Source organism: Hungatella hominis (assembly GCF_014288005.1).
Taxonomy (GTDB): domain Bacteria; phylum Bacillota; class Clostridia; order Lachnospirales; family Lachnospiraceae; genus Hungatella; species Hungatella effluvii.
Window position 1 is genome coordinate 57,672 of sequence record NZ_JACOPB010000012.1, and the last position, 57,671, is coordinate 115,342.

At 50.5% G+C, this 57,671-nt stretch carries 48 protein-coding genes and 1 pseudogene (2 of these 49 cut by a window edge); 37 read left to right on the forward strand and 12 right to left on the reverse strand.

The window, feature by feature from the left end; all coding sequences use genetic code 11:
• From murC to brnQ, 5 genes are all read left to right on the forward strand, one after another.
• Positions 1-485, forward strand: the 3' end of a protein-coding gene (gene murC, locus H8S75_RS21800; protein ID WP_187023357.1) for a UDP-N-acetylmuramate--L-alanine ligase. The gene continues 895 nt to the left of window position 1, outside the view; 485 of the gene's 1,380 nt are visible here — the last part of the coding sequence; the start codon falls outside the window, past its left edge; its stop codon occupies positions 483-485.
• A gap of 384 nt (positions 486-869) precedes the next feature.
• Positions 870-2,093, forward strand: a complete 1,224-nt coding sequence (locus H8S75_RS21805; protein ID WP_187023358.1) for a DnaD domain protein — start codon at positions 870-872, stop codon at positions 2,091-2,093.
• A gap of 10 nt (positions 2,094-2,103) precedes the next feature.
• Positions 2,104-3,099: an ATP-binding protein gene (locus H8S75_RS21810; protein ID WP_110323663.1), complete on the forward strand. Its 996-nt coding sequence runs from the start codon at positions 2,104-2,106 to the stop codon at positions 3,097-3,099.
• Between the two features lie 71 nt (positions 3,100-3,170).
• Positions 3,171-4,349, forward strand: a complete 1,179-nt coding sequence (locus tag H8S75_RS21815; protein ID WP_187023359.1) for a ribose-phosphate pyrophosphokinase — start codon at positions 3,171-3,173, stop codon at positions 4,347-4,349.
• Positions 4,350-4,356: 7 nt separating this feature from the next.
• The gene (gene brnQ / locus H8S75_RS21820) at positions 4,357-5,670 is read left to right on the forward strand and encodes a branched-chain amino acid transport system II carrier protein (RefSeq protein ID WP_187023360.1); all 1,314 of its coding nucleotides are present in this window, start codon (positions 4,357-4,359) and stop codon (positions 5,668-5,670) included.
• Between the two features lie 300 nt (positions 5,671-5,970).
• Here brnQ and H8S75_RS21825 read toward each other — a convergent pair whose 3' ends face one another.
• The 3 genes from H8S75_RS21825 to H8S75_RS21835 form a co-directional block, all read right to left on the reverse strand.
• Positions 5,971-6,717: a GntR family transcriptional regulator gene (locus H8S75_RS21825; protein ID WP_187023361.1), complete on the reverse strand. Its 747-nt coding sequence runs from the start codon at positions 6,715-6,717 to the stop codon at positions 5,971-5,973.
• 66 nt (positions 6,718-6,783) lie between these two features.
• Complete coding sequence (locus tag H8S75_RS21830) at positions 6,784-7,647, reverse strand: PfkB family carbohydrate kinase (protein ID WP_187023362.1); 864 nt, start codon at positions 7,645-7,647, stop codon at positions 6,784-6,786.
• Entirely contained in the window at positions 7,644-8,645 is a 1,002-nt protein-coding gene (locus tag H8S75_RS21835) for an SIS domain-containing protein (protein ID WP_187023363.1), read from the reverse strand. Before H8S75_RS21835 ends, H8S75_RS21830 begins: the two co-directional genes overlap by 4 nt.
• Positions 8,646-8,975: 330 nt before the next feature.
• On the opposite strand from H8S75_RS21835, the gene H8S75_RS21840 reads away from it, so the two are divergent.
• The 5 genes from H8S75_RS21840 (at position 8,976) to H8S75_RS21860 (ending at position 15,151) form a co-directional block, all read left to right on the forward strand.
• Positions 8,976-10,142 carry an MFS transporter gene (locus H8S75_RS21840; protein WP_187023364.1) on the forward strand — a complete coding sequence of 389 codons (1,167 nt, stop codon included), beginning with the start codon at positions 8,976-8,978 and terminating at the stop codon, positions 10,140-10,142.
• 51 nt (positions 10,143-10,193) lie between these two features.
• On the forward strand, positions 10,194-11,540 hold the full coding sequence (locus H8S75_RS21845; protein ID WP_187023365.1) for an ABC transporter substrate-binding protein: 1,347 nt from the start codon (positions 10,194-10,196) through the stop codon (positions 11,538-11,540).
• Positions 11,541-11,613: 73 nt separating this feature from the next.
• The gene (locus tag H8S75_RS21850; protein ID WP_187023366.1) at positions 11,614-12,483 is read left to right on the forward strand and encodes a carbohydrate ABC transporter permease; all 870 of its coding nucleotides are present in this window, start codon (positions 11,614-11,616) and stop codon (positions 12,481-12,483) included.
• Positions 12,476-13,330: a carbohydrate ABC transporter permease gene (locus tag H8S75_RS21855; RefSeq protein WP_187023367.1), complete on the forward strand. Its 855-nt coding sequence runs from the start codon at positions 12,476-12,478 to the stop codon at positions 13,328-13,330. Before H8S75_RS21850 ends, H8S75_RS21855 begins: the two co-directional genes overlap by 8 nt.
• Before the next feature lie 63 nt (positions 13,331-13,393).
• Positions 13,394-15,151 (forward strand): glycoside hydrolase family 9 protein, encoded by a 1,758-nt coding sequence (locus H8S75_RS21860; RefSeq protein ID WP_187023368.1) that lies wholly within the window; start codon positions 13,394-13,396, stop codon positions 15,149-15,151.
• A gap of 12 nt (positions 15,152-15,163) precedes the next feature.
• Here H8S75_RS21860 and H8S75_RS21865 read toward each other — a convergent pair whose 3' ends face one another.
• Positions 15,164-16,315: an ROK family protein gene (locus H8S75_RS21865; RefSeq protein WP_187023369.1), complete on the reverse strand. Its 1,152-nt coding sequence runs from the start codon at positions 16,313-16,315 to the stop codon at positions 15,164-15,166.
• 125 nt (positions 16,316-16,440) lie between these two features.
• Here H8S75_RS21865 and H8S75_RS21870 point away from each other — a divergent pair, with 125 nt between their 5' ends.
• Both H8S75_RS21870 and H8S75_RS21875 read left to right on the forward strand, forming a co-directional pair.
• Positions 16,441-17,511, forward strand: coding sequence for an SIS domain-containing protein (locus H8S75_RS21870; protein WP_187023370.1), 1,071 nt, complete (start codon positions 16,441-16,443; stop codon positions 17,509-17,511).
• Positions 17,512-17,525: 14 nt separating this feature from the next.
• Complete coding sequence (locus H8S75_RS21875) at positions 17,526-18,443, forward strand: BadF/BadG/BcrA/BcrD ATPase family protein (protein ID WP_187023371.1); 918 nt, start codon at positions 17,526-17,528, stop codon at positions 18,441-18,443.
• 59 nt (positions 18,444-18,502) lie between these two features.
• On the opposite strand, the gene H8S75_RS21880 is transcribed toward H8S75_RS21875, so the two are convergent.
• The 3 genes from H8S75_RS21880 to asnS all read right to left on the reverse strand — a co-directional run bounded on the left by H8S75_RS21880 (position 18,503) and on the right by asnS (position 22,946).
• A complete protein-coding gene (locus H8S75_RS21880) occupies positions 18,503-20,365 on the reverse strand; it encodes an ATP-binding protein (protein WP_187023372.1) in 1,863 nt (620 codons plus the stop codon).
• A gap of 4 nt (positions 20,366-20,369) precedes the next feature.
• A complete protein-coding gene (locus H8S75_RS21885; protein WP_002605621.1) occupies positions 20,370-21,440 on the reverse strand; it encodes a metallophosphoesterase family protein in 1,071 nt (356 codons plus the stop codon).
• Positions 21,441-21,554: 114 nt separating this feature from the next.
• Entirely contained in the window at positions 21,555-22,946 is a 1,392-nt protein-coding gene (asnS, locus tag H8S75_RS21890) for an asparagine--tRNA ligase (RefSeq protein WP_187023373.1), read from the reverse strand.
• A 247-nt stretch (positions 22,947-23,193) separates the two neighbouring features.
• Here asnS and H8S75_RS21895 point away from each other — a divergent pair, with 247 nt between their 5' ends.
• From H8S75_RS21895 to H8S75_RS21975, 17 genes are all read left to right on the forward strand, one after another.
• Positions 23,194-24,468 carry a glucose-1-phosphate adenylyltransferase gene (locus tag H8S75_RS21895; RefSeq protein WP_055660828.1) on the forward strand — a complete coding sequence of 425 codons (1,275 nt, stop codon included), beginning with the start codon at positions 23,194-23,196 and terminating at the stop codon, positions 24,466-24,468.
• Complete coding sequence (glgD, locus tag H8S75_RS21900; RefSeq protein WP_187023374.1) at positions 24,465-25,586, forward strand: glucose-1-phosphate adenylyltransferase subunit GlgD; 1,122 nt, start codon at positions 24,465-24,467, stop codon at positions 25,584-25,586. The genes H8S75_RS21895 and glgD overlap by 4 nt, the downstream gene beginning before the upstream one ends.
• A 26-nt stretch (positions 25,587-25,612) precedes the next feature.
• Entirely contained in the window at positions 25,613-25,900 is a 288-nt protein-coding gene (gene spoVG, locus H8S75_RS21905; RefSeq protein ID WP_187023375.1) for a septation regulator SpoVG, read from the forward strand.
• Positions 25,901-26,117: 217 nt separating this feature from the next.
• Entirely contained in the window at positions 26,118-27,104 is a 987-nt protein-coding gene (locus tag H8S75_RS21910) for a diaminopimelate dehydrogenase (protein WP_187023376.1), read from the forward strand.
• A 17-nt stretch (positions 27,105-27,121) separates the two neighbouring features.
• Complete coding sequence (locus H8S75_RS21915) at positions 27,122-27,541, forward strand: DUF3783 domain-containing protein (protein WP_349768967.1); 420 nt, start codon at positions 27,122-27,124, stop codon at positions 27,539-27,541.
• A gap of 56 nt (positions 27,542-27,597) precedes the next feature.
• Positions 27,598-28,377: an SseB family protein gene (locus tag H8S75_RS21920; protein ID WP_187023377.1), complete on the forward strand. Its 780-nt coding sequence runs from the start codon at positions 27,598-27,600 to the stop codon at positions 28,375-28,377.
• 266 nt (positions 28,378-28,643) lie between these two features.
• Positions 28,644-30,407, forward strand: coding sequence for an ABC transporter ATP-binding protein (locus H8S75_RS21925; protein WP_187023378.1), 1,764 nt, complete (start codon positions 28,644-28,646; stop codon positions 30,405-30,407).
• Between the two features lie 12 nt (positions 30,408-30,419).
• Positions 30,420-32,237, forward strand: a complete 1,818-nt coding sequence (locus tag H8S75_RS21930; protein WP_187023379.1) for an ABC transporter ATP-binding protein — start codon at positions 30,420-30,422, stop codon at positions 32,235-32,237.
• Between the two features lie 680 nt (positions 32,238-32,917).
• Positions 32,918-34,246, forward strand: a complete 1,329-nt coding sequence (locus H8S75_RS21935; RefSeq protein WP_187023380.1) for a Gfo/Idh/MocA family protein — start codon at positions 32,918-32,920, stop codon at positions 34,244-34,246.
• Positions 34,247-34,319: 73 nt separating this feature from the next.
• Positions 34,320-36,041, forward strand: a complete 1,722-nt coding sequence (locus H8S75_RS21940; RefSeq protein ID WP_187023381.1) for a peptide ABC transporter substrate-binding protein — start codon at positions 34,320-34,322, stop codon at positions 36,039-36,041.
• Positions 36,042-36,162: 121 nt separating this feature from the next.
• Entirely contained in the window at positions 36,163-37,179 is a 1,017-nt protein-coding gene (locus tag H8S75_RS21945; protein ID WP_432764199.1) for an ABC transporter permease, read from the forward strand.
• 11 nt (positions 37,180-37,190) lie between these two features.
• Positions 37,191-38,123 (forward strand): ABC transporter permease, encoded by a 933-nt coding sequence (locus tag H8S75_RS21950; RefSeq protein WP_187023382.1) that lies wholly within the window; start codon positions 37,191-37,193, stop codon positions 38,121-38,123.
• A gap of 39 nt (positions 38,124-38,162) precedes the next feature.
• Positions 38,163-39,230: an ABC transporter ATP-binding protein gene (locus tag H8S75_RS21955; RefSeq protein WP_243270390.1), complete on the forward strand. Its 1,068-nt coding sequence runs from the start codon at positions 38,163-38,165 to the stop codon at positions 39,228-39,230.
• Positions 39,227-40,207 (forward strand): ABC transporter ATP-binding protein, encoded by a 981-nt coding sequence (locus tag H8S75_RS21960; protein WP_279288701.1) that lies wholly within the window; start codon positions 39,227-39,229, stop codon positions 40,205-40,207. The genes H8S75_RS21955 and H8S75_RS21960 overlap by 4 nt, the downstream gene beginning before the upstream one ends.
• Before the next feature lie 110 nt (positions 40,208-40,317).
• On the forward strand, positions 40,318-41,001 hold the full coding sequence (locus H8S75_RS21965; protein WP_187023383.1) for a FadR/GntR family transcriptional regulator: 684 nt from the start codon (positions 40,318-40,320) through the stop codon (positions 40,999-41,001).
• 101 nt (positions 41,002-41,102) lie between these two features.
• Entirely contained in the window at positions 41,103-42,287 is a 1,185-nt protein-coding gene (locus H8S75_RS21970) for a trans-sulfuration enzyme family protein (RefSeq protein ID WP_002605699.1), read from the forward strand.
• 30 nt (positions 42,288-42,317) lie between these two features.
• A complete protein-coding gene (locus tag H8S75_RS21975) occupies positions 42,318-44,606 on the forward strand; it encodes an alpha-galactosidase (RefSeq protein ID WP_187023384.1) in 2,289 nt (762 codons plus the stop codon).
• A 77-nt stretch (positions 44,607-44,683) separates the two neighbouring features.
• Here H8S75_RS21975 and H8S75_RS21980 read toward each other — a convergent pair whose 3' ends face one another.
• The 5 genes from H8S75_RS21980 to H8S75_RS22000 all read right to left on the reverse strand — a co-directional run bounded on the left by H8S75_RS21980 (position 44,684) and on the right by H8S75_RS22000 (position 49,566).
• Complete coding sequence (locus H8S75_RS21980; RefSeq protein ID WP_187023385.1) at positions 44,684-45,433, reverse strand: phosphotransferase family protein; 750 nt, start codon at positions 45,431-45,433, stop codon at positions 44,684-44,686.
• Positions 45,434-45,579: 146 nt separating this feature from the next.
• Positions 45,580-47,490, reverse strand: a complete 1,911-nt coding sequence (gene glgB, locus H8S75_RS21985; protein WP_187023386.1) for a 1,4-alpha-glucan branching protein GlgB — start codon at positions 47,488-47,490, stop codon at positions 45,580-45,582.
• Positions 47,491-47,494: 4 nt separating this feature from the next.
• Positions 47,495-48,829, reverse strand: coding sequence for an alpha-amylase family glycosyl hydrolase (locus H8S75_RS21990; RefSeq protein ID WP_187023387.1), 1,335 nt, complete (start codon positions 48,827-48,829; stop codon positions 47,495-47,497).
• A gap of 25 nt (positions 48,830-48,854) precedes the next feature.
• Positions 48,855-49,073 carry a YaaL family protein gene (locus H8S75_RS21995; RefSeq protein ID WP_002605693.1) on the reverse strand — a complete coding sequence of 73 codons (219 nt, stop codon included), beginning with the start codon at positions 49,071-49,073 and terminating at the stop codon, positions 48,855-48,857.
• 76 nt (positions 49,074-49,149) lie between these two features.
• Positions 49,150-49,566: an ArsR/SmtB family transcription factor gene (locus H8S75_RS22000; protein ID WP_117632659.1), complete on the reverse strand. Its 417-nt coding sequence runs from the start codon at positions 49,564-49,566 to the stop codon at positions 49,150-49,152.
• A 357-nt stretch (positions 49,567-49,923) separates the two neighbouring features.
• On the opposite strand from H8S75_RS22000, the gene H8S75_RS22005 reads away from it, so the two are divergent.
• The 8 genes and pseudogenes from H8S75_RS22005 to H8S75_RS22040 all read left to right on the forward strand — a co-directional run.
• Positions 49,924-50,448 carry an A24 family peptidase gene (locus tag H8S75_RS22005; protein ID WP_187023388.1) on the forward strand — a complete coding sequence of 175 codons (525 nt, stop codon included), beginning with the start codon at positions 49,924-49,926 and terminating at the stop codon, positions 50,446-50,448.
• Positions 50,449-50,473: 25 nt separating this feature from the next.
• A pseudogene (locus H8S75_RS22010) lies at positions 50,474-51,456 on the forward strand (P-loop NTPase family protein).
• Between the two features lie 106 nt (positions 51,457-51,562).
• Positions 51,563-52,747: a TadA family conjugal transfer-associated ATPase gene (locus tag H8S75_RS22015; RefSeq protein WP_187023389.1), complete on the forward strand. Its 1,185-nt coding sequence runs from the start codon at positions 51,563-51,565 to the stop codon at positions 52,745-52,747.
• Positions 52,737-53,474 carry a type II secretion system F family protein gene (locus H8S75_RS22020; RefSeq protein ID WP_187023442.1) on the forward strand — a complete coding sequence of 246 codons (738 nt, stop codon included), beginning with the start codon at positions 52,737-52,739 and terminating at the stop codon, positions 53,472-53,474. Before H8S75_RS22015 ends, H8S75_RS22020 begins: the two co-directional genes overlap by 11 nt.
• Before the next feature lie 2 nt (positions 53,475-53,476).
• The gene (locus H8S75_RS22025; RefSeq protein WP_187023390.1) at positions 53,477-54,712 is read left to right on the forward strand and encodes an immunoglobulin-like domain-containing protein; all 1,236 of its coding nucleotides are present in this window, start codon (positions 53,477-53,479) and stop codon (positions 54,710-54,712) included.
• A 17-nt stretch (positions 54,713-54,729) separates the two neighbouring features.
• On the forward strand, positions 54,730-54,912 hold the full coding sequence (locus tag H8S75_RS22030; protein WP_002605686.1) for a Flp1 family type IVb pilin: 183 nt from the start codon (positions 54,730-54,732) through the stop codon (positions 54,910-54,912).
• Between the two features lies 1 nt (position 54,913).
• Positions 54,914-56,794, forward strand: coding sequence for a DUF5702 domain-containing protein (locus H8S75_RS22035; RefSeq protein WP_187023391.1), 1,881 nt, complete (start codon positions 54,914-54,916; stop codon positions 56,792-56,794).
• Between the two features lie 18 nt (positions 56,795-56,812).
• Positions 56,813-57,671: the 5' portion of a TadE family protein gene (locus H8S75_RS22040; RefSeq protein WP_187023392.1), read on the forward strand. 107 nt of this gene lie beyond the right edge of the window; 859 of the gene's 966 nt are visible here — the first part of the coding sequence; the start codon lies at positions 56,813-56,815; its stop codon lies off the right edge, out of view.

The window sequence follows — 57,671 nt, forward strand, 5'->3', positions numbered from 1 at the left end:
TGGGGATATCTCTGGAGATGATCAGGAAGGGACTATGGAATTTCACAGGAACAAACCGCCGTTTTGAGAAGAAGGGAGAGCTGGGAGGCGTCACTATTATCGATGATTACGCCCATCATCCGCAGGAAATCAGCGCATCCCTGGCGACTGCGCTTAATTATCCGCACCAGAAGCTGTGGGTCGTATTCCAGCCCCACACCTACACGCGTACCAGGGCGTTTCTTGACGAATTTGCAGAGGCCCTGTCCATGGCTGACGAAGTAATCCTCGCAGACATCTACGCGGCCCGCGAAACCGACAATTTAGGCATCAGTTCCAAAGATATTGTCGACAGAATCGAGGCAAAAGGGGTAAAAGCCCATTATATTCCGTCCTTTGACGAAATAGAAACATTTATTTTGGAAAACTGTATACACGGTGATTTGTTGATAACTATGGGGGCCGGAGACATTGTAAAAGTGGGAGAAAAGCTGTTAGGGAAGTAGTTATCCACATTATCCACATAGTTTTCAACATTTTATGTAAAGAAGCTATGTGGATTTTTTAATTAACATAAATTATTGACTCACAATTTTAGAAAGAACGAATTTATCAGGGATTCGACATAATTCTCCATAATTTTTAAGATTATGTATACTTGCTTTCCACATTATCCACATTATCCACAATTACTTTGGTGGATAACTCCCCCTATTTCTTTTTAAACTGACTTATGGTATACTATGAGCACTTAGTGAGGTAGTCCACGAACTTAGTGCGAGTCATACCTGACCACTTAGTGAGGTATCCCACGAGCTTAGTGGGAATGGTATACTATGAGCACTTGGTGAGACAGTTCAAAAGCGCAGTGCAGGACGAAAAGTGAGGTTATGGCGGTGGATTTTAAAAGCAGTTTTAGAGTGAATGCGACGTTGGTTCCCAACGAGTTTATTGATACATATATGGCTTCGGCCAATGGAGAGTATATCAAGGAGTATCTTTTCCTGCTCCGCCATGAGGGCGAAGCGGTGACGGTCTCTATGATTGCGGATGCGGTCAACCACACGGAATCGGATGTGGCACGTGCGCTTGCTTACTGGAAAAAGGCAGGGGTCCTGGAGGAATCTGTGGATAAAGTTTCTGCCGATGGCCTGTCTGTGGATAAGTGTCCGGCTGCTGGCGAGATGGCCTGTGCCGGGGGCGTGATTGCGGAAAATGGGGCGTCTGCCTTAAACGGAGTGTTTACGGAGGCGTATGCAGGCGTGAATTCTTCTTACGGGTATGTGGACGGCCCGGTAAAAGGGAATGCAGCCGGCACCGTTACGTGTGTGGAAGCGGATACGCCGGAGAAGGGACCGATGGCTCCGAAAGCACCGGAACCGGCTCAGGTCAAAAAGGCGGAGCCGCGGCCTGTCTATTCTCCGGAACAGATCAGCGGCCTGGCGGGAGATGAGGATTTTTCCCAGCTTCTCTATATCGCCCAGAAATATATGAATAAAGTCTTTACCCAGCGGGAGTGTGAGGTGTTTGCCTATCTCTATGACGGTCTGCACATGACTGCCGAGCTCCTGGAATACGTGGTGGAGTACTGTGTACAGGGCGGGCACACCAGTATCCGCTATATCGAGACGGTGGCGATCAACTGGCACGAGTCCGGGCTTAAGACCGTGGAGGACGCCAAGGCGTACGCGTCGTCATTTACCAGGGACTCCTTCGCGGTGATGAAGGCGTTCGGTTTGAACGACAGAAAGCCGGGCGATTCAGAGCGTGAGATGATTGACCGCTGGTTCAAGACCTACGGATTTACCAGGGAACTCGTTCTGGAGGCCTGTAACCGCACTCTGGCGGCCACACACTCGCCCAGCTTCAAATATGCGGACAAGATCCTTTCGGGCTGGAAAAAGGCCGGTGTGCGCTCTCTGGAGGATATCCGGCGGCTGGATGAACAACATGCGGAGCGCGCGAAGGGAAAGGGAAGCAGTAACGGAAGCGGCTCCCAGGATTACAGGGGAGGCGGCAATGGCCGCGGAAGAAGCACCAACCAGTTTCAGAACTTTCCCCAGAGAGAGATCGACTACGATGCACTGGTGCTGCAGCAGTTAACAGAAAAGTAAGGAGGGAGCCATGTCGCTCAGCAATTCTCAGTTTGATGCCATCATGCGTACCTATCAGCAGCAGCAGCTGCTAAACCGCCATGAACAGGAATCCAGAATAGCAGAAGTATATAATAAGATACCAGCCATAAAAGAACTGGACGACTCCATAAGCTCCTGCGCGGTAAAGAGCGCCAGGAGGCTGCTGGACGGCGACCAGGGGGCATTAAAGGAACTGAGGGCGGAAATAGCGGATTTGAGGGAGCAGAAGGGTGTCCTGCTTCGTGCCTACGGATTTCCGCCTGACTATATGGAGATGCATTATAAGTGCACGGACTGCATGGATACAGGCTACTCGGAGGGCAGGAAATGCCACTGCTTCCGGCAGGCCGAGATGAAATACTTATACGCCCAGTCCAACATTGAAGAGATTGTAACGCTTGAGAATTTTTCTACCTTTTCTTTTGAATATTTTGATGATTCGTCGGTGCTTCCCGTCCTGGGAAGAACGGTGAGACAGTATATGAAGCAGGTGGTCGATACATGCCACCGGTTTGTGGACAGTTTTACGACAGAGCATGGGAATATGTTATTTACTGGTCCTACGGGGGTTGGAAAGACATTTTTGACCAACTGTATCGCCAGAGAGCTGATCGACCGGTACTACTCGGTCATCTACTTGTCGGCCAATGATCTGTTCGAGGTATTTTCGAAGAACCGCTTTGAGTATCAGGCGGAGGAAGAGATGAAGGGCATGTACCAGTACATTCTGGACTGCGATCTGCTCATCATCGATGACCTGGGGACGGAGCTGAACAACAGCTTCACCTCGTCGCAGCTGTTTTACTGCATCAATGAGCGGCTGAATTCATCGAAGTCTACGATTATTTCCACGAATCATCCGCTGAATGAGCTGAGGGACCGCTACACGGAGCGTGTGACCTCCCGCCTGATCAGCAAATATACCATTATTCCGCTCTACGGCGACGATATTCGCCTGCGAAAGAAAGCAAAACGCGCTGATTAACTTGACTATTTCGGCGCATAATGATATAAAAGAACCGTTGTAAGACAAATGGATACGTTGGAGGAGAAGAAATGTTATACGAAGAGAAGACGATTGAGACGATTCCGGTGGGCCCGCTGGGATTAATTCCGCTTAAGAGCTGTACGGAGCTGGGAGCCAAAGTGAACGATTATCTGGTGGACTGGAGACGGGAGCGGGAGAGCGAGCACAAGTCTACGATTGCATTTTCCGGATATCAGAGAGAGTCCTATATCATTGGGGCCAGCACACCGCGTTTCGGTACAGGAGAGGCGAAGGGAACGCTTTCTGAGTCAGTTCGTGGAGACGATTTATACATCATGGTGGATGTATGCAATTACAGCCTGACCTATTCCCTTTGCGGGATGACGAACCACATGTCCCCTGATGACCATTTCCAGGATTTAAAGCGAATTATCGCGGCTGCGGCCGGTAAAGCCCGCCGTATTAATGTGATCATGCCGTTTTTATATGAGAGCAGACAGCACAAGAGATCCAGCAGAGAGTCCCTCGACTGCGCGCTGGCACTTCAGGAACTGACCAACATGGGTGTTGAGAATATCATCACCTTTGACGCTCACGATCCGAGAGTGCAGAACGCGATTCCGTTAAAGGGATTTGAGACGGTTCAGCCGATCTACCAGTTTATCAAGTATCTTCTGAGAGAAGAGAAGGAACTGCAGATCGACAGTGACCATATGATGGTGATCAGCCCGGATGAGGGCGGCATGGGCCGCGCTGTATACTTTGCCAACGTGCTGGGACTTGATATGGGGATGTTCTATAAGCGCCGTGACTATACACAGATTGTGGGTGGCCGCAATCCGATCGTGGCTCACGAGTTCCTGGGAAGCAGCGTGGAAGGAAAAGATGTGATTATCGTGGACGATATGATATCTTCCGGCGAGAGCATGCAGGATGTGGCGAAGGAGCTGAAACGCCGTAAGGCGAGAAAGGTCTTCATCTGCTCGACCTTCGGTTTATTCACCAATGGCCTTGCTAAGTTTGATGAATACTACGAGAATGGAACTATCGACAGAATCCTGACGACGAACCTGGTATATCAGACACCGGATCTGCTGTCCAGACCGTATTATATCAATGTAGATATGAGCAAATATATTGCGCTGATTATCGATAATCTGAATCACGACGCTTCTTTAAGCGAGCTTCTGAATCCGACGTCGAGAATCAACCGTCTCCTTGACCGTTACCGCGCGGGTGACAGGTAGGAGATCGATGGATAGACTGTCAAAACGTAACTTATGTCTGGTAGGACTGACATTATTCTCCATGTTTTTTGGGGCGGGAAATCTTATTTTTCCGCCCTTTTTGGGTGCTATGGCAGGGACGAATACCTGGACTGCCATGGTTGGCTTTGCCGTGACCGCCATTGGCTTTCCGATTCTCGGCGTGATTGCGGTGGCGAAGGCCGGCGGCCTTACCAGCCTGGCGGGGCGGGTCCATCCTGCATTTGCAGCTGTCTTTACGCTCCTGATCTATTTATCGATCGGTCCGTGCCTGGCGATCCCGCGAACGGCCAGTACGTCGTTTGAGATGGCCGTAATACCATTCCTGGACGGACGTATCCCTGCGGGGACGGCCCAGCTGCTGTATTCGTGCCTGTTCTTTACCATCGCGTTCCTGGTGGCCTTAAAGCCCGATAAACTGACGGACAGGCTGGGAAAAGTGCTGACCCCGTGTCTGCTGACTCTGATTGCGATTCTGTTCATTGGCTGCATCTTAAAGCCGGCGTCCGGTTACGGCGGAACGTCTGAGGCTTATCAGAATCATCCGTTTGTAAAGGGATTTCTGGAAGGGTATCTGACGATGGATACGATCGCGGCACTGAATTTTGGAATTATTATCTCCCTCAATATCCGCGCTCTGGGGATGAAGTCGGAGAGCGCCATCATAAAAGAAACGATCAGGGCCGGAGTGATTGCCGGAGGCATCCTGCTTTTGGTGTACGCCGCGCTGGCTCACATCGGCGCGGTTACGGGAGGCGCATTCGGTTATTCTGAGAATGGTGCGCAGACTCTGAATCAGATGGTACGTTTCCTGTTTGGGAAGGCGGGGCTGATTATGCTGGCGGCTATTTTCTTTATCGCCTGCCTGAATACCTGTATCGGACTGATCAGCTGCTGCAGCCGGTATTTCTGTACGATTCTGCCGCAAATCGGATATCGTGCATGGGCCTTTGTCTTTGCCGCGGTCAGCCTGATTATCGCCAATGCCGGGCTTAACCGGATTCTGGAGATATCCGTCCCGGTGTTAAATGCGATCTACCCAGCGGCTATCGTATTGATTCTCCTCTCATTTCTCTTCCGTGACGGGAAACGGTGGCAGCCGGTTTACGTCTGCTCCACTGCCCTGACCGGAGTGACGAGCATCGCTATGTCCCTGTATCAAATCGGTATAACGCCTCTGGGACGCGTGTTAAATAGACTGCCTTTGCACAGCCTGAATCTGGAATGGATCAGCCCGGCGGTGGCTGGGATTGTGATTGGAATGGTGGTTTGCGCGAGGAGGGGGAGAGCGGAAAGAGGATAAAAATGTAAATTTACAGAATTGTGGGTTTCGGCTCATGGTTTCGGCCGGGGCATCTCTAAGGCCGGAAGGATACAAAAACAAGGGTACCGATGACATTCATCGAGAACTCCTGAAGGACTTCTCGATTCAGGTCCTCTAAAAATCTGACTTTTATGAAAAAACTGCTTTCTGAGAAAGGCCATGGGTTATCCCATTACGGACATTCCAGTAAAGCAGTTTTTTTATTTACGTCAGGTTATCCGGCTGTCAGGCACTCGATTTCTCAGGTCCTTTTCGGCCGCCTCCATCCCTGCCGATCAATTACGAATTGCGGAACACGTCAAAACTAAACTGGTGAGTTTCCCCTGAGATTGATTCTATACTCAGCTCTATGGGGCAGTCATACTGGTCATAGACGATATTTTCAATCACCAGCAGCGCGGTGCCTTCCGGAACCTCCAGGGAGTCAGCCAGCCGGGGCGAAGCGCTGCGGGCCGTAATAGACCGTCTGGAATGGACTGGCAGCACATCGTACTGCGCCTTTAAAGTCTGATACAGGGAGGCGTTCGAAAAGTCGAAACGGTCCAGCTTTGGAAAACGATTTAAAGAGAGGTAATTGACCGTATAGACAAAGGGGATACCATCCGAATAGCGGAGTCTTTCCAGTCTCAGGCATACATCAGACGGCGCGAGTTCCAATTTTTGATACAGATCTTCATCAAACTGTATTTTTTCCATGCTCAGGAGTCTGGTGGAGGGAACCTTACCGATCAGTTTCATCTCCTCATCGAAGCTCATAAGCTGATTCATAAAGATTCCGCGGTTATCCGGACCTTTCACAAAGGAGCCGCAGCCACGTTTTCGTTCAATTCTTCCGCTGTTTACCAGTTCGTTATAGGCCTGGCGCACGACGGGCCTGGAAACTCCGCAGGCCTTGCAGATGCCTTCCTCCGTAGGAAGCTTCTGGCCAGGCTTTAGGATTCCCTTCTGTATCGCCTCTATGATGCATTGACGTATCTGTTCGTAAAGCGGAACAGAGCTGTATTTGTTAATCTTAATATAGTCCAATTTTTCACCCCGCAGATCCTGTAAAACATTACATTTTCCGTCTAGTATAACAGGAAAAGCCATTTTTTACAATGGGTGTCCGGCATACGTTACATAACCGAAGCTTCCCTTTTTCATGCAGTTGGCAGTGGAGTAGGCGGTGGCATTTTCCAGAGCCAGCCCGATCGTGGCGGGGGCAGGAATACGGCCTTTTGTCCAGCCATGTTCATACAGAGCCATGACGAAGGCGGTGAGAAAGGAGTCCCCGGCTCCCATTGTATCAACCGGATCAATATATTCCGCCTTTCCGTATACCAGAGAAGTACCGTCAGATACGCACTGACCAGAGCTTCCCATGGTGATCAGGACGAGTCCTGTGTTTCTCTTGTGGAGCGGTTCACAGAATGATCGTATCTCCGATTCCTCCATTGGAGGGCATGAAAACAGGGCCAGGTCCAGCCCGCAGCAGATCTTATCGTAATAGGAATCGGTTCTGTATTTTTCCTTTTCACCAAAATCGTAGGTGAATAAGGCTGGAAGACCGCTGAGCCGGGACATCTCTTCTTCCATTTTTGCATTACAGGAACTGTGAATCAGAGAAAATGATCTTAAGTATTCCATATCCTCTTCCTGAAGCAGCAGCGGTCCGGACCATTGATCTCCGGCTGTGATGCCCAGATAGGTGCGTTCCCCGTCTGTGACGCGGTAGCGGCAGCATTTGGTGATGGTCCCTGGGACTTTTTTGCATCTTGAGAAGTCCACATGAAAATGGTTCAGCGCATCGATGATGACTTCAGACATGGCGTCATCGGCCAGATTGCCCATGTAGGCGGCTTCTGCACCGAGTATGGAGGCGTGAACCGCAGCATTGAAAGCATTACCGCCCGGATATACGGCGCCGGTATTTGTATAGTAGTCGATGACATTGTCACCGAGCCCCAAAAGTCTCATGAGTACTCACCCTTTCTGTAATAACGGCGGATGTCCAGGGAATGGTCTGTGATTACCTCAATATTCTTACTGATTCGCTGCAGAACCGCGGCCATGATCACGGGGGAAAGAAGCGGGCGGTAACGATCGCTGATACCCGCAAGTGCATAATCACGGCAGTCAAAGCAGGTCAGTTTATTCGTGTGCTTTTGAGCAAATGCTTTTACCTTTTCGTCGAGAGGCCTTGTCACCCCTTCTGTCAGGAGCAGGGTTACACATACATCTTCCTCCAAAAGCTCCAGGGTACCGTGGAAGAATTCCGGTGAACTGACGGATTTCGTGCGTATCCACTGGGATTCCTCCAGAACACACATGGAATAGGAGTACGCGGTGGGCCATAAGTCTCCGGAGCCAATCCAGATGTTATAGGGTTCCCGGCAGTACTTTTTCGCATAGCTGATACAGGCTTCATCGGCCTGAATGCGGACCTGAGCCAGAGCGCTGCCCAGACTGCCCAGTTCGTCTGCAAAACTTTTATAATCAGGAAAATAGCCTTTTATCTCAAGTATTTTGCCGATTAAAAGATAAAAGACCAGCTCCTGGGGCCTTCCGTCCTTATAGATAAAGGAATAGTCGGATATCGCCTCCAGAGGTGAATCGGGGATTCCGATGACGGAGACCAGACGGACACCTCGTTCTTTTAGGAACTGGGCCGCCTTCAGTGTATCCGGCGTGTCCCCGGACTTGGAGGTGAGAAATGCTACCGAGTGGCTGGTAATACGGTTGCAGCCGGTAAGAACCAGGTCAGCGGAAAGCATACCGTCAGTCGGAACCGGCGAGTAATGGTTAATATAATGCTGGAATGGCTGCATCATAGCCATGGAGCCTCCGGAAGAGGTAAAGAACAGCAGATCGAATTCATCTGCGCAGATCTGGTCTGCAATGGCTTCAATCCGGTCTCTCTGAGCATAAATGAATTGATAATTTTCCCGGATTACCGCCTCGTCAAAGTTAATCATAGCGAAATCTCCTTTTCACAGTTGTTTATCACCATTGTATGGGTAAATAATTATATTGTCAATATGTAATTACAATATTACAGATAAATATTTAATTATATTTAGTAATTGAGAACCTCTTGACGAATAAATGGCATCAGCCCTCCTTTTCGCAAAAACTGTATTATAATCAGTAATGATCTTAGCTGATGTGCATAATAAACAAAATGGTAAGCAAAACATTATATAAAATGACTATAATAACCAACTTGATTTTGGATAAAGGCTATGATATACTGAGTTCATCAAAAATAACTAAACAAAGTTAAGAAATTAAATCGGGGTTGCACAATGGGACGAGAAAGTAAGGATGGAAGTTTTCCGACAGGGCTGTTTTGCGTATATCTGGTGTATTTTTCAGGGCAGGCCATCTACAATACGTATCTAAACCTGTATCTGGCACAGATCGGATTTACTGCGACGCAGATTGGGAGTATCATCTCGATCTCTACGGTTGCACTTCTGGCGGCACAGACTCTGTGGGGAATCTTAAGTGACCGGGCCAGGGTAAAGAACCGGGTGGTCTGTTTCCTCTATCTGGCCTCAATCCTTTCGGCCCTGGGCTTTTATCTCACGAGAAGCTACTGGCCGGTGGTACTGCTTGTGGCAGTCTTTGGAGCGTGCTTCGTGCCGATTGTACCGCTTAACGACAATATCACACTGGAATCTCTAGTGAACAGCAAATGGGATTATGGCTGGATCCGTATGGGAGGAACCATTGGATACGCGGTGACGGTGGTTTTGATTGGCTACTTCTTAAGGGATGAGTATTCGGCCATATTCTGGATCGTAGCGGCGGCCATGGGGCTGTGCCTGCTCTTTTCTCTGACGATACCTCCGGTGAAAGGGTTTCGAAACGAAAAAAAGAAATCCTCGGTTCGGGAGATATTATCCAACCGCACCCTCGTGGTTTTGATCGCGTTCAATTTGATTTATGGACTCGGCAACAGTTTTTTTTACAGCTTTTACTCACTCCATTTTATTCAAATTGGGGGGAACAGCAGGCTGGTCGGCTGGATGATGTTTGCCTGTTCGGCAGCCGAGGCGCCGTGCCTCATGTTTATGCACCGTCTGGTCAAAAAGATGGGAGTCGCAAGGCTCTTGATTCTGGCAGGCGTCCTGACCTGCGTTCGGTGGTCCCTTCTTTATTATCTGACGGACCCGGTGTTAATTATTGTTACGAATCTGCTTCACGGCTTCAGTTATACTGGAATTACATACTGCCTGCTGAATTACATTAACAGAAGAGTACCGCCGGATTTACGGGCCAGCGGCCAGGTGTTGAACGCCACCATGAGTACCGTATTCAGCAAACTGATTTTCGGATATATCGGAGGCGCGGCCTTCGAGCTGTGGGGGGCTGGTTCCATGATGGCCTGCTCAGCAATTACCATAGGAGCGGCAACTCTGTTTTTTGCAGTCTGGAGCAGAGGGAAACAGAAGAGTCTGTCTTTTTAGCAGTCAAACTGCTTAAAAAATAAAATGATATGAATCAGAAGGAGAGGAATCATGAAAAAAACAAAAAAGATGTTAGCGTTACTCGCAGGCTCAGCAATGATGATCTCATCCCTTGCAGGCTGTGGCCAGTCACCATCAGCAAACCAGGGGGGAAATGAGAGCACGAAACAGGCCGATGCAGGCCAGGACTCCGGAAAGAAGGCAGAGTCCGGAAAGAAGGCAGAATCCGGCGCAAAAGAGAAGATCCGTGTATTCACGTTCTTTACCGGATCCGATCAGTGGGCTCCGGTGTGGTCGGAAGTGATCGACGAATATATGCAGGCCAACCCGGGCATTGAGATTGTAGATGAGTCTGCGCCTACCGCGGGAGCGAACGATGTGTTCCGTACAAAGATGCAGGCAGATATCGCTGCCCGAACTCCCGCTGATCTATGTCTGTTCTATACGGGGGCGGATGGAAAGCCCCTGGTGGATTCCGGACTCTTTGTGGATATTGGACCATCTATGGAAGCAGACCAGGACTGGTCTAAGAATTTCAAGCAGTCCGCGCTGGATGGCCAGAAATACGACGGTAAGCAGTACAGCCTTCCCTATCTCGGCTATTATGAAGGACTTTTCTATAATAAAAAGCTGTTTGACCAGTACAGCCTCGAAGAGCCGACATCGTACGATAATATTATGAAAGCGGTCGAGGTATTTGCCCAGAATGGAATTCCGGCATTTGCAGCCTCTATGGCGAAACCATCCTACGTTCTGGAGCTGGCTATTTTAGCCCAGGCTGGAGCGGAAGGCCATAAGAATTACTTTGATGACAGCTGGGCTCCGGCGCTCGACTGTATCGCTGACCTGTATCGGAAGGAAGCATTTCCGAAGGATACCATGACTATTTCAGAAGACGACATCCGTCTGATGTTTAAGGAGGGCAAGGCAGCCATGATGTTTAACGGCTCCTGGTGTGTCAGTGCCCTGGAAGACAATCCGGATATGCGGCTGATTTCCATGCCGGCTCTTCCTGGAGGAAAGGGCGGAGAAAGCTGTGCGCTTGCCGGCTTTGGCTCCGGATGGTTTTTAAGCAGGGAAGCGTCAGAACGCAGTGAAGAGTCCTTAAAGCTCTTAAAATACCTGACTTCACCGGAGATCATGCAGCGTTTTATCGCAGTAGGCGGAAGCTCAGCGGTAGAGTGCCAGGCACCGGAGGGCGCCTCTGAGCTGATGAAGAGCGCGGTTCTTATGTTAAACAAAGCAACCTATACCGATACGGCAATCGATTCCCAGGTAAGCCGCGAGGCCTGGATGGCAATCGCAGACGACGGCACCCCGTATCTGGTAGAAGGCAAGAAGAGCAGCCTGGATCTCCTGGCAGAAGCAAGAAAAATTCAGGAAGCAGTAAACAGATAACAGGAAAGAGGGATTGCGGCGGCAGAAGTGAGAGCTTTTGCCGCCCTGACAGAAAAGAGAGGGGAAATGCTTCATGAAGGCGAAAAGACAAAGGACAGCGATCGTATTCTTGATTCCTGCCGTGGTGCTGCTGCTGTGTTTCATGATATATCCGCTGGGAAAAACCATCTTTTACAGCTTCACCGCATGGTATAATTTTTCCACGGAACAGACCTTTATTGGACTCGATAATTATAAGGAATTAATTGCTGATCCCGTGATTCGGGTGGCTCTTCGCAACACTGTGATTCTGATGGCAGGAGTACTTATATTCCAGATCGGATTTGCCCTTATCCTGGCGATCATGGTCGATGGAATCAGACACTGTTTTAAGTTCTTCCGCACGATTTATTTTTTTCCTATCGTTATTTCAGCTACGGCGATCGGCCTTATGTTTACTCTTATTTATAAATATGAATACGGTCTGCTCAACTATTTTGTTGTTTTGTTTGGCGGAGAGAAACAGGTATGGATCAATGAGAAGTCATCGATATACTTAGCCCTGATTCCGGTTGTGTGGCAGTATGTGGGCTTCTATTTCGTCATATTCTTAACGGGAATTGCCAACATTCCAGCTGATATATATGAATCGGCTATGCTCGATGGAATAAGGCCCCTGCAGAAGGCCGCCTACATAACCATTCCCATGCTGAGAAGCGTGCTCACCTCATCGATTGTTCTGGTAATTTCCGGCTGTTTTAAAGTGTTCGATATCATTTTCATGGTCACCAATGGAGGACCACTGGATTCCAGCCAGCTGCTCAGCACCTATATGTATCAGAAGGCGTTTGCGCGCGGGAACGGCGGCTATGCCAGTTCCATTGCGATTGTCATGATCGTGCTTGGCGTGGCGGTGACCAGCGTACTCAGAAAGCTGCTTTCGGGAGGTGAGGAAAATGAATGACGACAGAAAAGGGCGCGGAAAAGAGCTGGCAGCAGCTGTTTTAAAATACGTGATTTTGATTTCCTGGGCGCTGACGACAATTATCCCTCTGCTGTGGGTGTTCGTCAACTCCTTTAAGACGTCAGAAGAAATCGTAAAAAATGGCGTGGCACTGCCTTCCGCCATTCAGTTCACCAATTACAAGACGATCATGAGTTATCCGGATTTAAGCATGTCCAGAGCGTTTCTGAACAGCTTTATTATTTCCGGTTCCGTGGTAGTCGGAGTGGTGCTTGTGGCCGGATTAGCGGCGTTTGCGCTGGGAAGATTCCGTTTTCAATGGACGAGATACGCGGATGCAGTCCTCATTGCCTGCCTCCTGGTTCCATCCTTTGCAACCATGATTCCCAACTTTGTAACGATCAGCAAGCTTCCGATCAGAGGAACTCATGCGGCGGCCATTATCCCTCAGATTGCGGGAAATCTCTGCTTTTCCATTACATTGCTGACCGGATTTATGCGTTCGCTGCCTGATGAACTGGATGAGGCCGCCATTATGGACGGCGCCACACCCATTTATGTCTTTTCCCGTATTACCATGCCGCTGTCCAAACCGATGTTTTCGACAGTCGGAATCATGGTATTCATCTGGTCCTATAACGACTTGCTGACATCCATGGTCTATTTGTCACAGCGTTCCAAGCAGCCGGTCTGCGTGATTCTGTCCATGGTCAGCAATATGTTCGGAACTGATTATGGAAGTATGATGGCAGCGATTATCGTGACAATCGTGCCGCTGCTCATTCTTTATGTAATATCCCAGGAACAGGTTATCAAAGGTCTTACGGCGGGGGCGGTGAAAGGCTGATCTGCCAGCATATCAGTAAAAACATCCCGCCACGGGCGGAACTAAATTTGGAGGATCAATTATATGGAAGTGCTTGTTAATCATTTGGGGTATGATGCCGGCGGCAGAAAGACCGCGGTATATCAGGGAAAGAGAGAAGACCGGCCGGTTCATTTCTGTGTGCGCCGGGAAGGCGGGGAGACCGTGTTTGTGGGCGTTCCGGCGGAGTGCGGGGAAGTCGCGCAGTGGAATACCGGCTACTACTGGACTCTGGATTTTTCGGATTGGAAGGGCGAGGGCGTCTTTTGCATCTGTCTGGAGACGTCATCCGGCACGGTGGTAAGCGAGAGTTTTGAAATCCGGCAGTCACTCATCACAATGAGGCTGATCAATGCGGCCTGCTATTACTTTAAGGCACAGCGTTCCAGCGGGGAGTGGCTCCATGAAGACCGCAGTCTCAGCTTCGACGGAGAGAGGGCGGGGCGGGTGGACGCCCACGGCGGCTGGTATGATGCTACGGGGGATTACGGCATCCATCTGTCTCATTTATCCCATGGAACCGTACATAATCCGCAGCAGGCGTCATTCAGTGCATATACCTTCTTTAAGGCGGCCGAGGAACTGGCAGAGTCCGGAAATGAGCAGTATACCATGCTGAAGCGCAGAATGCTGGACGAAGGGAGCTTTGGCGCCGATTTTCTGATGCGTCTGCGTGCGCCTTCCGGTGGATTCTTCCGTTCCATCAGCCGCGCCAATGCCCTGGCTCATGTTCGGGGAAACCGTAAAATCGGTTTTGAGTATCACGGCTCCAGTTCCCAGTTCAGTGAGAAGGCGGCGACAGCGGATGAAGAGGTGGTGAATGACACCAATTATGAGGTCAGTCTGCGTTCCGGCGGCGGAACGGCTATAGCCGCTCTTGCGGCGGCCTCAAGGCATTACTATCCGGGCACCGATTATACAAGAGATGAGTATCTGCTGGCGGCCAAGGACGCATGGCACTACTTATATGAGAACAATGAGCGCTATACCAATGACGGAGCCTGGAATCTGATTGATGAATACTGTTCTCTTTTGGCTTTGACGGAACTTTTTCGGGCGAGTGAAGAGTACGAATATCTGATGGAAGCCGGAGCCATGGCGGAACGAATCTATAAACGGATGGTGATGGAAGAGGGGCAGAAGGCTTATTTAACTGTGAAAGATGGCGAACCGTATTACCATGCGGCCGATGAGGGACTGCCTGTTATGGCGCTGATTGAGTATGCAGCCGTCGAAATGGACGAGGAAAAGTCGAATGATGCGATAAAGATGGCAGAGATGCTTATGCGCCACATGCTTTTTGTGTCCACATCGGTGAGCAACCCGTTTGGTTATCCGAGATTTCTGTATAAAGACGAGAAGGGAATAGAAAGGATCCAGTTTTTCTTCCCTCATCATACTGCGGTGGAGCCGTGGTGGCAGGGCGAAAATGCGAGAATAGCCTCGCTTTCGGCAGCGGCCAGAGCACTCCTTGCTGTAACCCGGGATATGGAATTAAAAGATGCGCTGGAGCTCTTCGCTGATCAGCAGATCAACTGGATTATGGGGTTAAACCCGTTTGATTCCTGTATGATGGAAGGGTATGGACGAAATAACATCCAGTACTTCTTTAACGACAGGTATGATTTCATGAACTGCCCCGGCGGCATCTGCAATGGTATTACGAGTGCGGAGGACAATGAAGAAGGAATCGCATTTATCCGTGAACCCGGCGGCAGTGTAAAGGACAACTGGCGTTGGGCGGAACAATGGATTCCTCATGTGACATGGTTTATTCTGGCGGAGGCCTATAAGCGGATATAGAAGTATTCCGCTTTATTCCTCGAAAAGGACCTCCAGGCGTTTATTAAAGACAGTGACTGCGGCGCCGATAATGCCGGTGTCGCGGCTGATCGACGGTTCAATCTGAAGGGTATTGTGCACCAGGGTGGTGCGGATGGCCTCCTGTATTCTCTGCAGCAGGGGGTCTCCCAGCGCCAGTGGAATGATCCCTGTCAGGACACAGTGCTGGATATCGAGCAAATATGTCAGATTGGTCAGTGTATAGCTCAGATAAGGGCAGAGATAATTGATAATTTCATCCCTCATAGTCTCCGGAAATCCGGGATTCTGCTGCAAATTAATCTGAAAACGCTGGTAGATAGCCTCCAGATTGATCAGCTGTTCAAATGGTTTGGGCTTCGGGACATCCGCCCCCGGTATCTGGAAGGAGGTGACCGGCATGTTGCCGATCTCTCCGGACTTATGGGTGGCGCCGTACCACAGTTCCCCATTCATCATATAGCTGACACCACATCCGGTACCCAGAGTAAAATAAACAAGGTTCTGATATTCCGGACATCTGCGGCGTAAAAATGCCTCGCCGAGACAGGCGAAGTTCACATCGTTATCCAGGAAAAACGGAACAGGGAGAGCATCCGTAAACTCCGGAAATGCTTCTGCAAACGTTACTTCGTGGTCGATGTTCATATAGGACATATGAATAATGCTGTTTGTCTGTGGATTCACCATAGCGGGAAAGCCGATTCCGATTCCCAGTACGGGAATCTGCTCGCCCGCGGCCAGCGCCATCAGCTTGCTGATCTCTCTTGTCAATTTGGAGAGCTCCAGCGTGTGGTTCTGGACCGGAAGATGGATTGACCGGCAGTACTGGCAGGTTCCCAGCATATCGACCAGACCCATATGTACGATCTGCCCTTCAAATTCGAGTCCGATGGCGTAGTATGCCCGCGGATTAAAACGAAGAAGATGGCCGCGCCGTCCGGCGCCGGGGCTTTGAGTCGTCTCTTCCAGCTCGATGAGAATTCCCAGCTCCAGAAGCTTGTCAACTATCTTTAAGACGGTGGGAAAGCTGATTCCAGTGATGCGGACCAGTTCCGCGCGGCTCATAATGTTCTGATTGCGGAACAAATCAAAAATCATCATACGGTTTTTGGTTTTCAGATATTTCGGCATGTACTGGTTCACGGCAAAGCTCCCTTCTGCAGGATCATGATACTAGAATCATAGCATTAGAATAACAGACAGTCAAACGCTTTTCGGCGTTTTAAAGAGGACCGTGAACTATAATAATAAAAAACAGGAGAGTCAATATGGCAAGAAGAATGTTGGAATATATAAAAGAACAGCCTGAAGTATGGCGAAAAATAACGGATGACAGAGAGTCACTTTTTCAGGGAGCGGTTGAAAAACTGCAGCAGCCGGTAAAACGGATCGTAATTCTCGGCTCCGGAAGTTCCTATATCGCATCTATGGCTGCGGCAGATTTCTATGGGAAGATGCTGGGGCTGGAGGCGGCAGCGGTGGTGCCGACCCGTCTGGACGGCCTTTTAAGACTTTTAAATCCGGAAGAGACGCTGCTGATTGCTGTCTCTCAGTCCGGGAAGAGTACCTCCACCATAGATGCAGTAAAGAAATGGAAGGCACGCGGCTTTCGTATTCTGACGGTAACTGCCGATGAACAGTCCCCTGTGGCAAAAGAAGGTGATGTTCACCAGTTTATCGCCTGCGGAGAGGAGACGGTGGGACCGAAGACGAAAGGAATGACCTCCACGGTTTTAACCCTCTATTTCCTGGGCCTGGCTCTGGGCAGAATCTGGAACCTGGGAGACCAGGAGGCTTCTGAACGTTTTCTGGAGGAATTGAACCAGGCTATAGACGCAGCGCCCTCAAATATAGAGAAGAGTATAGACTTCTGCCGGAATCAGGCCGACTTACTTGCTGTAATCCCACACGTTACCATTCTGTCGGAGGACGCCGGCTACTACGCGGCACAGGAAGGAGCGCTGAAGCTTCTGGAGACCCTATATATACCGGCGATGGCCTATGAATTTGAGGAATACTTACATGGAGTCAATAACACGATTGCTCCGGGAATGTGTCATCTTTATCTTCCTGCCGGCGAAAAGAATGCGGAACGGATGGCTGCACTGGATCACTACACCAGGGAAAAAGGCTGTGTAAACTTTATTATTACGGTATTAGACTGGGAAGAAGGCAGCCATGTGCTTAAGCTGTCAGGTAATAAGAATCCGTATCTCAGCATATTTGAGACGCTCCCGGCGTTTCAGGTAATGAGCGTATTCGGGTCAGAACGCAAAAATATAGATTGTGATAAGCCTAAATTCCCTGATTTCTACGGGGTTTTAAACACAAAAGCGTAATCTAGGAGGAAGCTATGAAATATTATGCCGGATTAGATATAGGCGGAACCGTTGCCCGCATGAAAATAGAGTATGTGGATGGCCGGGCGGGGGAATTCTACGGAGCCGGAGGCACCATGAATACAGACGGATATGAGAAGTGCAATGCAAAGTATCGGAGCTTTATTCTGCCGATTCTGGAGGAGGCACAGATCAAGGCGGAGGACTGCGTAAAAATCTGTGTGGCGGCCAGTGGAATCGATTCTCCAAGGCAGGAAGAAGAGTGCCGCAGGTCTTTCCTGGAAATGGGGTTTCGGCCGGAAAGCATTCTGGTATATAACGACTGTGAGGTATTTCTGCATGTGTCGACGGGGCCGGCTATCGTGCTGGTCTGCGGCACCGGTTCGATCGCATATGCCAGGGGAGAGTCAGGAGCGATCACCCGCTGCGGCGGCTGGGGCCATGTGCTGAGCGATGAGGGGAGCGGTCATAATATGGGAATGAAGGTCATAAAAGAGGCGGCCAACCACATCGACGGCAGAACCAGCTGTCCCATTCTGTACGAACTTTTTGAAGCGCAGAGCGGCCTGAAAACGCTGGATGAGATCAATACCTTTGTCAACGACATGTTAATGGAAAAGACGCAGATCGCCTCCTTTGCCCCGCTGGCAGAGAAGGCTTATGAGCTGGGAGATGAGACAGGCCTGAAAATACTGCGGGAATGCCGGGATGAACTGTTTGCCCTGGTAAAGGATGTCTATTATAAAGCCGATTTAGACAGATACCAGAAAGAGGCGCCGGTAGAGCTCTGGCTCTGGGGCAGTGTTCTGTTAAAGAATAAAATCATAGCTCCTGAACTGACGGACCTCCTTAAGAAAGATTTTCCTTCTATACAAATAAGAATTCCGGAGAAGACGGCGCTGGATACCGCTCTGGACATAGCAAAGTCATAAAGAAAAGCCGCAGGGCAGCCGGTAATCCGGCTGCCCTGCAGCATATTCATGTCTTAAAATCAAATCTCAACTAAATGATAAGGAATCAAATTCGCCGTCAGCATCTGCGCCTCTCTCTGATGGCACGTAAAGATAATAATCTGTCCTTCACAGGCCTTCACAAGCCATTTCAGCGCGGTCTTTAACCTGTCGTCATCATAGAGAACAAAGCTGTCATCGAAGATCAGGGGCATCTCCCCGTGGTCCCCAATAATCAGCCTGGCGGCTGCGAGCCTCAGGGCCAGATATACCTGGTCCATCGTTCCGCTGCTGACCTGTTCTAACGGAACCAGTTTGGTTTTTGTGTTTAAGAACACATTCAGGTTCTCATCCACGCTTAAGCTGGTATAGATCCCTCCCGTGATTCCTGCGATCAGATCTGAGGCGGTCTTATTTAAATAGAGGCCAAAGGAATCGCGGATCGAAGAGGAAAGCGTCGTCATAGTCTCCAGAGCCAGGTCAATGGCGGACAGTTCCTCGCGGATTCTGTCATTTTCAGCCAGAATGTGCTTCAGGCCCTCGGCCTGAGTTTTGCAGGCGGACAGATGTTCCAGCTTCTTCTCTAACTCCCACTGGGTCTTCTGCTGTTTCTCAATGACTTCCCCGCAGTTCTCCTGCCTGCCCTGCAGCTCCGTGATCTCGGCGGCCTTCTGTTCAATGGCGGTTTCCGACTTGGCAATGGCGGAACTGAGCCGCGTAAATTCAGCCATTCTCGCCTGAAATGCCCGCATGGCGTCCATGGAGATGGCAGTGTCGCCTAAATGCCTGGAGAAGATCTCCTGCAGGACCTTGGCACTCAACTCCATGTCCTTCTGCCTGTGCCGCAGCCGCAGATACAGGATGAGGCCAATCAGATAAAAGATAATGGCCGCGCCCACCGCCGCCGCGATGCAGACCAGGGAGTCGATCCCATAAACGGCAGTCACATAGTTGTCACCGCCCAGATAATAGACGGCGCCGGCGCCGCACAGCAGCAGGGTGGCGATGACGAGAGAGAGCACCGAAAGAATCTTCTTCGACTTTTTGCCGCAGACCTCCTTCGCCTCCGTGTACTCGTCAAAGGTGCCCTGTGTCTTGATGGAGTAGGCCGTGATGGAATCCTGATCGGTAAACTGGTTATTGGCCAGAACCTGTTTGCCTCTGGCCACCTTCTGGATCAGCTCTTCTTTTTCTTTCTGCTTCACTTCCAGCGTATCCTTTACCTCCACGCGCATGCGCTGGTAGGCCTGAATCTGATTCTCATATTCGGGCGAGGCGATCTCCTTCTCGGTGTTGCGGATCTCGCTGAGCAGAGAGGTGTAGGTGCGGGCCGCCTCTGGAACCATCTGAGATTCCAGCTCCTTGTGCTGGCTCTTTAAAAATGAGGTCGCCTTTGTGATATTGAGTGCGATATTGCCGGTGGTGTTAAGATTGGCAATGTAATTCTTAAGTTCAGACACCATGCCCTCATCGGTTGCGCTTTTTAACTGGCCGATGCTGACCGTGTTGTTGTATGCGGTCTCGCTTAAACCGCTTAAGAGGTCGTCGAGAAATGCCTTCGTCGGTTCGATCTCCCGTCCCGCCGTCTCGTCTACCACCTTAAATTCCTTCTTATTCTTCTGAAATGTCCGTTCGATGCGGTAAATGTGGTCCTTGTGCTCCAGCCTCAGCTGCCCCTCGTAGGTGCCGCTGTTTTCCCAGGGCTCAAACTTGGAGTAGAGATCGTTTCTGGAGGCCCGCCCGCGTTGTTTCTCAATGCCGAACAGCATGCCCCTGATAAAGGTGTGGATGGTAGATTTACCGGCTTCATTCTTGCCGTAGACGATGTTTAAGCCGTCTTCGAAGGAAAGGTTCCGCCCGTGAAATTTTCCAAAACCGTTAATATAGATATCCAGAATTTTCATTCGGTCAGCTCCTTTCATCCGTGGTGCGCAGCAGCGCGTTGATTCCGTAATACAGCGCCTTCTTTTCCACCTGGCTCATCTCCGGTTTCTGAAGGGCCTGTATATAGAAGCCGATCATATCGCTGGGATGCTCTGCGAACAGCGCCGAGAAATCGTACTGCGGCTCGGACTCATCAATGATTTCCATTATCTTAAACCGTGTGGACAGCATGTCCAAATCGAAGGAAATGTCGGGATCACGCATGCCCCGGATGCGGAATCGGAATATATTTTCCGGTCCCCGGTTCTGAATCTCCTGGGTAATCTTCATGGCCAGCTCCGTGTTGGTGGTGGCCGTCGTCACATTGACCGCCAGGGAGATGTACTGAATCCTGGCCAGCGGAACAAACTTTAAGGAGGTCACCATGCGGGTTACCTCGTTGATCTCGCCCATAAACATGCCGTGCTGGCCGGCCTCCGTCTTGTCGAGGGGCTCCGGCGATCCGGAAAATGCCATGCGGTTCTCGATCAATACCTCCGGTTTGTGGATGTGTCCCATGGCAATATAGGAGAAATCCAGCGCGCCCATAGCGCCCTTGTCGAAGGGGATATGGTTGGCATCGCCGCCGTGGCCCAGAAGGACGTGGATTCTGCCGTTGTTAGGCACCTTTAGATGATCCAGGCGGTTCTCCGGAATGTCTGTGGTATGGTAGGAGAAGCCATAGACCTCCGTGTTGATCTCCTCGAAATAGACGCATCGCAGTTCCTCATCCATTAAGTAAGTCACGTTGGGCGCCCAGGTAAAGCTTAAGAGTGCGGAATTATTCCGGATGCGGTCGTGGTTGCCAGCGATGATGACGACGTGAACACCGGGTATCGTAGAAAACAGATAATTAACTTCTTTTAAATCCCTTGCCAGCGGCTGGCGGTGGAATAAATCGCCGGAAATAAACAGGCAGTCGGCTTCCAGCTGTCCCGCCTGTGCGACGGCTTTCGCGAAGGTATCTTTGATATCCTGGGAGCGTTCCTTGCTCCAGGGCTTATCGCTGTCCGGGCTCATGCCCCAGTGAACGTCTGCTATATGTACGAATTTCATAGTCATCACCTCATAGTTCCTCAGTTGTGTCCGGCGCCGTTTTTCTCACACGGCTTTACCATTAAAGATACCATAAATTCCCTACCGGGATGGTAGGGAATTTGTGGTAGAATTCTAGAGTTCACAGTTGTTTACGGTTCTTGGGAACGGAACAACGTCGCGGATATTGGACATGCCGGTTAAATACATAACACAGCGTTCGAATCCCAGACCGAAGCCTGCATGGCGGGTGGAACCGTATTTTCTTAAATCGAGATAGAACTGGTAATCTTCTTTCTTTAACCCCAGCTCGTCCATGCGGGCCGTGAGTTTGTTGTAATCATCCTCTCTCTGGCTTCCGCCGATGATCTCGCCGATTCCCGGAACGAGGCAGTCAACGGCTGCCACGGTCTTGTTATCCGGGTTCATCTTCATGTAGAAGGCCTTGATTTCCTTCGGATAGTCGGTTACGAAGACCGGTTTTTTAAAGAGCTGCTCTGTTAAATAGCGCTCGTGCTCGGTCTGCAGATCACAGCCCCAGAATACCTTGTAATCGAACTCGTCGTTGTGCTTCTCTAAAAGCTCTATGGCCTCGGTGTAGGTAACATGGGCGAATTCGGAATTTAATACGTTGTGGAGACGGTCTAAAAGGCCCTTATCCACGAACTGGCTGAAGAAGTTCATCTCTTCCGGAGCATGCTCCAGTACGTAGCGGATCACGTATTTTAACATGGACTCTGCCAGCTCCATGTCGTCGTTTAAATCGGCGAATGCCATCTCCGGTTCGATCATCCAGAACTCGGCGGCGTGGCGGGTCGTGTTGGAATTCTCCGCACGGAAGGTAGGTCCGAAGGTATAGACATTGCGGAAGGCCATGGCATACGTCTCTGCGTTTAACTGGCCGCTTACGGTTAAGTTGGTCGGTTTGCAGAAGAAGTCCTGGCTGAAATCCACTTTTCCCTCGTCGGTCTTCGGAATGTCGTTTAAGTCAAGCGTCGTCACCTGGAACATCTCGCCGGCGCCTTCACAGTCGCTTCCCGTGATGAGCGGGGTGTGTACATACACAAAATCACGCTCCTGGAAGAACTGGTGGATCGCATAGGCGATTAAGGAGCGGACACGAAATACCGCCTGGAAGGTGTTGGTGCGGGGACGTAAATGGGAAATGGTCCTCAAATACTCAAAACTGTGTCGTTTTTTCTGTAATGGGTAATCTGGCGAAGAAGCACCTTCGATGACGATTTCTGTCGCCTGAATCTCGAATGGCTGCTTGGCTTCCGGTGTAGCAACCAGGGTACCTTTTATAATCAGGGCGGTTCCAACGCTCAGTTTGGATATTTCTGAAAAGTTCTCCATGGTGTCGTGGTAGACCACCTGAAGTGTCTCAAAATAGGTACCGTCGCTTAGGACGATGAAGCCGAAAGCCTTGGAATCTCTAAGGCTTCTGACCCAGCCGCCGATGGAAATCTCTTTGTTTAAATACTGCTCCCTGTCCTTATATATTTGCCTTACTGTCACTAAATCCATAATGATTTCTCCTTTTGATATGATCGCATACTTATTAAGATTATACTGTATTTTGGGCTGCGATTCAAGGGGGAGACTGTGTAAAAACACTATATCTGGCATGAAATGTAAAAGAAAACCATATTTACGGAAAAATGTCGGAAAATGCACAAAAAAGTATAATAATATTTCAAAAATTTGTTCACTATTTTTCAAATGTGTGGTATAATGCTAGTACAATAAAATTCTAACAGCAAGAGGTGATAACGTGATTAAAAAAGAAATGATTGCCATGCTTTTGGCAGGCGGCCAGGGAAGCCGTTTAGGTGTACTGACACAGAAGGTAGCCAAACCAGCAGTATCGTTTGGCGGGAAATACCGTATTATTGATTTCCCGCTCAGCAACTGCATCAATTCGGGAGTTGATACGGTCGGAGTTTTGACACAGTATCAGCCATTACGTTTGAACACCCATATCGGGATCGGTATTCCGTGGGATTTGGACCGTAATGTGGGTGGAGTAACCGTTCTCCCACCTTATGAGAAGAGCAAAGGCAGCGACTGGTATACCGGTACAGCCAATGCGATCTACCAGAATCTGGAGTTTATGGAGACGTATAACCCGGACTATGTGTTAATCCTCTCAGGAGACCACATCTATAAGATGGATTATGAGGTTATGCTTGAGTATCACAAAGCGAATAATGCAGATATCACCATTGCTGCCATGCCGGTACCGATTGAGGAAGCCAGCCGTTTCGGAATTGTAATTACTGATGAGAACAACCGTATCACGGAGTTTGAGGAGAAGCCGGCGAACCCGAGAAGCAACCTGGCCTCCATGGGTATTTACATATTCAGCTGGAAAGTACTGAAAGAAGCCCTGATTAAGATGTCAGAGGAACCGGGCTGTGACTTTGGCAAGCATATCATTCCGTACTGCCATGCAGCCGGACAGAGGATATTTGCTTATGAGTACAATGGCTACTGGAAGGACGTAGGTACTTTAGGTTCTTACTGGGAAGCCAACATGGAGTTAATCGACATTATTCCTGAGTTCAATTTATATGAGGAATACTGGAAGATTTATACCAAGAGTGATATCATTCCGCCTCAGTATGTATCGGAGGATGCAGTGATTGAGAGAAGCATCATCGGAGAGGGCTCCGAAATATTCGGAGAAGTCCATAATTCCGTAATCGGTGCAGGTGTTACCGTGGCGAAGGGCGCCGTGATCCGGGATTCCATCATCATGCGTGAGAGCGTGATTGGCGCCGGTTCCGTAGTCGATAAGGCTGTCATCGCTGAGAATGTCAAGATTGGATCAAACGTCGCACTCGGCGTGGGTGAATACGCACCGAGCAAGTATGACCCGAAGGTATACCAGTTTGACCTGGTTACCGTGGGTGAGAACTCTATTATCCCGGATAATGTAAAGGTTGGAAAGAACACCGCCGTTGTAGGGGAGACGATCGTAGAGGACTATCCCGACGGATTACTGGCAAGCGGAGATTACATCATAAAGGCAGGTGGTATGCGATGAGAGCAATAGGAATTGTATTAGCAGGCGGTAACAGTAAGAGAATGCGGGAATTGTCCAACAAGAGGGCGATTGCAGCCATGCCGATCGCAGGCAGCTACCGCAGCATAGATTTTGCACTGAGCAATATGACGAATTCCCATATTCAGAACGTGGCAGTGTTGACCCAGTATAATTCCAGGTCTCTTCATCTGCACTTAAGTTCTTCCAAATGGTGGGATTTCGGAAGAAAACAGGGCGGTTTATTCGTATTCACGCCAACCATTACAGCGGAAAGCAGCGACTGGTACCGTGGAACTGCCGACGCATTATATCAGAATCTTACCTTCTTAAAGAACAGCCATGAACCGTACGTGGTCATCTCGGCCGGTGATGGTATCTATAAACTGGATTACGGCAAAGTGCTCGAGTATCATATTGAGAAAAAGGCAGATATCACCGTAGTCTGCACGGACCTTCCTGAAGGAGAGGACGTAACCCGTTTCGGTCTGGTGGGAACCAACGAGGATGGCAGAATTACCGATTTTGAGGAGAAACCCATGGTGGCTTCCTCCAATACCGTATCGTGCGGCATCTATGTGATCAGAAGACGTCAGCTGATTGAGCTGATCGAGCGCTGCGCGATGGAAGACCGCTACGACTTTGTCAATGATATTCTGGTGAGATATAAGAATTTAAAGAGAATCTATGCGTACAAGATGGATTCCTACTGGAGAAATATCGCTTCCGTAGAATCCTACTACAGAACAAACATGGATTTCTTAAAACCGGAAGTCAGAGATTACTTTTTCCGTCAGTATCCGGATGTATACTCCAAGATCGACGATCTGCCGCCGGCAAAGTATAATCCTGGCGCAGTAGTGAAGAACAGCCTGGTATCCAGCGGAAGCATTGTTAATGGGGTAGTTGAGAATTCCGTTCTGTTTAAAAAAGCCTATATCGGCAATAACTGTGTGATTAAGAATTCCATCATTTTAAATGATGTGTATATTGGGGACAATACGGTTATTGAGAACTGCATAGTAGAAAGCCGGGATACAATCCGCGCCAATACGACTTACATAGGTACACCGGACAATATTAAAATTGTCGTAGAGAAAAACGAAAGATACACATTATAGGTAATGTGACGGGAAGGGGTTTTGACATGCAGATTACAGATGTTAGGGTAAGACGTATCGAAAAAGAAGGAAAGATGAAGGCCATCGTATCAATTACACTGGATAATGAATTTGTAATCCATGATATCAAAGTAATTGAGGGAGAAAAAGGGTTGTTTATCGCCATGCCGAGCCGGAAGGCGGCAGACGGAGAATACCGCGACATCGCACACCCGATTAATTCGAATACCCGTGACACGATTCAGAGAGTAATCCTGGACAAGTATGAGACGACCGCATTAGAGATGCCGGAGGAAGAGGCCGCACTGGCCTGATGTTAAAGTTGGGATTGGTAGCAGAGAAGTGAAGGTTGAAAGTTAGGAGCCGCATGGGGTGCCGGTTGGACACCATGCGGCTTTGTTTTGTGTGAGGGACCGCGGACGCTGGGGGATCGCCAGCTGAGGGAAAAAAAGCAATTTACATATGGGGGACAGGCGGGTTATAATGGGGGTAGCTTTTAGATAGTTCATGACAAAGAGAGGAAGTACGAATATGACAATCAAAATTGGTATATTAGGATATGGGAATCTCGGTAAGGGCGTGGAGTGTGCGGTTAAGCATAACCCGGATATGGAATTGGCGGCAGTCTTTACGAGGAGAGATAAAGAGTCTTTGAACATTCTGACGCCTGGGGTGAAGGTTTGTTCTGTCCAGGAGGCGGAGTCCATGAAGGACGAGATCGATGTGATGATCTTATGCGGCGGGAGTGCTACAGATCTGCCGGTTCAGACGCCGGAGTTTGCAAAGTGTTTTAATGTCGTTGACAGTTTTGATACGCACGCCAGGATACCGGAGCATTTTGAGGCGGTGGACGCGGCGGCGAAGGAGGGCGGCCACGTGGGAATTATCTCTGTGGGCTGGGACCCGGGAATGTTTTCTCTGAATCGTCTGTATGGCAATGTCGTTCTGCCGGAGGGCAGCGATTATACCTTCTGGGGCCGTGGAGTCAGTCAGGGGCATTCTGATGCGATCCGCCGCGTGGAAGGCGTGAAGGACGCCAGACAGTATACGGTGCCGGTTGAGGTAGCACTGAAGGCTGTGAGAGATGGAGAGAATCCGGAGCTGACTACGAGACAGAAGCATACGAGAGAGTGCTTTGTGGTAGCGGAAGAAGGGGCTGATTTAAAGCGGATCGAGGAAGAGATCGTGACGATGCCCAACTATTTCGCCGATTATGATACGACGGTCCGGTTTATCAGTGAGGAAGAGCTTATGAGAGATCACAAGGGAATACCTCACGGCGGCTTTGTGATACGCACCGGAAAGACGGGATGGGAGAATGAGCACAGCCATGTGATCGAGTACAGCCTGAAGCTGGATTCGAACCCTGAGTTCACCGCCTCTGTCATCGTGGCGTATGCGAGAGCGGCTTACCGTCTGAGTAAGGAAGGCGCGGCGGGCTGTAAAACGGTATTTGATATTGCGCCCGCGTATTTAAGCCCTCTGAGCGGGGAAGAATTAAGAAAACATCTGCTTTAGGAACAGGAGGAAGAGGCGTGGCGGCGAAAGAGATGGTTCTGTATTATCAGCCGAAGAGAGAGAAAGAGGCTGGCAACGCGTCGAAAGCGGCAAAATTAAAGGGTGTTCTGATCCGCATGGGCATCCGGATAAAGAATATTACACCGGAACAGACCGGGCAGACGGTTGGTTATCTGGCTGGTTACGATGGATTTGACGAGCGGGAGACGGAAGAGGGAACTGTGCTTCCGGAGCTGGAGGAAGAGATGCTGGTTATGAAGAATTTTACGAACCGGCGGATTGACGAGCTGCTGGCGGGACTGCGCCGGGCCGGTGTGCCAAAGGTTGAGTTAAAGGCAGTGGTCACGGAGACGAACTGCGGCTGGACTTTTTACGCTCTGTATGAAGAGCTTAAGAAGGAACGGGAAGCGATGACAAAGAAGAAGGATGAGGCTTAAGCCGGATCATGGCGAAGCGGAACGATAGGATTGATCAGAAAGAAGGAGAAATACCCATGGATAACGAAGGAAAGAATGGCGCACAGACAGACAAGCAGGCGGTGCTGGGGCGTTTGAGAGACACGAAGGCCCTGTATGTGGTGGTTTCTGCATGTACGAAGCTGCCGTATGTTGTGTGTGATCCGGAGACATTTGACGATGAGGTTCTGGTGTTTTTTAAGCCGGAGGAGGCGGAAGCCAAGGCAAAGAGCCTGGCTGGGGAAAAGATCCCGGTGAGCATCGTTAAACTGGATAATAAACAGCTGCTTTTATTCTATACGAATCTGTATACAATGGGAGTGAACGCTATTTTCGTGGAAGATTCCGGGAAAGAGGAGCTCATCCAGCTGGAGGAGTTCGTCAGACGGAGAGGAGACGAGCCCGGCGAGGAGGACAAGGTCTGGGTGGAGAATCCGGCGCTGCATTTAACTGCTCTTTATTATATGCAGGAGGCGAGAAGGCAGCCGGGACCGGAGATGAATTCCAGGCTCATGGAACTGCAGGAAGAGATCGAGATGCATTTTCGGAAGGGGACTTTCATTCTTGCCATAAAGAAAGAGGGCAATGGAATCCCGTTGGTAAAGATGAAAAACGGAGATGTCTATCAGGCGGCATTTACAGATATTCTGGAATTTCAGAAGTTTAACCGGGAAGACCAGCTGCGGCCGGTAATCGTACAGGCTGAGAAGGTTTCCCAGGTGCTGGCAGGCGATGCCATCGGTATTATCTTAAATCCGATGGGAATTAATCTGCCTCTGGCAGTGAACCGCCCGCCGAAGCAGGAAAGCGAACAGTAAGAAGAGGTGCAGGAGAACCGTTGTCCTGCGGCTGGTATGGCCGTGGGACGGCGGTTTTTCGTGTAATTGGAAAGTGCTCCTATTACACAAAAAAGCCCTCCGGGCATGATGTGCCCTCCGTGCTAAGGAAGTATGGCCGCTGAAGCAGCCGCGCTCCGGCGCGAGAGTCCGCTCTCCGGACTCTTTATTCTGCAATAGGAAAGTGATCGGATTCTTGCACGCTTCGGATGAATCCTGTATAATGGAGGCATTGGCGAGGTAGAAGTATGAAGAAGATTTTTTCGTATTATTTAAAACCGTATTATCTGCGTATGGCGATTGGCTTTTTGATTAAGTTTACCGGTACGCTGATGGATTTATTTCTTCCATGGACACTGGCTTATATGATCGATACGGTGATTCCGGCAAACCAGAGGCCGGAAATATTTTTGTGGGGAATTTTCATGATTTTCTGTTCGATTCTGGCGGTGGTGTTCAGCGTTGCGGCGAACCGGATGGCATCCCGGGTGGCCAGCAGCGCCACCCGGACGATCCGGGGAGATTTATTCGAGAAGGTGAGCCGCTTATCCAACACTCAGATCGACCGTTTCACCAGACCGTCTCTGATATCCAGGCTGACCAGCGATACGTACAACGTTCATCAGATGCTCGGAAGAGTCCAGCGGCTGGGAGTACGGGCGCCGATCCTCTTAATCGGCGGCATTACCATGACCATGGCGCTGGATCCGGTACTGGCGTGTATCCTGCTGGCGGTTCTTCCGCTTCTTACGATTGTCGTGGTGGTGGTCTCAAGGAAGACGATTCCCATGTTCTCCGTTCTGCAGGAGCGGGTGGATCGGTTTGTGCGGCTGATCCGGGAAGATATTGCGGGTATCCGTGTGATTAAGGCGCTGTCTAAGGAATCGTATGAGCGGGAGCGTTTTGACCGGGCGAACCGGGAGGTGGTGGACTGGGAGCGGAAGGCTACCGTGACCACCAGCATCACCAATCCTGTGATGAATGTGCTTTTAAATCTGGGGCTTGTGGCTGTTATTCTGGCCGGAGCCTGCCGGGTGAACCAGGGGACTTCGGAGGTCGGAAAAATATTGGCGTTCATGACGTATTTTACGATCATTCTGAATGCGCTGATGTCCATTTCCAGGCTGTTTATCATGATTTCGAAGGCTGCGGCTTCGGCCTCGCGTATTGTGAAGGTCCTGGATGCGGATCAGGAGCTGGTTCTCCAGGAGATGGAAGCTGAGGAGGAATCTGCGTGGGAGACCGAGACAGGAACGGAGAAAAAAGCGGGGATTGGCGAGGAGAATGGTGCAGTCCACGTGGAATTTGATCACGTATCCTTTTCCTATAATAAGGTTGAAAATAACCTGGAGGACATCTGTTTCCGGCTGAAGCGGGGCGAGACGCTGGGGATTATAGGCGCCACGGGAGCGGGAAAGACGACGATCGTGAACCTGCTGATGCGTTTTTACGATGCCGATCAGGGCGCGGTTCGTATTGATGGAAAAGATGTGCGCACCATGGGGCTTCATGAGCTGAGAAAGCGTTTCGGAACCGTATTTCAGAATGATACGATATTTGAAGATACCATTATGGAAAACATCAATATGGGCAGGGAGCTAAGTGAGGAAGCCGTCATGGAAGCGGTTCTTTACGGCCGGGCCAGTGAGTTTGTGGAGGAAAAAGGCGGTATTTCAGCGCAGCTGGATATCAAGGGGGCCAATTTAAGCGGCGGGCAGAAGCAGAGAATTCTGATTGCCCGAGCGCTGGCAGCCAAACCGGATATTCTGATTCTGGACGATTCCTCCAGTGCGCTGGATTATAAGACGGACGCGGCGCTTCGGAAGGAGCTGAGGGAACATTTTGCGGAGACAACCTGCGTGATTATCGCCCAGAGAATCAGTTCCATTATGAACTCGGATCACATTATGGTGCTGGAGGATGGACAGATGATCGGTTACGGGACGCATCAGGAGCTGATGGAGACGTGTGAAATTTACCGGGAAATTGGAAAATCCCAGATGGGAATATAAGGGGGAGGGATCATGGCTGCACGCAGCAGAAGTGAAAAACGGCTGGAGGCCGCATATAATGAGCCGCAGGGGCGCTCTCTGGTTCAGAGAAAGCACACGATTCTCCGTCTCGGACGCTATATGATTCAGTATAAATGGCTCCTGCTCCTGGCTTTTATCATGACGGTGGGAAGCAATTTGCTGGCTTTGGTGGGGCCCATGCTTTCGGGCTATGCCATTGACGCCATCGAGCCGGGCATGGGGAAGGTGGAATTTTCGAGAGTTTTCCATTATGCCGGATGGATGGCGGCATTTTACGTGATTTCCTCGGTGCTGTCCTATGCGCTTTCGGTTCTGATGATTACCATCAGCCGGAAAGTGGTATACCGGATGAGAAAGGACGTATTTGACAAGATGCTGGCTCTGCCTGCGGGGTATTACGACCTTCACCAGACGGGAGATATCATCAGCCGTATTTCCTATGACATCGACACGGTTAATGAGTCGCTGTCCAGCGATCTGATACAGATTTTAACCACGGTGATCACGGTGGGAGGCGCCCTTTACATGATGGTGGTAATATCGCCGAGACTGGTGCTGGTATTTGCGTTTACGGTGCCGCTGTCTGCCTGTATTACGAAGTTCATAACGGGTAAGACACGTCCGCTCTTCCGTGCGAGATCGGCGAGTCTGGGGAATTTAAACGGCTTTGTGGAGGAGATGGTAACCGGACAGAAGACTTTAAAGGCCTACTGCCAGGAGGAAAATGTCATTCGGAAATTTGCGGAGAGGAATAAGGACGCCGTGGAGACGTATTACAGGGCGGAATACTACGGCAGTGTGGTAGGGCCTATGGTGAATTTTATCAATAATCTCTCATTGTCCTTAATCAGTGTATTCGGCGCGCTCCTCTATCTCGTCGGCTACATGACGGTAGGGCAGATCTCTTCTTTCGTACTATATTCAAGAAAGTTTTCCGGCCCGATCAATGAGGCTGCCAACATTATGAGCGACCTGCAGTCTGCATTGGCCGCGGCGGAGCGGGTGTTTGTGCTGATGGATGAGATACCGGAGACGGCAGATGCGCCCGGCGCCGCAGAGCTGGGAGGCGAGGGGGAGGAAGTCCGGGGAGAGGTCGAGCTGTCCCATGTTGATTTCGGATATGAAAAGGACCGGATTATTTTGCACGACCTTTCCCTGAAGGCGGATCCGGGCAGGCTTATTGCGGTAGTGGGCCCCACGGGTGCGGGGAAAACGACACTGATCAACCTCCTGATGCGTTTTTATGATCCGAATTCCGGGGAAATCCGGGTGGATGGCCATGAGATCCGGGAGGTGACGAGAAAGAGTCTCAGGAAATCATACGCCATGGTGCTGCAGGATACGTGGCTGTTCCACGGAAGCATCTATGAGAATCTGGCATACGGAAAAGAGGGGGCTACGATGGAGGAGGTTGTGGCGGCGGCGAAGGCGGCCAGGATCCACTCGTTTATCAAGCGCCTTCCGGAAGGCTATGATACGATTCTGACAGATGACGGGACGAATATATCAAAGGGGCAGAAGCAGCTGCTGACCATAGCGCGTGCTATGCTGCTGGAGGCGAGGATGCTGATTCTCGACGAGGCAACCTCCAACGTGGATACCAGGACGGAGGTCCAGATCCAGGAAGCCATGCGGAAGCTGATGGAGGGGAAGACGTGTTTCGTGATTGCACACCGGTTATCGACCATAAGAAATGCGGATCTGATCCTGGTGATCAAGCAGGGAGAAGTGGTGGAGAAAGGGACCCATGAGGAGTTGATGCGTGCGGATGGGGAGTATTTTCAGATGTATACGGCTCAGGGGGAGTGAAAGGGAGAGGGATACGCGGACTTTTGCGTGGGGATTGAGGAAAAGGGAGAGCGGGCGGCAGGGAGGGAAAGGTTCAGGGATTCCGAGGGGGTGGGACTAAGGGCGAACAGCCCCCTCAGCAGGGGTCCCGGGCAATTCGACCGAACGCCTGATGCGTTCGCTCTCAGTGCCCGCAAAATCGCGTCCTGAAAACGCGATTTTGCCCCTGCTCCGGCGGCTGTTCGCCCTAAGTCCCACCGACCTCTGCATCATTCACCTTTCCCTCCCTGCCGCCCGCTCTCCCTTTTCCGGCCAGGCTGTGAAAAAGTCCGCTGTGTGCTGGCTCCATATGGGAGGGGTTCGTCAAATGTTCTAAAAAAGAATAGATATATTGACAAATATTGAGTAATATGCTATTTTTAATGTAAGCAGATGAGAACGAGGAAGTCGTTTTTATTTTTAAGTTTTTAACCTATCATACAGCATATAGCATATAGCTTACAGGTCAAATGTCATTTATGATTTCCGCCCGGCTTTGGAGGGACGGAGAAATGAAGCCTTATGAATTATGTCAATCAGCCATCCTCTTACTTTCCTTTTTACGTACCCGGTATAGAGGCAGAAGGAGCGGAGATGGCATGTATCGCACCTGTGGGATTTGTAAAGATCCGTCAGGCGCTCATATTAAGGAGGACATCAATATGAAGAGACCAGTAACAGCGGCAATTGCAGGACTGGGCAACCGGGGAAATGATATCTATGCCCATTATCAGCTTGTAGCGCCGGAGGAGATGAAGGTAGTGGCGGTGGCGGACCCGGTTGCCGGAAAGAGAGAGGCGGCCCGGGAAGAGTATGGGGTAGCGCCTGAAAATTGTTTTGAAACGGTGGAAGACTTGTTGGAACAGCCGAAACTCGCCGATATCCTGGTGATAGCGACCCAGGACAAACAGCATGTGGCCCAGGCGGTGGAGGCGATTAAGAAGGGATATCACATTCTCTGCGAAAAGCCCATTTCCCCCAGCCTGGAGGAGTGTCTTCTTCTGCAGAAAACGGCCCACGAATATGGACGTATGGTAGCTGTGGGCCATGTGCTCCGTTATACTCCATTTTATTCGAAGATAAAAGAGGTGATCGAGTCCGGACAGATCGGAGACGTGGTCAGCGTCCAGGGACTTGAGAACGTCAAATACTGGCACCAGGCTCACAGCTTTGTGAGGGGCAACTGGCGCGACTCTGTGGAGACGAGCCCGATGATTCTTGCAAAATGCTGTCATGACATGGATATCTTCGTATGGCTTCTGGGAAAGAAGTGCGAACGGGTTTCATCCTATGGTTCCACCTATTTATTTAAGGAATCCATGGCCCCGGAAGGCTGTGCCAAGCGCTGTCTCGACGGCTGCGAGGTGAAAGAGAACTGTCCGTATGATGCGGAAAAAATCTATATTACGGATAAAGGCACAGGTATACGCAATGTTGTCGAAAGGAATCTGACCGGTGACGATGCGTGGCCGTGCTGCGTACTCTCCCAGACACTGACCGAGGAGGCCATCTATGACCAGATTAAGACCGGTCCTTACGGCCGCTGTGTCTATCACTGCGATAACAACGTGGTGGACCATCAGGTGGTCAATATGGAATTTGAGGGCGGTGTGACGGTCAACTTTACCATGAGTGCATTTACCAGCGGAGGCGGCCGCGATATCAAGGTTATGGGTACCATGGGCGATATCATCGGTGATTTACATACGGGAATTGTGAAGGTCACGAATTTTGGAAAAGAGACGGAGGTTTACGATATCAATGCGACGGCAGGCGATTTATCCGGCCACGCGGGAGGCGATAACCGTCTGATCCACGATTTCCTGGCGGCGGTAGAGGAAGGCGAGACGAAGGGACAGTTAAGAACCGGCGTCGATGTGTCGATACAGAGCCATATCATTGCGTTGGCGGCTGAATATTCCAGAGTTCATGAGGGGGAAAGCGTTGCCCTGGATGAATTTATACGCAGTGAGAGATATAAAGAGCTTTGAAAATTTGTAGTAAAGCAATGAAATAACAGAATCTGTTAATTGCTTAAAATGTTTTAGAGAAGGAGAGGATTTTATGAAAAAAAGATGGTTAGCTTTATGTCTGGCAACATTGATGGCGGCATCCTTAACCGCGTGCGGCAGCTCCAAGACATCTACACCGGATACGACCGGTGCACAGACGACTGCAGCGGGCAGTGAGACGAAGGCCGGAGGCGAAACAAAGGCAGAAGAAGCGCCTGCGGGTGCTGTGGAACAGGTGGTGACTATTCCAATGTTCAGTGATCCGGATACGCTGGATCCGGGCCGTTCCGATGACGAGCAGAAGAATGCAATTGTGCTGGAGATTCAGGAGACGCTGATCCGTCTGATGGACGGAAAAGTAACGCCTGGGGGCGCAGAGAGCTGGGAGACCTCCGATGATGGACTGGTATGGACTTTTAAGCTGAGAGACAATCAGTATTCCGACGGTACCGCCGTAACAGCTCAGGATTATGTAAACTCCATTCGAAGAATTTTTGATCCGGAAGTCAACTGCCACAATGCTGGAATCTTCTACTGCATCAAAGGCGGAGAGGATTTCAATACGGGTAAGGGGAGCAAGGAAGATGTAGCGGCGAAGGCGGTTGATGACAAGACGCTGGAAATCACCCTGACAGAACCGCTTCCATATTTCTTACAGCTGATGACATTTGCCAATGTGACTCCGGTTCCGGAATCCAAGACGCAGGGCGAGAAGAACTCTTCCTACGGTGCGACGGCAGAAGAACTCAGCAGCTCAGGTCCATTCTATGCATCAGAGTGGGTCCGCGGTTCCAGGATCGTGCTGAAGAAGAACCCGAATTACTGGGATGCGGCAAATGTAAAGCTGGAAACTGTCAACATGGTGCTGGCACAGGACGAGAATACGAGAGAGCAGATGTTTAATCAGGGTCAGCTTGATATCTTAAGAAAGGTCCGCAGCGAGTATGCAGATACGTTAAAGGCAAAAATCGACGGCGGCGAGGTTCAGCTCTTAGAGGGACCGCAGCCGAGATACAGCTATATCTGCTTTAATAATGAAGATCCCAATGGTATCTTTACAAATGAGAAGATCCGTATGGCATTTTCCATAGCGCTGGACAGGGAATCTCTCGTTAAAAATGTTATGAAGAAGGACCAGGCCGCTTACGGCATGATTCCTTACGGTTTAAGTATCGGCGAAGAACTGTTCCGCGATATCTATCCGGAGCCGATGAAGGATTTTCTGGCTCAGGATCCGAAGGCTCTGCTGGAGGAAGGCTTAAAGGAGATCGGGAAAGAGGGAGAGCAGATTACTGTGACGTTCCTTCAGAAGAACTCTGATAATGATACGAAGGTTCAGGCAGAGTATTACCAGAACCAGTGGCAGACAAAGCTTGGCGTGATTGTTAAGATCGATACGGCATCCGACAACTCATCCTTTAATAACCAGGTATCCAAGGGGCTGTATCAGGTATGCCAGACCGGATGGGGTGCTGACTATAATGATCCGATGACATTTATGCAGTGCTATATGACTGGCGACGGCAACAACCCGGCATTCTTCTCCGATGCGAAGTATGATGAGCTGGTGGAGGCGTGCAAAACGGAATCCGATATGAAGGTGCGCGGCGAGAAATTTGCAGAGGCAGAAAAGATTATCACAGTGGAACACTGTGGTCTGGCGCCGATTACCTTTACATACGACAAGAATGTGGCAAAGAGCAGCGTGAAGGGCTTCTATATTAATGGAGCCGGCGGCCCGGCAATCGAACTGAAAAGTGCATATGTAGAATAGGATTAAGAGACAGGAACATGGACTTTGACAATGCGGAGCAGGTATTTACTGCCCCGCATTGTGCGCCTGACTATTACTGCACGGCATAAATCAATGGATTACGGCAGATGGATTACGGCAGATGGATTACGACAGATGGATTACGACGAAACGCATGAGTCAGAAACAGGATGGGAGGTTCAAGATGGTAAAGTATATTTTGAAGAAGATAGGTTATATGATTGTTACACTCTGGGTAATTCTGACAATAACCTTCTTCCTGGTCAGCGTCATACCGGGCGATCCGATGCAGGCGGACACCAAGGTGCTTCCCGAGGCTGTGGTGGAGAACCTAAAGGCCCGCTGGGGGCTGGATAAGCCGATGGGGGAACGGTATGTTATTTATTTGAAGAATCTTCTTCACGGAGAATTGGGAGAGTCTTATAAGACTCCGGGTCTTACTGCGAATCAGATTATTAAGGACCGTTTTCCGGCTTCTGCAAGGCTGGGGATTCAGGCCGTGGTGTTAGGGCTGGTTCTAGGTCTGCTTCTGGGAATTCTGGCGGCCTTTCACCGGGGGACGTGGATCGATTTCATTACGATATTTATCGCCATCGTGGGGGTATCCATCCCAAGCTTCGTTTTTGCCGCCCTGCTCCAGAAATACGGCGGCGGAGATTATTTTCCAATTGTCGGCTGGGTGTCTCCGGGGATGAAGATTCCCGAAATTTTCCGTTATACGGCGCTGCCGACGCTGGCGGCATCGATCGGCGGCCTGGCTACGTATTCGCGGTTTATGCGGTCCTCGGTGCTGGATGTGCTGAGCTCTGACTATATCCTGCTGGCCAAGGCCAAGGGGCTGTCCAACTGGAAAATCATTACACGCCACGTGCTCCGCAACAGTATCACTCCGATTATTTCGATCGTGGCGCCGCAGGTGGCGGGAATCGTGACGGGGTCCTTCGTGATCGAGAGAATTTTCTCCATACCGGGTCTGGGCCGTTACTACGTGGACAGCGTCAATGGCCGCGATTACCCGATGGTTCTGGCTACGACCATATTCTTTTCCTTCATCTTCATTCTTTCGATTGTCGTGATGGATATTTTATATGCAATCGTTGACCCGAGAGTCCGTAAGGGCATCATTGAAGGAAAGTAAGGAGGAGAGCCATGGAACAGGGAAATGAAATGACAGTAACAAAGGATCTATTCCGGCGTGTCGGGGTGGATGAACAGAAATCAGAGTCCGTGGTGCGCCCCAGTATTTCTTACTGGCAGGACGCGGTCCGGAGATTAAAACAGAATAAAGTAGCTATGATTAGCCTGGTGGTGCTCTTGTTAATTCTGGTGATGTGCGCCATAGGGCCGTATATTTATCCCCACCCGTTTGATGAGCAGAATATTGAGTTTACGAATCAGACGCCCTCCTTGCAGCACTGGTTCGGACTGGATGATCTGGGACGGGATATCTTCGCGAGAATCTGGATGGGGGGAAGAATCTCCTTAACGATTGGTATCGTGGGCGCAATCGTGTCACTCGTCATCGGCGTTTTATATGGCGGCATCAGCGGATACTGCGGCGGTCTTGTGGACGATATCATGATGAGAATCGTGGAAATCCTGGTGGGAGTGCCGTACATGGTGGTGGTTATTATCATGTCCGTGGTGCTGGGAAAGGGCATGACCTCCCTGCTGATCGCACTGTGTATCACAAGCTGGACGAATCTGGCGCGAATCGTGAGGGGACAGGTGCTGGAACTGAAGGAGAGCGAATACGTTCTGGCAGCCCGGGCGCTGGGAACGCCTCCTCTTCAGATCATCGTAACGCACCTGCTTCCCAATACATTGAGCCTGATTATTATCAATACAACCTTTTCCATACCATCCTTTATCTTTGCGGAAGCGTTTTTAAGCTTCGTAGGTATGGGAATCCAGCCGCCGCTGACAAGCTGGGGTGCTATGGCCGCATTGGGCCAGCAGCAGATGTCCTACTATCCTCATGAGCTGATTTTCCCGGCGCTGGCAATCTCTGTGACCATGCTGGCATTTAACCTGCTGGGCGATGGACTCAGGGATGCATTTGATCCGAAACTGCGCCAGTAGCACTGTTTGTGAATAATAGAGGAAAGGCAGGCATCACCTATGAGTCAACCATTACTTGAGGTTAAGAATTTAAAGGTTTCATTTCATACATATGCCGGGGAGGTACAGGCGGTCCGGGGCGTGGATTTTACGCTGGACGCTGGAAAGACCATGGCAATCGTCGGAGAGTCCGGAAGCGGTAAAACGGTGACTTCCAAGGCGGTTATGGGGCTGATCGCCTCACCCCCGGGAGAGGTAAAGAAGGAGAGCAGCATTTTATTTGAAGGCACGGATATTTTAAGGTTTACGGAAAAACAGTGGCAGGATTACAGAGGCAAGGATGCGGCCATGATCTTCCAGGATCCCATGACATCTCTGGATCCGACCATGAAGATCGGGCGGCAGATTATGGAGAGCATCGTGGAACACCAGAAGGTGGGAAAACGGGAAGCCATGCAGAGGGCCGTGGAGCTGCTTAAAAAGGTGGATATTCCCAATCCGGATGAGAGAGTGCATCAGTATCCTTATGAATTTTCAGGCGGAATGCGTCAGAGAGTGGTGATCGCCATCGCGCTGGCCTGCAATCCGAAGCTGATGATTGCGGATGAACCGACTACGGCGCTGGATGTTACGATTCAGGCGCAGATCATCGGACTGCTGAAGGAGATACAGAAAGCAAACAATACATCGGTTATCATGATTACCCACGATCTGGGAGTTGTGGCCGGTATGGCGGATACGATCGCGGTTATGTATGCGGGATGCATTGTGGAATATGGCAATGTCTTCGACATTTTCAATGCGCCGCAGCACCCGTACACCAATGCCCTGTTAAACGCGGTACCCAGGCTGAATGTGGAGAACAAGGCGCAGCTGGAGGTAATTCCGGGGACACCGCCGGATCTCATATCGCCGCCGAAGGGCTGCGGATTTGCCACAAGGTGCAAGTACTGCATGGAAATCTGCCGTCAGGCGCCGCCGGAATATACGGAGGTGTCAGATACCCATAAGGCAGCCTGCTGGCTCCATCATCCGATGGCCAGGGAGGCATTTGATTGCCACGGTGACTCGTGCGCAGAGCGTGCGAGTGATCGTTACGATTATATAAGGAGGGTTTTTGAATCATGACAGGGATGGATAAAGATAATCAGAAACCCATGGTCCATGTGGAACATTTAAAGAAGTATTTTCAGGTGCGGAAAAAGGGGATTTTAAAGGCGGTGGATGACGTGTCATTCGACATCTGCGCCGGGGAGACCCTGGGGCTGGTGGGGGAGTCGGGATGCGGCAAGACGACCTGCGGACGAACCGTCGTAAAGCTGTATCCGGCCACTTCAGGGACTATCGAGTTTGACGGAAGAGATGTGAGCCAGTTAAAGACGAAGGATGAGATAAAATGGTTTAAAAAGAACGCCCAGATCATTTTCCAGGATCCTTACGCCTCCTTAGACCCGCGAATGACGGTGGGCGACATCGTGGCGGAGGGCATGAAGAACCATGATTTATATCCGGGTAAGGCGCGGATGGAGCGGGTGCATGAGCTGTTAAGCCTGGTGGGGCTCAACAAGGAGCATGCGAACCGCTTCCCTCACGAATTTTCCGGCGGACAGCGTCAGAGAATCGGCATTGCCAGGGCGCTGGCCGTGGACCCGAAGTTTATCGTCTGTGATGAACCCATTTCGGCTCTGGATGTGTCGATCCAGGCTCAGGTGGTCAATTTGCTGGTGCGCCTCCAGAAGGAGCTGGGGCTGACGTACCTCTTTATTGCCCATGATTTATCCATGGTGAAACACATATCCGACCGGGTGGGCGTCATGTACATGGGACATATCGTGGAGCTGGCATCCAGCGCGGAGCTGTACCGGAATCCGCAGCACCCATATACGAAGGCACTGCTGTCGGCAATTCCCGTACCAGATCCCGAATTTGAGCGCTCGAAGACACTGATTCCGCTGGAAGGCGAGGTGGGAAGTCCGATCAACTGCAAGGAGGGATGCAGATTTGAGAAACGGTGTAAATACGCCACGGAACAATGCCGCAGCGTGACACCGCAGCTTAGGGAAATCGAGGCGGGACATTACGTTTCCTGCCATCTTTTGAACTAGTACCTTTCGGGGTAAATACGCCGGAAGGCACTGGTGCAAAGGGTGTTGATTGACAGTCTCTGTTTATTATGATATGGTTAAAAAAATATTATTTTAAGAGAGAGAGCACGATGGTTAATAAGATAAAGAGGACTTCCCTCCAGTCCGAGATCATACGGTTTATTCTGGATTATATCAGAGAACATGATTTAAATCCGGGGGACAAACTTCCCTCGCAGGAGAACCTGCTGGCCATGATGGGGGTCAGCAGGACTTCCCTGAGGGAGGCCATGAAGACATTGGAAGCCAGGGGGATTCTGGAGATTCAGAATGGGAAAGGCGCCTATGTGGGTGGTTTGGTGGATGCCGACGGTGTACAGGTCATTGATTTCACACAGGAAAAGGAACGTCTTCTGGAAGCGCTGGAAGTGCGCAAGATAATGGAACGGGAGATTCTGCGGATGCTGATTCACACCATCACCGACGAGGAGTTAAAGGAGCTGGGAGAAATTAAGGATATACTGATGAGCAAATACCGGAGAGGCCTGCAGCAGACGGCGGAGGACAAGAAATTCCACTATACCATCTACCGGCTCTGCCATAACCAGGTGATGTATCAGCTGATCCTGTCCTTAAACAATGTGATGGAGAAGTTCTGGGAGTTCCCTCTTAATATGGAGGACCCGTTTCTGGAGAGTATTCCGCTCCATGAGGAACTTTATGAGGCTATCTGTGAAAAGAATGTAAGGAAGGCCCAGTCCATCAATGACAAGCTTTTAGAGGCAGTTTACAGAGATATCAGACAACAGCGGTAAGGGAAATCGGATAAGGCTTCAGGGGGCGGCAAAGAAGGAAATTCGTGCTCTCCTGCGTAAACCTATCACATAGCATATAGGTGTTGGAAAGGGGATATGAAATGACAGATCAATCGGAGTATTTAAAAAGTGATAAGCTGGTGACAGCCCATTATGGGGAGGAATATGAGCATTATTATAATGCCGTTGTTCCTCCGATTTTTATGAATTCACTCAATGTATTTGAGACCATTGATGATTACTATGACAGTGACAAGACGGACAAACATACATACTGTTATGGGAGAGTGCAGAATCCGACGGTGCGGATTCTGGAGGACAAGGTGGCGGCTCTGGAGCACGGGACCGGCGCACTGGCGTTTGCCTCTGGCATGGCGGCGGCTACGACGGCGGTTCTCACTGTCTGTAAAACAAAGAGCCATGTGGTCTGTATCCGGAATGCGTATGGACCATTAAAGACATTTCTCAATGAATACTGCAGGGAACACCTGGATATGAGCGTCACCTATGTAAAAGGGGATGAGCCGGAGGAATTTGAAAATGCCGTTACGGATCAGACGGATCTGATTATCCTGGAGAGCCCTTCTTCTGTCGTACTGTCCCTTCAGGACATTCAGGCGGTGTCTGGGACAGCGAGGAAACACCACGCTTACGTCTATATTGACAACAGCTTCTGTACGCCGATTTACCAGAAGCCGCTGGAGTTGGGGGCTGATATTGTGATGCACACCACCTCCAAGTATATGGGCGGACACAGCGATATTATTGGAGGTGTTCTCGCCGTGAAGGACGAGGAGCTTATGGCGCGCCTGAGACAGCAGAGGGAGCTCTTTGGAGGAATCATCGGTCCGATGGAGGCATGGCTGATCATACGCGGTCTGCGGACGATGGAGGTGCGTGTGGAACGCCATCAGGCGACAGCCATGGATATAGCGGCGTTTTTAGAGAACCATCCGAAGGTGAGAAAGGTCTATTATCCGGGACTTTTATCCCATCCGCAGTATGAGCTGATGAAGCGGCAGCAGAGCGGAAATACGGGGCTGTTGAGTTTTGAGATAGAAGGCAGCGCAGAGCAGGCCAAGGAAGTGGCAAAGCGGCTTAAGCTGTTTAAGATCGGCGTTTCCTGGGGCGGTTTTGAGAGTCTTGTCTGTATGCCGCACGCGAGACAGGATGAGGAGGCGTGCCAGTTTTTGGGAGCAGATCAGAATGTGCTGCGAATTCACTGCGGACTGGAAGGCGCAGACGTATTGAAGGCGGATTTGGAACATGCGCTGTCCTGTCTGTGACAGAGTGACGAAAGAGGGGGATTGCAGGATATGGCTATTGTTTTTCACGAGAGAACGGAAGAGTTCCACCTTTATAACCGGGAAATCAGTTATATTATGAAACTTCTGCCTGACCGCTCTGTCGGGCAGCTGTACTATGGAAAAAGGATTCGCGACAGGGAAGACTATGGCCATATGCTGGAATATGCGGTGAGAGATATGGCGCCGTGTCCTTTTGAGGGCGATAATACATTTTCCAGGGAGCATGTGCGGCAGGAGTATCCGGTGTACGGAACGGGGGATATGCGTTATCCGGCTTACCGCATTGCCTGCGGAAATGGAAGCAGGATAACCGGATTTACCTATGCAGGGCACCGCATCTTTGCAGGAAAAAAGCCGCTTGAGGGACTGCCGGCCACGTATGTGGAGGATGACGGGGAAGCCTGTTCTCTGGAGCTGTATTTAGAGGACAGCCTGATCCGCGTGCGGCTGGTGCTGAGTTATACTATTTACAGTGATTTTCCGGTGGTTGCCAGAAATGCCCGGTTTGAATGTCTGGAGGGGTGCCAGGGAATCCGGCTGGAGCAGGCCATGAGTCTGAGCCTCGATCTGCCGGACAGCCGCTATACGATGCTCGATCTGGCGGGTGCCTGGGGGCGGGAGCGTTATCCCGACTTCCATCCGCTGCACCAGGGGATACAGTCGGTTCACAGCATGAGAGGCCACAGCAGCCATCAGTTTAACCCATATCTGGCTCTGCTGAGGCCGGATGCGGGGGAGTCGGCGGGGGAAGTCATCGCGGCCGCCCTTGTATACAGCGGTAATTTTCTTGCCAGTGCCGAGGTTGACACCATGGGGACAACGAGAATCATGGTTGGTATACATCCGGAGGGATTTTCCTGGCCGCTGGCAGCAGGGGAGAGCTTCCAGACCCCGGAGGCGGTGCTGGTCTATTCTGACAGGGGCTTAAACGGAATGAGCCAGGTGTTCCACCAGCTGTTCCGGACCAGACTGGCGAGGGGGTGGTGGAGAGACCGGGAGCGCCCTATTTTAATCAATAACTGGGAAGCCACCTATATGAAGTTTCAGGAAGAGAAGCTTTTGAACCTGGCGGAAAAGGCCAGGGAGGCCGGTGTGGAGCTGTTTGTCCTGGATGACGGGTGGTTTGGCCGCCGTGACGATGACACTTCTTCGCTTGGGGACTGGTATGCGGACCGGAAGAAGCTGCCGGACGGTATCGAAGGGCTGTCGGAGAAAATACGGGCCATGGGGCTTTCCTTTGGTCTCTGGTTTGAGCCGGAGATGGTCAATCGGGACAGCCGCCTGTATGAGGTGCATCCGGACTGGGTGCTGGGCAGTGAGGACAGGCCGCGCTGTGTCGGCCGCCACCAGCTGGTTCTGGACTTTTCGAAGGACGAGGTGATTGATTATATCGGCGGATTGATGGAGGACATCATCGGGCGGGGGCATTTAAGCTATATCAAATGGGATATGAACCGCAGCATCACTGAGGCGTGGTCTTCAGGGAGGGATGCCGCCTTTCAGGGAACCGTCATGCACCGGCAGATTCTGGGCGTCTACCGTCTGTATGAGCGGCTGATTCGCAAATTCCCTCACGTTCTGTTTGAATCGTGTGCCAGCGGCGGCGCGCGGTTCGACCCCGGAATGCTCTATTATGCGCCGCAGACATGGACCTCAGACGACACGGATGGAGTGGAGCGAATAAAAATTCAGTACGGTACTTCTTACGTTTACCCATTAAGCTCCATGGGCAGCCACGTCTCCGCGGCTCCGAACCACCAGACACACCGCCGTGTTCCGATGGAGACACGGGCAGTCTGTGCGTATTTCGGTACCTTTGGATATGAGATGGATGTAACGGCAATCTGTGAGGCGGAGCTTGAACAGATGAAGAACCAGAGTGCATTTATGAAGGCAAACCGCAGACTGATTGCGGAAGGGACCTTTTACCGGTTAATCAGTCCCTTTGAGAATGAACGCAGCGAGGCTGGCTGGATCGTGGTCTCTCCGGACAAACGGGAGGCGCTGGCGGCTTACTTCAGAGTTCTGCAGCCGGTAAATGCAGGATTTTGCAGGATGAGGCTTTTGGGGCTTCTGGAAGAGGGGGAGTATGAGATACGGGAACAGGGAATGGCGGAGTTTCCATACACATGCTACGGCGATGAACTCATGAATTACGGACTGATTCTGTCGGATCAGGCCAGCGGCATTAAGACGGCGGGAGTGCGGCAGGGGGATTATCTTGCGAGGCTGTTTGTGCTGACGGTGAGAGACGACGGTGGCAGTGAGGAACAGAAAACACGAGTGATGTCGGAATAGATCAAGCTGCGGGGAATACAGCAAAAAACCTCCGGGAGAATATCCCGGAGGTTTTAAATTTCGTTTAATCTCTGATTCTACTGATAATCGCAGACATTCGCCCATTTCTGAAGTAATTCAATCTCTTCCGGACGTTTCTTTGACAGCTGAGCCGCAGCTACGATCGGCAGCCATGTCTGTACGTACTTCTTTGCAGTACCGGTCTTCTTGCAGAAAATATCCATGTACATATCCGCTTTTTTCTGATCCTGTAAGCAGAACAGAAGGTAGGTTCTGGCAACATCTGCACTGGCGTTACCCTGAGTTGCATGTACCCAGTCGAGAACACACATGGAGCCGTCTTCTCTTACGACGATATTGGTCGGGTTAAAATCACCGTGGCATAACTTGGTATGCTTCGGCATGCTGTCCAGCTTGGTGCGCATGTCATAACGTGTAATATCACTTAACTCTTCAGTCTCAAGAATCTGTCTGGACATCTTATCCTTCAGCTTGTTTAACAGAGGACAGTGTTTGGAAAGAATATTCAGATGAAGATCAACCATCTGTTCCATGTACTCTGGAAGCTTGTCAGGGTTCTCGTCCATAAGCTGCTGGAGGGTTTTGCCTTCAATGAAGTCAAACGTAATGGACCACTTACCTTCAAATACACCGACTTCCAATACCTTTGGTACGTCAATTCCGCCGGTTTCTTCTACACGCGCGGTAATCAGCGCTTCATTTAATACTTCCGCCTTCGGGAAATCCGCGTTGAAAACCTTAATCGCCTTGTCTCCGTCACGATATACTTTTTTTGTTGCTGTTGTTGCAATCAATTCTGCTGCCATATATAACCTCTCCTTCCATCCTTGAGTCTAAACTATGTAGTAGTTTTGGTTCTTTTATTTTACTACAAATTCCATAAAAAGTACAGATATTCCGGTAAAAAGTTCTGAATATTTTGCACACAATTTACATAAAACTAAAAATATTATCAAAAACGGAAAACTGCGGTTCCGTATGCAGGAAGCGAATAAGCGATGGAATAATCCTGACCGTCGCACTCCTTTTTTACGGAGCGGAATGCAGGGGCCTTGTCGCCCCGTTTGTAGAGGCCGTGGCTGTTATCCAGCACCAGGGTATAGGTTCCGCGTTTCGGCACGCCTACACGGTAGTCAGGCCGTTCCACCGGAGTGAAATTGATGACAAATAAGAGGCTCCGTTTGTGATCGCGGCTGTAACGGACGAAACTGAAGATGCTGCGGTCTCCGTCGTTGGCATTGATCCACTGGAAACCGTCCCAGTCGTAATCCAGTTCATAGAGCGCCGAATATTTGCGGTAGAGCTGCAGTAAATCCTTCACGTAGCTCTGTAAGCCGGCATTCTGCGGCTCGTCGGTCAGGTACCAGTCCAGCGCAGCCTTTTCATCCCACTCGTGGAACTGGCCGAAATCCTGCCCCATAAAGAGCAGCTTCTTGCCCGGGTGACCAAGCATAAAGGTGTAGCCCGCTTTTAAGTTGGCAAACTTATCCTCTAAAAGGCCCGGCATCTTGTTGATCATGGAGCACTTCAGATGGACGACTTCGTCATGGGACAGCACCAGAATATATTTTTCACTGGTAAAATAGGTGAGCCCGAACGTCATCTTGTGGTGGTTGTATTTGCGGAAATACGGGTCCAGCTTCATGTACTCCAGGAAATCGTGCATCCATCCCATATTCCACTTAAAGGTAAAGCCAAGACCCTCATCCTCCGGCTTCCCGGTGACTTTCGGCCATGCGGTGGACTCTTCCGCGATGACAATGGCGCCGTTCCCGCGGTCTGCCATCACACTGTTTAAATGCTTGAAAAATTCAATGGCTTCCAGATTTTCATTGCTGCCGTAACGGTTGGGAATCCAGCTGCCGTTCTCCCGGCCGTAATCCAGATAGAGCATGGAGGCGACGGCATCCACCCGGAGTCCGTCTACGTGGTATTTTTCCACCCAGTAAATGGCGTTGGCAATGAGGAAATTGTCTACCTCATACTTGCTGTAATCAAATACCTTGGTTCCCCAGTCCGGGTGCTCCCCTTTTCTGGGATCGGCGTATTCATAGAGCGCTTCTCCGTCAAATTCAGAGAGACCGTGCGCATCCCGTGGGAAATGGGCCGGAACCCAGTCCAGGATGACGCCGATTCCTTTTTTGTGCATGTAATTGATAAAGTACATGAATTCCTGAGGCGTTCCGTAGCGGGAGGTAGGGGCGAAATAGCCGGTGACCTGATACCCCCAGGAGCCGTCGTAGGGATGCTCTGCGATTCCCATTAACTCCACGTGGGTGTATCCCATGTCGGTCACGTAATCGGCCAGCTCCTTTGCAGCTTCCACATATGTATAGCAGCCGTCTTTTTCCGGTCTGTTTTTCCTGCGCCAGGATCCGAGGTGAACCTCGTAAATGCTCATCGGGGCGTTCATAGGATCGGCACTTCCGCGTTTATCTATCCAGGCGTCGTCTCCCCACTGGAAGTCCGAGAGATCGGTGGTAACGGAAGCGGTGCCGGGGCGGTATTCCGCGCTGAATGCATAGGGATCTGCCTTGAATAAGATTTTGCCGCTTTTCGTTGTGATGGCGTATTTGTATAGCTCTCCTGCAGCGATGCCAGGGACAAATGCCTCCCAGATGCCTGAATCGGCCAGAGGCGTCATCGCATTTGCCTCCGGGTCCCAGCTGTTAAAGTCGCCGACGACACCGATCTGCTCCGCATGAGGTGCCCAGACGGCAAAATACATGCCGTTTTTGCCCTTATATTTTTTCGGATGCGCGCCCATTTTCTCAAAGATCTCATAATGTCTGCCGTTGTTGAAGAGATAACGGTCCACTTCCGTGATAAATCCTGTCCCAATTTCCTTTTTGCTTCCTGCCATAAGTTTAGCCCTCCGTAATCTTTAGAATAACCCCCCGGTTTGCCGGCAGAGTTACCGTGATTTTCTGATCTGTAACGGGATACTCCTCCCCGTCGAGAAGATTTACCGCTGTGGTGCCGCTTACCGGGCATGGTATGGCGACGGATACATCGGCTCCGTCGTTGTTTACCGCGGTAATGACGGCATGTCCCTGATGGAACCGTGCAAATGCGTACTGCCTGTTGGTGAGAAGGAGCTCCTGATACCGTCCCCCGTGGAATTCAGGATTCTCATCATGAATGGTTCCCAGTCTGGCAATGAGATCTGTCAGGCCGCAGTGAAGTTTTTCCTCGTCTGCGATGGTGATACGAGGCCGGAGCGCATCATCGCTCGTCTTTGTCCGCCTGCCTTCAATCTCCCATTCTCCTCCATAATAGATGGAAGGAATTCCGGGAAGCGTGAACAGGAGTGTATAGACAGGATATAAATGCTCCGGATCGTTTAGTTTGCTGGCAATCCGGTCCTCGTCGTGGTTGTCTACAAAGGCGTAGAGCCTGCCGCCGATGGCCTCGAGACGCCTGACATTATGGGCTATTTCGAAGTAATTGTGGTCGTTGTGACCGGAATAAATGCTTTTGTGCAGCTCATAATTGGTGACGGAATGAAGCATCTCATCATTCACCCATCTGCTGTAATCGCCGTGAATCACCTCGCCCATCAGCCAGAAATCATCCTTCATGGCGGAGGTCTGGCTCCTTAACTCCTTCATGAAGCCAAAGTCAAGCACATTGGCACAGTCGAGGCGGATTCCGTCGATATCGAAGGTATCGACCCAGAACCGGATCGTATCAAATAAATACTGTTTTACATCGGGATTCCACAGATTCAGACAGGGCAGTTCGTAATGGCCCTGCCAGGCCTCATAGCCAAAGGAATCTCCCAGCGGACTGTTCCAGCCGAAGTTCACGCCCTTATACCAGTCACGGTAAGGAGAACTCTCCCGGTTTGCGGCAATGTCCAGAAATGCGAAGAACTCCCGGCCTGTGTGGTTGAAAACTCCGTCAACCACCACTTTGATGTCCGATTCATGACACAGGGAAACGAAGTTTTTGAAGCTTTCATTGGTTCCCAGACGGCGGTCTACCGTGCGGTAGTCCCGCGTGTCATACCCGTGTGAGGAGGACTCAAACAGTGGCCCGATGTAAATGGCGTTACAGCCAAGTGACCGAATATGAGGAATCCATTGATCCATTTCCTCAAAACGGTCTGTAACGTCGGCTCCGGAATTCTCTTTCGGCGCCCCCGTTAACCCTAAGGGATACATATGATAAAATACCCCTTTTTCATACCACTTGCTCATATATTTATCCTCCAGTGATAAAAGTTTATACCTCCCGGCTCTTGAAGCGGCGCAGAAGGAACTGATAACGCAGCTGTGCCGCGTTTAGTTCATAGATATAGCAGTCAATCAGCGTGGGATCGACTACCTGTTCAAAATGGTTTCTTGCCGAATCAATGGCTGTTTTAGAACGCTCGATCTCCCGGCGTAAATTTTTTTCTTCCTCGGAACGGACCAGCCGTTTTCTGAATATCATGTTTTTCATCGTATTTCATCTCCAGATTTTAATAAGTCAACAGTTCTACTATAGAAAATAGTATATCTGGAAAATACCAAAATATTCATAAATTGCCTGCATTCATTGGCGAAGGCCGCTCTTTGGCAGAAGAAAGCAGTTCCTGGAGATAAGTCCCCAGTCTGCGGAGTTCTTTTGTGCTGTCTGCGATCGTCAGATAATAGTAGTTGGAAGTGCCTTCCCGGCGAACATTCACCAGTCCGGCGTCTTTTAAAATCTTTAAATGATGGGAAATGGCGGGGCGTGATAAGTTGGTCTGCTCCGTAATCTCCTTTACATTCATGCCGTGGGCTCCGTCGGGGCGGTATCCCTCCAGCGAAGCGGCGATGTTCGTCTCATGATCGTCATAGAGACCGGTGCTGGCAAGCACCCCGATGATGGAAAGTCGGACCTCGTCGCCAAGAGCAATAAACAGCGGCATGCAGTCGCGAAAAAGCTTGTTAAAATCGCCGGCTTCCAACATGTAAATTCCTCCTTTGGTTTAAAAAAATAAACTAACTGTATTTTACCATTTTAGGGAGAGAACGTCAACAAAATGAAGTGGAAAAAGCCGGGGGTGAGATGGAAAAAAAGTCCATTCTATCAAGGCTTCACAGTTATGTAAAGCAAATAAATGTATACAGTATTTTTGTGGAAAACAGGTTGACTTTTAGCTTCGGATTGTGCATAATTAAGAAACATTCTTACCCCCATTCAGAGGGCAGATATGATTCACAGGGTCATAGAATTCTTTTTATGACTGCAGCGCCGATATTCCGGCACAATTCCCAGTTTTGATAAAATATAAAGAGAGAAAGAGGGGGATTTTATCGCTCAAAATTTGATTTTGCTGTTGGTGTTGGCCGCCGGCGCCTATTACGATGTGCGGGAGCACCGGATTCCCAACTGGTGGGTAGCCATTTCCATGGTCTGTGGGATACTTCTTGCCATGGTGGAGTCTGGAGTGCCTCCGGAGACGGCGGTATATTTAAAAGAGGGCGGGCTGTTTCTGGCGCGTATGCTGGCGGTGACCGCACTGTTTTTTCCACTGTTTTTCTTCCGCATGATCGGAGCGGGAGATGTCAAGCTGGCCGCGCTGATCTGCGGCTACTCAGGCTTTACCGCAGGAGCCGCGGCGATCGGCCTGGGATTTCTTATCGGGGCCTTCTGGTCTTTTCTGAAGATGATGGTGAAAGGCAGCTTTCACGAGCGATTTGGCCATCTCACAGCCTATATCAGGCGCATTTACCATACAAAAAAAATAACGGCCTATTATGATTTTGCCAGGGACGGGGCGGAGGCGGTAATCCCTCTGGGAGTCTGTCTGCTCTTTGGGACCATGGCATTCATCATGATACCGGGATAGGAGCGAAGGTGTGACAAACAGGATTATGGCGGTCTACGACGTGGACCCATTTTATGCCGACCGGTTTGCAGATTTTGTAAACCAGAAGGAAAAGGTGCCTTTTACCGTCATGGCGTTTACGACGCTGGAAAGGCTTAAAAATTATGCCATGGAGCATGAGATTGAATTGCTGCTGATTAACAGTACTGTGCCTAAGGAGGAGATTGACCGCCTGGGAGCGGCCAGGGTGGTGACGCTGGCTGACGGGGAGACGGTGCCGGTCGATGGACAGTACCCGAGCGTCTATAAGTATCAGGCTACCGATAATCCATGCGGGAGGTAATGGCATGTTACTGTGTGGGGGCGATTCAGCCTGCGCTTACCGCGATTGGGAATGTCGGTGATATCATCGGTGTGTACTCCCCTGTCAACCGCTGCTTAAAGACCTCCTTTGCGCTGACTGCGGGCCAGCTTCTGTCCAGAAAATCACGGGTGCTTTATGTAAACTTAGAAGACTGCTCCGGACTGGAAAAGCTGTTTGGGGAAGAGCATAAGGCGGATTTGTCCGACCTGCTGTATTTTTACGGACAGGGAAATTACAGCTGGGTACGGCTTAGCTCGGTTATCTACTCCTGGGGGGATCTGGATTACATACCGCCGGTGCGGTATCCGGAGGATTTGTGCCAGATTACGGCCGAGGATATGGCAGATCTGCTGACGCGGATTGCAAAGGAGAGCGCCTACGATATCGTGGTGGTGGATTTAGGACAGTTTGGGAAAAAGGCCGCTTCCGTGTTGGAAGTATGCAGTACGGTCTTTATGCCGGTGAAGGATGACTGCATGTCTGTGGCAAAGGTGGAGGAATTCGAAGAGTACTTAGTCCGTTCAGGGCATGAGGCGCTTAAGGAGCGGATTCAGAAGATTAAGCTTCCGTATCACAGCAGTTTTGGAAGAAAGGAAAACTATCTGGAGCAGCTGCTGTGGGGAGAGTTAGGGGATTATACGAGGCAGCTGTTGAAGGGGAGGTAATCGTAGTAACGGAACAACAGGAAAAGAACGAGAGAAAACGGCAGTCAGGTGACAGGGGGCATAAGCGATGGATCAGGAATTATGAAAGGAACTGAGGCAGGAACTGATGACGGTTCTGGAGGGACAGAACCATATCAGTGACGAAGAACTGTATGAGCTGATTGACGAACGGATTCTGGAATACGGGCAGGCCAGATACCTGCCATTAAAAGAGCGGGTGGACCTGCGCAGCAGCCTGTTTGATTCCTTCCGCAGGCTGGGAGTGCTGCAGGAGCTGGTGGATGACCGTGAGGTGACTGAGATTATGGTGAATGGACCGGATCATATCTTCATCGAACGGAAGGGGCATGTGGAGGCGTGGAACAAAGGCTTTGAGAGCACGGAGCAGCTGGAGGACATGATTCAGCAGATTGTCAGCCGCGTCAACCGTACCGTGAATGTCTCCCGGCCGGTAGCAGATGCCAGACTGCCGGATGGATCCCGTGTACACATCGTCCTGCCGCCCATTGCATTAGATGGTCCTGCGGTGACGATCAGAAAGTTTCCGGAGCCGATTACGATGGAGAAATTAATCAGGTTTGGCTCGGTCAGCGAGGAGGCGGCTGTATTTTTAAAGAAAATGGTGACGGCGGGGTATAACATTTTTATCAGCGGAGGAACGAATTCCGGGAAAAGCACGTTTTTAAATGCGCTTACCGCCTGCATTCCGGCAGAAGAACGATTGGTTACGGTTGAAGATTCCGCGGAACTGCAGATCCGTGCCGTTCCGAATCTGGTAAGACTGGAGGCCAGAGGGCCAAACGCAGAGGGGGAGGGCGCCGTCACGATCGCAGATCTGATTCGCGCGGCGCTCCGTATGAATCCGGACAGAATCATTGTGGGGGAGGTCCGGGGAAAGGAGGCGCTGGACATGGTTATGGCCATGAATACGGGGCATGACGGCAGCTTGAGTACGGGACACGGCAACAGCCCGAAGGACATGCTGTCCAGACTGGAGACGATGATGTTAATGGGGGCCGAACTGCCTCTGCCGGCGATCCGCAGTCAGCTGGCTTCGGCTCTTGATATTCTCGTGCATTTGGGGAGACTGAGAGACAGGAGCAGACGGGTGCTTTCAATTGTGGAGGTGGATTGTTATGAAGAAGGGGAAATCAGGCTTCATTCCCTGTATGAGTTTGAGGAAAAGACGGATGAACGAAAAGGTCCGGACGCGGCCGTCTCCGGATGCCTTAAGAAAACCGGAGCGCTTAAGCACACGGAAAAACTGCGGGCAGCAGGCATTGTGTTATGACAGGTACCGGCTGTCCGCCGGGGAATGGTTCCAATATGCGGCGGCAGGAGCCGGTTTTGCGGCGGCCGTGTCCTATGTATTTTACCGGAGTCTGCCGGTATTTATTCTATTGAGTCCGTTCGGACTGTGTTATCCCCTGATCAAGAAGCGAGATCTAAAAGAACAGCGTTTAAAAAAGCTGAATCTGGAATTTAAAGAAGGGATTCTGATTCTATCCTCCTTTCTGAGCGCCGGATACTCGGTGGAGAATGCATTTTCAGCCAGTGTGAAGGAACTGGTGGTCATGTATGGACCTTCCGGCATGATGACTTTAGAATTCAGCCATATGGAGGGACAGATCCGCATGAACCGCCCGGTTGAACAGGTGTTGAGGGAATTCGGCGACAGAAGCGGACTGGACGATGTAAGGAATTTCGCCGAGGTGTTCGCCGCGGCAAAACGAAGCGGGGGAGAACTGGTCTCGATTATTAACCACACTTCGGGTGTGATTCGTGACAAGATACAGATTCAGGAAGAGATTGCAACAATGACGGCTGCCAAACAGTTTGAACAGAAGATTATGAATCTGATTCCTTTTTTTCTGGTACTGTACGTCGATGTCAGCTCACCTGGATTCTTCGATATGATGTATCAGACTGGTGCAGGGAGAGGGATCATGACGGGGTGCCTGGTGCTCTACGCGGCAGCGTATGCTTTGGCAGGAAGAATTTTGAGAATCGAGGTGTAGCAATGGGGAAATCCGTGAAATTTCCGGTTCCAAAGTTTTCTGTGGCCTGTGCAGCGGCTGGAATCATACTGTATGCAGTATTACTGATTTTTCAGGGAGGCAAATGGGTGCCCGTATCTTCCTTGCAACGGGCGTCCCACGGAGAAGGGGAACTCCTGTATGAGGTTATGGTTCGGGAGTTGGGGGAGGAAGGGCGGGAAATACCGGTTACGATACCGGTGAGAGACCGGCAGTATTCAGACGAGGAGGCCAAAACACTGTATGATACGGTACTCCCGGAACTGACAGACCGGATTCTGGGCGGAAACGAATCACTGGAGGCGGTTCGCGGTGATTTGGATTTAGTGCGTGTGTTGGAGCCCTACGGCTTAACGGTCCGCTGGGAATCCGAGAACGCAGAACTGGTGGACTCCTTTGGTACCGTGGTAAACAGTGGTGTTTCGGAGGAAGGGGAGACGGTTTGGTTAAAAGCAGTCTTAACGGATGGAGCCCATACGCAGGAATACGACATACGGGTGACCGTGATGCCGCCGGTCTTAAACGGGGATGAGCAGCTTAAGGAAAAGGTCATGGAAGCGTGCCGCCACCTGGATAACAGGCAGAAGACAGAGAAAGAGCTTCTTCTTCCGGAGGAAGTGGACGGAAAAAAGCTGAGCTATTACCGGGAGCGTGATACAGACTATACGGTGATCCCTTTTTTGGGAGTTCTTCTTGCCTTTTTGTGGGCGGCGCGGGAGAAAATGAAGGAGCAGAATGCAAAAAAACAGCGGGAGCAGCTTTTGCTTCTGGACTATTCTGAAATTGTATCAAAATTCATGGTATTTATCAGCGCTGGGATGACGATACGGACTGCCTGGGAACGGATTGCCGTGGGATATGAAAACACGGTCCAGGGAGGAACACGGAAGCCGAGGCCTGCCTATGAAGAGATGTGTCATACGATTTCCCAGCTAAAGAGCGGAATGGCCGAGAGCAGGGCATACGGTGAATTTGGGCGAAGGTGCGGCCTGCAGCCCTACGTTAAGCTGGCAGCACTGCTGGAACAGAACCGGAAAACCGGCAGTAAGAATCTTAAAGCCGCATTGGAGCTGGAGATGGTGACTGCGTTCGAACAGCGGAAAAACCTGGCGAAAAAACTGGGAGAAGAAGCCGGGACAAAGCTGCTGCTGCCGCTGTTTCTAATGCTTGGCGTTGTTATGGTCATGATGGTAGTGCCTGCGTTCTTGGCTTTTTACTGAGAAGGGAGGTGAATGGTATGGAAAGGATAAAGAAAGAGCTGGCTGCATTTTTGAAGGAAGAGGATGGCGTGGGAGTAATTGAGATTGTCTTGATTCTGGTCGTGCTGATCGGTCTTGTAATCATCTTTAAGAAACAGATTACAACCCTGCTGAACAATGTATTCAAAGAAATCAACAGTCAGTCGAAAGAGGTATATTAATATGCGCAAAAGCGGGCAGATAACCGTATTCTTAAGTCTGGTTATGCTGTGCGTCTGCAGTCTGGTGTGCGGGCTCGTCGAGTCCGCCAGGACCGCAGGGGCAGGCTGGTATCTGAAGATGGCGGCAGATTCCGCCATGGATTCTGTATTCAGCGGCTATCACCGGGCGGCATGGGAGCAGTACCGGCTTTTCCTGCTGGAATACGAAGATGAGGACGAACCAGGCAGTACATGGCTGAAGCATATGGAGCCTTATATGGAAACCCATGGCTGGTATCCGGCTGTCATTCAGTCCGCCTCGGTCAAAGGGATTTCCCATATTACTGATGAGCACGGAGCCAACCTTAAGCAGGAGATACAGGATTACATGCGGTATGGAATCTGGGATACTGTGGCGGAGGAATCCGAAGCGGAAACTCTATGGAAGGAACTGAAAGAGGCGGAATCCCTGCAGACCGTTTCAGAGGCGTACAGCGGCCACGCGAGGGAGGCGGCACGCATGGAACGTGCGCTTGAAGCCATATGGAAATCGCTGGAGAACCAGGAAGAGTATCGTAAAAAGGCCGCCGCCAGGCTGTCCGGCTGGGAAGGATCCGGTTTTCGGACCGCCGCAAAGCAGTTAAAAAAAGAGGCGGAGCGCCTTCCGGGGCTGATAAAGACCTACGAAAAGAAAGCTGACGAACTGGCTGCACATCTGGAGAAAACGAGGGCGGACACAGAGCAGCAGAGGGATGATTTAAGCGAAGGTATACGGAGGGCCATGGAGGAGGAACTGGCCAGCTATGAGTCATACATTTCTGAGAACGGAGAGAAGCGGAGGGAGATAGAAGCCATGCTCCCCGGGACAGAAGGAAATGCAGGGCTGATCGACCGTGCGGTGGAGCGGTCTTATGAGGTCGAAGAAATTATTGATGAATGGGGTGACGAGGACGAGGGAGATGGGCCGGATGAGGATGCATTATGGGGATCTGTTGAGGCTGTCTGGAATAGAGTGAAGATACCGGAGCTCTCCTTTCGGGCGGGGCTGAAGGAACCGGAAAAGCAGAATCTTCTGGAGCAGATTCAGCAGATGGCGGGACTGGATCTGTTGATGTTAGTCCTTCCTGAAGGGCAGGAGGTTTCTAAAGGTGTGATTCAGACAAGGGGACTTCCATCGGCAATGCATACAGAAGACATTTTGAAAGATAATTTTCTGGAACGCATATTGACAGATGAATATATAGGCAGATTTTTCACCTGTTTTTTGTCGGCTGACCAGAAGGAGGTGCGTTATGAGCAGGAATATGTGCTGGGAGGCAAATCAACAGATGAAGAAAATCTGAAATTCGCCGCGGCGAAAATTCTGGCAGTGCGGGAAGGACTTAATCTTATACATATCTTGTCAGACAGCCAGAAGAGAGAGGAGGCGCGTGCGCTGGCTGCGGCAATTACCGGTATTACCGGGACCGCACCGCTTACAGGGATTGTAGCATTCTTTGTTATGACAGTATGGGCTCTGGGGGAAGCGGCGGCAGATCTAAAGGCTCTTCTGGCCGGAGACAGAGTTCCGCTTATAAAGACGAGGGAGACGTGGAAACTGAATTTAGACGGACTTCTGACCCTGGGAGAACAGGGAAAAGTGGAAGCAGGACAGGAGACGGGGGAGGGAAAACGCTATGAGGATTACTTAAAGATGCTGCTGTTTATAGAACCGGCAGAGCGTCTATATTATCGGGTGATGGACGTAGTCCAGATAAATCTCTCCAGAAAACAGCCGGATTTTACCATGGAACGGTGCGTGTACCAGGCTGAGATTGTTGGCACTGGCACTGGAAAGCATCTGTTTTGGCTGGGTGGGGATCCACGCTATACCATGGAAGTACATACGGACAAAGCGTATTAGAACAGGAGGCGAAGGATAATGCCCTTTTTACAGCGGCCCTTATCAAAGGATTTTAATAAAAAAAGATCAGTTACTCTCCAGGTACGAATCCCCCTTGAGATTTACGGCCTCCCTGTAAAGAGGGTATTATCTTTCGCCTCCCCCCGGCATGTCTGGTACCGGCAGCTGGGAGACCGGCTTCGTGTGTGCGGCAGCATAACGGTAGAAGCCGCGCTGGCACTGCCGCTGTTCCTGTTTGCTATGATGCTCCTGATGATTCCGATGGTACTGATGAATGAGAACAGAAAAATACAGACGGAGCTGGAACAGGTGTGCGCGGAAATCAGCCAGTATGCGGGGGTGCTGTCCGATTCCACGCTGGAAAGCGAAGTCTATAAGAAAAGCGGAATTCCGGAGGAACTCATTGAGGATATGACGAAGACAGGCTTTCGCTTATATGCAGAAGGAAGGATAAGAAGCCAGATTCATACGGAGAAGGCAGGTCAGTTTTCCCTGACCGGCTCCCGGATTCTGGAGGACGGAGAAACCATAGACTTAATTCTCAGCTACCAGATGGTTCTTCCATTTCCTGTGTTTTGCATAAAGAGTGTGCCAATGACGGCCAGAAGCTGCAGAAGAGCATGGATTGGCAGAGACGGCGGTAAGGGGAAAGGGGATACCGGACAGGATATGGAAGATGAACTGGTCTATATCGGCAAGAGCAGTACCCGGTACCATAGAAACAGGAATTGCCACTATCTTTACAATCATATCAGCGTTATCTCTTTTGCAGATGCAGGAACTGTGAGAAATTCTGATGGAAGGAAGTATAAACCGTGTGCCAGATGCGGCGGCCTTGCGGGACCGGGAAGTTCTGTATATATCATGCCAAGCGGGG

What these genes read in the sequence shown, in the direction of transcription:
- H8S75_RS21950 (WP_187023382.1), top strand. Translation starts at nt 37,191, where the DNA reads ATGGAACAGGGAAATGAAATGACAGTAACAAAGGATCTATTCCGGCGT.
- H8S75_RS21940 (WP_187023381.1), top strand. Translation starts at nt 34,320, where the DNA reads ATGAAAAAAAGATGGTTAGCTTTATGTCTGGCAACATTGATGGCGGCA.
- H8S75_RS21880 (WP_187023372.1), bottom strand. Translation starts at nt 20,365, where the DNA reads ATGAAAATTCTGGATATCTATATTAACGGTTTTGGAAAATTTCACGGG.
- H8S75_RS21910 (WP_187023376.1), top strand. Translation starts at nt 26,118, where the DNA reads ATGACAATCAAAATTGGTATATTAGGATATGGGAATCTCGGTAAGGGC.
- H8S75_RS21970 (WP_002605699.1), top strand. Translation starts at nt 41,103, where the DNA reads ATGACAGATCAATCGGAGTATTTAAAAAGTGATAAGCTGGTGACAGCC.
- H8S75_RS21920 (WP_187023377.1), top strand. Translation starts at nt 27,598, where the DNA reads ATGGATAACGAAGGAAAGAATGGCGCACAGACAGACAAGCAGGCGGTG.
- H8S75_RS21945 (WP_432764199.1), top strand. Translation starts at nt 36,163, where the DNA reads ATGGATTACGACAGATGGATTACGACGAAACGCATGAGTCAGAAACAG.
- glgB (WP_187023386.1), bottom strand. Translation starts at nt 47,490, where the DNA reads ATGGCAGGAAGCAAAAAGGAAATTGGGACAGGATTTATCACGGAAGTG.
- brnQ (WP_187023360.1), top strand. Translation starts at nt 4,357, where the DNA reads ATGGATAGACTGTCAAAACGTAACTTATGTCTGGTAGGACTGACATTA.
- H8S75_RS21830 (WP_187023362.1), bottom strand. Translation starts at nt 7,647, where the DNA reads ATGAGACTTTTGGGGCTCGGTGACAATGTCATCGACTACTATACAAAT.
- H8S75_RS22000 (WP_117632659.1), bottom strand. Translation starts at nt 49,566, where the DNA reads ATGTTGGAAGCCGGCGATTTTAACAAGCTTTTTCGCGACTGCATGCCG.
- H8S75_RS21835 (WP_187023363.1), bottom strand. Translation starts at nt 8,645, where the DNA reads ATGATTAACTTTGACGAGGCGGTAATCCGGGAAAATTATCAATTCATT.
- H8S75_RS21815 (WP_187023359.1), top strand. Translation starts at nt 3,171, where the DNA reads ATGTTATACGAAGAGAAGACGATTGAGACGATTCCGGTGGGCCCGCTG.
- asnS (WP_187023373.1), bottom strand. Translation starts at nt 22,946, where the DNA reads ATGGATTTAGTGACAGTAAGGCAAATATATAAGGACAGGGAGCAGTAT.
- H8S75_RS21975 (WP_187023384.1), top strand. Translation starts at nt 42,318, where the DNA reads ATGGCTATTGTTTTTCACGAGAGAACGGAAGAGTTCCACCTTTATAAC.
- H8S75_RS21850 (WP_187023366.1), top strand. Translation starts at nt 11,614, where the DNA reads ATGAAGGCGAAAAGACAAAGGACAGCGATCGTATTCTTGATTCCTGCC.
- glgD (WP_187023374.1), top strand. Translation starts at nt 24,465, where the DNA reads ATGAGAGCAATAGGAATTGTATTAGCAGGCGGTAACAGTAAGAGAATG.
- H8S75_RS22030 (WP_002605686.1), top strand. Translation starts at nt 54,730, where the DNA reads ATGGAAAGGATAAAGAAAGAGCTGGCTGCATTTTTGAAGGAAGAGGAT.
- H8S75_RS21810 (WP_110323663.1), top strand. Translation starts at nt 2,104, where the DNA reads ATGTCGCTCAGCAATTCTCAGTTTGATGCCATCATGCGTACCTATCAG.
- H8S75_RS21845 (WP_187023365.1), top strand. Translation starts at nt 10,194, where the DNA reads ATGAAAAAAACAAAAAAGATGTTAGCGTTACTCGCAGGCTCAGCAATG.
- H8S75_RS21935 (WP_187023380.1), top strand. Translation starts at nt 32,918, where the DNA reads ATGAAGAGACCAGTAACAGCGGCAATTGCAGGACTGGGCAACCGGGGA.
- H8S75_RS21805 (WP_187023358.1), top strand. Translation starts at nt 870, where the DNA reads ATGGCGGTGGATTTTAAAAGCAGTTTTAGAGTGAATGCGACGTTGGTT.
- H8S75_RS21990 (WP_187023387.1), bottom strand. Translation starts at nt 48,829, where the DNA reads ATGAGCAAGTGGTATGAAAAAGGGGTATTTTATCATATGTATCCCTTA.
- H8S75_RS21925 (WP_187023378.1), top strand. Translation starts at nt 28,644, where the DNA reads ATGAAGAAGATTTTTTCGTATTATTTAAAACCGTATTATCTGCGTATG.
- H8S75_RS21995 (WP_002605693.1), bottom strand. Translation starts at nt 49,073, where the DNA reads ATGAAAAACATGATATTCAGAAAACGGCTGGTCCGTTCCGAGGAAGAA.
- H8S75_RS21930 (WP_187023379.1), top strand. Translation starts at nt 30,420, where the DNA reads ATGGCTGCACGCAGCAGAAGTGAAAAACGGCTGGAGGCCGCATATAAT.
- H8S75_RS22015 (WP_187023389.1), top strand. Translation starts at nt 51,563, where the DNA reads ATGACGGTTCTGGAGGGACAGAACCATATCAGTGACGAAGAACTGTAT.
- H8S75_RS21885 (WP_002605621.1), bottom strand. Translation starts at nt 21,440, where the DNA reads ATGAAATTCGTACATATAGCAGACGTTCACTGGGGCATGAGCCCGGAC.
- spoVG (WP_187023375.1), top strand. Translation starts at nt 25,613, where the DNA reads ATGCAGATTACAGATGTTAGGGTAAGACGTATCGAAAAAGAAGGAAAG.
- H8S75_RS21875 (WP_187023371.1), top strand. Translation starts at nt 17,526, where the DNA reads ATGAAATATTATGCCGGATTAGATATAGGCGGAACCGTTGCCCGCATG.
- H8S75_RS21870 (WP_187023370.1), top strand. Translation starts at nt 16,441, where the DNA reads ATGGCAAGAAGAATGTTGGAATATATAAAAGAACAGCCTGAAGTATGG.
- H8S75_RS21855 (WP_187023367.1), top strand. Translation starts at nt 12,476, where the DNA reads ATGAATGACGACAGAAAAGGGCGCGGAAAAGAGCTGGCAGCAGCTGTT.
- H8S75_RS21965 (WP_187023383.1), top strand. Translation starts at nt 40,318, where the DNA reads ATGGTTAATAAGATAAAGAGGACTTCCCTCCAGTCCGAGATCATACGG.
- H8S75_RS21955 (WP_243270390.1), top strand. Translation starts at nt 38,163, where the DNA reads ATGAGTCAACCATTACTTGAGGTTAAGAATTTAAAGGTTTCATTTCAT.
- H8S75_RS21980 (WP_187023385.1), bottom strand. Translation starts at nt 45,433, where the DNA reads ATGGCAGCAGAATTGATTGCAACAACAGCAACAAAAAAAGTATATCGT.
- H8S75_RS22035 (WP_187023391.1), top strand. Translation starts at nt 54,914, where the DNA reads ATGCGCAAAAGCGGGCAGATAACCGTATTCTTAAGTCTGGTTATGCTG.
- H8S75_RS22025 (WP_187023390.1), top strand. Translation starts at nt 53,477, where the DNA reads ATGGGGAAATCCGTGAAATTTCCGGTTCCAAAGTTTTCTGTGGCCTGT.
- H8S75_RS21860 (WP_187023368.1), top strand. Translation starts at nt 13,394, where the DNA reads ATGGAAGTGCTTGTTAATCATTTGGGGTATGATGCCGGCGGCAGAAAG.
- H8S75_RS21840 (WP_187023364.1), top strand. Translation starts at nt 8,976, where the DNA reads ATGGGACGAGAAAGTAAGGATGGAAGTTTTCCGACAGGGCTGTTTTGC.
- H8S75_RS21960 (WP_279288701.1), top strand. Translation starts at nt 39,227, where the DNA reads ATGACAGGGATGGATAAAGATAATCAGAAACCCATGGTCCATGTGGAA.